The sequence below is a fragment of the Bacillus sp. JJ1609 genome, assembly GCF_036967045.1.
GTDB lineage: Bacteria > Bacillota > Bacilli > Bacillales > Cytobacillaceae > Mesobacillus.
In genome coordinates, this window is sequence record NZ_JBALSS010000019.1 from 30,591 (window position 1) to 86,062 (window position 55,472).

The 55,472-nt window shown below is 39.2% G+C and carries 46 protein-coding genes and 1 riboswitch; of the genes, 11 read left to right on the plus strand and 35 right to left on the minus strand.

The genetic code is table 11. The features are described from left to right. Positions 1 to 130 precede the first annotated feature (130 nt). Positions 131 to 332, minus strand: a riboswitch (cobalamin riboswitch). A 77-nt stretch (positions 333 to 409) separates the two neighbouring features. Continuing rightward, on the minus strand, positions 410 to 1,186 hold the full coding sequence (locus V7654_RS15005) for a hypothetical protein (RefSeq protein WP_335431323.1): 777 nt from the start codon (positions 1,184 to 1,186) through the stop codon (positions 410 to 412). Between the two features lie 207 nt (positions 1,187 to 1,393). Next, positions 1,394 to 1,528, minus strand: coding sequence for a hypothetical protein (locus V7654_RS15010; RefSeq protein WP_335431324.1), 135 nt, complete (start codon positions 1,526 to 1,528; stop codon positions 1,394 to 1,396). 286 nt (positions 1,529 to 1,814) lie between these two features. Between V7654_RS15010 and V7654_RS15015 the strand changes: the two genes are divergently transcribed. Further along, on the plus strand, positions 1,815 to 2,999 hold the full coding sequence (locus tag V7654_RS15015) for an FtsW/RodA/SpoVE family cell cycle protein (RefSeq protein WP_335431326.1): 1,185 nt from the start codon (positions 1,815 to 1,817) through the stop codon (positions 2,997 to 2,999). After that, complete coding sequence (locus V7654_RS15020) at positions 2,999 to 3,940, plus strand: GNAT family N-acetyltransferase (protein WP_335431327.1); 942 nt, start codon at positions 2,999 to 3,001, stop codon at positions 3,938 to 3,940. Before V7654_RS15015 ends, V7654_RS15020 begins: the two co-directional genes overlap by 1 nt. Before the next feature lie 18 nt (positions 3,941 to 3,958). On the opposite strand, the gene V7654_RS15025 is transcribed toward V7654_RS15020, so the two are convergent. Then, positions 3,959 to 4,825 carry a sulfite exporter TauE/SafE family protein gene (locus V7654_RS15025; RefSeq protein ID WP_335431328.1) on the minus strand — a complete coding sequence of 289 codons (867 nt, stop codon included), beginning with the start codon at positions 4,823 to 4,825 and terminating at the stop codon, positions 3,959 to 3,961. 122 nt (positions 4,826 to 4,947) lie between these two features. Here V7654_RS15025 and V7654_RS15030 point away from each other — a divergent pair, with 122 nt between their 5' ends. Together V7654_RS15030 and V7654_RS15035 are read left to right on the plus strand one after the other, a co-directional pair. Continuing rightward, positions 4,948 to 5,526, plus strand: coding sequence for a YqaA family protein (locus tag V7654_RS15030; protein WP_335431329.1), 579 nt, complete (start codon positions 4,948 to 4,950; stop codon positions 5,524 to 5,526). Positions 5,527 to 5,878: 352 nt separating this feature from the next. Beyond that, positions 5,879 to 7,519 carry a mechanosensitive ion channel gene (locus tag V7654_RS15035; protein WP_335431330.1) on the plus strand — a complete coding sequence of 547 codons (1,641 nt, stop codon included), beginning with the start codon at positions 5,879 to 5,881 and terminating at the stop codon, positions 7,517 to 7,519. A 747-nt stretch (positions 7,520 to 8,266) separates the two neighbouring features. Here the strand turns inward: V7654_RS15035 and V7654_RS15040 are convergent. The 8 genes from V7654_RS15040 to V7654_RS15075 all read right to left on the minus strand — a co-directional run bounded on the left by V7654_RS15040 (position 8,267) and on the right by V7654_RS15075 (position 17,708). Then, positions 8,267 to 8,908, minus strand: coding sequence for an L-fuculose-phosphate aldolase (locus V7654_RS15040; RefSeq protein ID WP_335431332.1), 642 nt, complete (start codon positions 8,906 to 8,908; stop codon positions 8,267 to 8,269). Positions 8,909 to 8,950: 42 nt separating this feature from the next. Beyond that, the gene (gene mtnK / locus V7654_RS15045; RefSeq protein ID WP_335431333.1) at positions 8,951 to 10,171 is read right to left on the minus strand and encodes an S-methyl-5-thioribose kinase; all 1,221 of its coding nucleotides are present in this window, start codon (positions 10,169 to 10,171) and stop codon (positions 8,951 to 8,953) included. Between the two features lie 111 nt (positions 10,172 to 10,282). After that, positions 10,283 to 11,518: an ATP-binding protein gene (locus V7654_RS15050; RefSeq protein WP_335431334.1), complete on the minus strand. Its 1,236-nt coding sequence runs from the start codon at positions 11,516 to 11,518 to the stop codon at positions 10,283 to 10,285. A gap of 382 nt (positions 11,519 to 11,900) precedes the next feature. Then, the gene (locus V7654_RS15055) at positions 11,901 to 12,101 is read right to left on the minus strand and encodes a cold-shock protein (RefSeq protein ID WP_041967029.1); all 201 of its coding nucleotides are present in this window, start codon (positions 12,099 to 12,101) and stop codon (positions 11,901 to 11,903) included. An 823-nt stretch (positions 12,102 to 12,924) separates the two neighbouring features. Continuing rightward, positions 12,925 to 15,126 carry an MMPL family transporter gene (locus V7654_RS15060; protein ID WP_335431335.1) on the minus strand — a complete coding sequence of 734 codons (2,202 nt, stop codon included), beginning with the start codon at positions 15,124 to 15,126 and terminating at the stop codon, positions 12,925 to 12,927. 45 nt (positions 15,127 to 15,171) lie between these two features. After that, positions 15,172 to 15,558: a hypothetical protein gene (locus V7654_RS15065; protein WP_335431336.1), complete on the minus strand. Its 387-nt coding sequence runs from the start codon at positions 15,556 to 15,558 to the stop codon at positions 15,172 to 15,174. A gap of 96 nt (positions 15,559 to 15,654) precedes the next feature. Further along, positions 15,655 to 17,034 (minus strand): sensor histidine kinase, encoded by a 1,380-nt coding sequence (locus V7654_RS15070; RefSeq protein WP_335431339.1) that lies wholly within the window; start codon positions 17,032 to 17,034, stop codon positions 15,655 to 15,657. Continuing rightward, positions 17,031 to 17,708, minus strand: a complete 678-nt coding sequence (locus V7654_RS15075; protein ID WP_335431340.1) for a response regulator transcription factor — start codon at positions 17,706 to 17,708, stop codon at positions 17,031 to 17,033. The genes V7654_RS15070 and V7654_RS15075 overlap by 4 nt, the downstream gene beginning before the upstream one ends. Before the next feature lie 428 nt (positions 17,709 to 18,136). Between V7654_RS15075 and V7654_RS15080 the strand changes: the two genes are divergently transcribed. Beyond that, a complete protein-coding gene (locus V7654_RS15080) occupies positions 18,137 to 18,490 on the plus strand; it encodes a DUF485 domain-containing protein (protein WP_207502965.1) in 354 nt (117 codons plus the stop codon). Further along, positions 18,487 to 20,013, plus strand: coding sequence for a solute symporter family protein (locus V7654_RS15085; protein ID WP_335431342.1), 1,527 nt, complete (start codon positions 18,487 to 18,489; stop codon positions 20,011 to 20,013). Before V7654_RS15080 ends, V7654_RS15085 begins: the two co-directional genes overlap by 4 nt. 143 nt (positions 20,014 to 20,156) lie before the next feature. Here V7654_RS15085 and V7654_RS15090 read toward each other — a convergent pair whose 3' ends face one another. From V7654_RS15090 to V7654_RS15110, 5 genes are all read right to left on the minus strand, one after another. After that, positions 20,157 to 20,864, minus strand: a complete 708-nt coding sequence (locus V7654_RS15090) for an ABC transporter ATP-binding protein (protein WP_207502961.1) — start codon at positions 20,862 to 20,864, stop codon at positions 20,157 to 20,159. Further along, positions 20,864 to 21,643 carry an ABC transporter ATP-binding protein gene (locus tag V7654_RS15095; RefSeq protein ID WP_207502960.1) on the minus strand — a complete coding sequence of 260 codons (780 nt, stop codon included), beginning with the start codon at positions 21,641 to 21,643 and terminating at the stop codon, positions 20,864 to 20,866. The genes V7654_RS15090 and V7654_RS15095 overlap by 1 nt, the downstream gene beginning before the upstream one ends. Further along, complete coding sequence (locus tag V7654_RS15100; protein WP_335431345.1) at positions 21,618 to 22,592, minus strand: branched-chain amino acid ABC transporter permease; 975 nt, start codon at positions 22,590 to 22,592, stop codon at positions 21,618 to 21,620. The genes V7654_RS15095 and V7654_RS15100 overlap by 26 nt, the downstream gene beginning before the upstream one ends. Before the next feature lie 14 nt (positions 22,593 to 22,606). Further along, positions 22,607 to 23,485: a branched-chain amino acid ABC transporter permease gene (locus V7654_RS15105; RefSeq protein ID WP_207502956.1), complete on the minus strand. Its 879-nt coding sequence runs from the start codon at positions 23,483 to 23,485 to the stop codon at positions 22,607 to 22,609. Between the two features lie 93 nt (positions 23,486 to 23,578). Further along, a complete protein-coding gene (locus tag V7654_RS15110) occupies positions 23,579 to 24,742 on the minus strand; it encodes an ABC transporter substrate-binding protein (protein ID WP_335431347.1) in 1,164 nt (387 codons plus the stop codon). Between the two features lie 412 nt (positions 24,743 to 25,154). Here V7654_RS15110 and V7654_RS15115 point away from each other — a divergent pair, with 412 nt between their 5' ends. Beyond that, positions 25,155 to 26,219 (plus strand): M14 family zinc carboxypeptidase, encoded by a 1,065-nt coding sequence (locus tag V7654_RS15115; RefSeq protein WP_335431349.1) that lies wholly within the window; start codon positions 25,155 to 25,157, stop codon positions 26,217 to 26,219. A gap of 96 nt (positions 26,220 to 26,315) precedes the next feature. On the opposite strand, the gene V7654_RS15120 is transcribed toward V7654_RS15115, so the two are convergent. The 7 genes from V7654_RS15120 to V7654_RS15150 form a co-directional block, all read right to left on the minus strand. Then, entirely contained in the window at positions 26,316 to 27,278 is a 963-nt protein-coding gene (locus V7654_RS15120) for a sensor domain-containing diguanylate cyclase (protein ID WP_335431350.1), read from the minus strand. 396 nt (positions 27,279 to 27,674) lie between these two features. Continuing rightward, positions 27,675 to 29,627 (minus strand): TnsD family Tn7-like transposition protein, encoded by a 1,953-nt coding sequence (locus V7654_RS15125; protein ID WP_335431351.1) that lies wholly within the window; start codon positions 29,625 to 29,627, stop codon positions 27,675 to 27,677. Further along, the gene (locus V7654_RS15130) at positions 29,593 to 31,284 is read right to left on the minus strand and encodes an ATP-binding protein (protein ID WP_335431352.1); all 1,692 of its coding nucleotides are present in this window, start codon (positions 31,282 to 31,284) and stop codon (positions 29,593 to 29,595) included. Before V7654_RS15130 ends, V7654_RS15125 begins: the two co-directional genes overlap by 35 nt. Then, positions 31,271 to 33,481, minus strand: coding sequence for a Mu transposase C-terminal domain-containing protein (locus tag V7654_RS15135; protein ID WP_335431354.1), 2,211 nt, complete (start codon positions 33,479 to 33,481; stop codon positions 31,271 to 31,273). Before V7654_RS15135 ends, V7654_RS15130 begins: the two co-directional genes overlap by 14 nt. A 19-nt stretch (positions 33,482 to 33,500) precedes the next feature. Continuing rightward, a complete protein-coding gene (locus V7654_RS15140; protein ID WP_335431356.1) occupies positions 33,501 to 34,319 on the minus strand; it encodes a TnsA endonuclease N-terminal domain-containing protein in 819 nt (272 codons plus the stop codon). Positions 34,320 to 34,384: 65 nt separating this feature from the next. After that, positions 34,385 to 36,223 (minus strand): TnsD family Tn7-like transposition protein, encoded by a 1,839-nt coding sequence (locus V7654_RS15145; protein WP_335431357.1) that lies wholly within the window; start codon positions 36,221 to 36,223, stop codon positions 34,385 to 34,387. 154 nt (positions 36,224 to 36,377) lie between these two features. Next, positions 36,378 to 36,956, minus strand: coding sequence for a DUF1643 domain-containing protein (locus V7654_RS15150; protein ID WP_335431358.1), 579 nt, complete (start codon positions 36,954 to 36,956; stop codon positions 36,378 to 36,380). Positions 36,957 to 37,277: 321 nt separating this feature from the next. Here V7654_RS15150 and V7654_RS15155 point away from each other — a divergent pair, with 321 nt between their 5' ends. The 3 genes from V7654_RS15155 to V7654_RS15165 are packed head-to-tail and all read left to right on the plus strand — an operon-like array spanning position 37,278 to position 39,079. Continuing rightward, positions 37,278 to 37,859, plus strand: coding sequence for a hypothetical protein (locus V7654_RS15155; RefSeq protein ID WP_335431359.1), 582 nt, complete (start codon positions 37,278 to 37,280; stop codon positions 37,857 to 37,859). Positions 37,860 to 37,863: 4 nt separating this feature from the next. Further along, entirely contained in the window at positions 37,864 to 38,340 is a 477-nt protein-coding gene (locus V7654_RS15160; protein WP_335431361.1) for a hypothetical protein, read from the plus strand. Beyond that, on the plus strand, positions 38,333 to 39,079 hold the full coding sequence (locus tag V7654_RS15165) for a hypothetical protein (RefSeq protein WP_335431362.1): 747 nt from the start codon (positions 38,333 to 38,335) through the stop codon (positions 39,077 to 39,079). The genes V7654_RS15160 and V7654_RS15165 overlap by 8 nt, the downstream gene beginning before the upstream one ends. A 65-nt stretch (positions 39,080 to 39,144) precedes the next feature. Here the strand turns inward: V7654_RS15165 and V7654_RS15170 are convergent, their stop codons facing one another. The 12 genes from V7654_RS15170 to sigW form a co-directional block, all read right to left on the minus strand. Then, positions 39,145 to 42,495, minus strand: a complete 3,351-nt coding sequence (locus V7654_RS15170) for a DEAD/DEAH box helicase family protein (RefSeq protein ID WP_335431364.1) — start codon at positions 42,493 to 42,495, stop codon at positions 39,145 to 39,147. Beyond that, positions 42,479 to 43,702: a restriction endonuclease subunit S gene (locus V7654_RS15175; protein WP_335431365.1), complete on the minus strand. Its 1,224-nt coding sequence runs from the start codon at positions 43,700 to 43,702 to the stop codon at positions 42,479 to 42,481. Before V7654_RS15175 ends, V7654_RS15170 begins: the two co-directional genes overlap by 17 nt. Next, complete coding sequence (locus tag V7654_RS15180; protein WP_335431367.1) at positions 43,699 to 45,195, minus strand: type I restriction-modification system subunit M; 1,497 nt, start codon at positions 45,193 to 45,195, stop codon at positions 43,699 to 43,701. The genes V7654_RS15175 and V7654_RS15180 overlap by 4 nt, the downstream gene beginning before the upstream one ends. Positions 45,196 to 45,288: 93 nt before the next feature. Next, the gene (locus tag V7654_RS15185; RefSeq protein ID WP_335431369.1) at positions 45,289 to 46,452 is read right to left on the minus strand and encodes a hypothetical protein; all 1,164 of its coding nucleotides are present in this window, start codon (positions 46,450 to 46,452) and stop codon (positions 45,289 to 45,291) included. 715 nt (positions 46,453 to 47,167) lie between these two features. After that, positions 47,168 to 47,365, minus strand: coding sequence for a helix-turn-helix domain-containing protein (locus V7654_RS15190; protein WP_335431370.1), 198 nt, complete (start codon positions 47,363 to 47,365; stop codon positions 47,168 to 47,170). Between the two features lie 149 nt (positions 47,366 to 47,514). After that, complete coding sequence (gene glmS, locus V7654_RS15195; protein ID WP_335431371.1) at positions 47,515 to 49,317, minus strand: glutamine--fructose-6-phosphate transaminase (isomerizing); 1,803 nt, start codon at positions 49,315 to 49,317, stop codon at positions 47,515 to 47,517. Between the two features lie 229 nt (positions 49,318 to 49,546). Then, entirely contained in the window at positions 49,547 to 49,870 is a 324-nt protein-coding gene (locus V7654_RS15200) for a hypothetical protein (RefSeq protein ID WP_335431372.1), read from the minus strand. Between the two features lie 120 nt (positions 49,871 to 49,990). Then, positions 49,991 to 51,340 (minus strand): phosphoglucosamine mutase, encoded by a 1,350-nt coding sequence (gene glmM, locus V7654_RS15205; RefSeq protein ID WP_335431374.1) that lies wholly within the window; start codon positions 51,338 to 51,340, stop codon positions 49,991 to 49,993. Positions 51,341 to 51,378: 38 nt separating this feature from the next. Next, the gene (locus tag V7654_RS15210; RefSeq protein ID WP_335431375.1) at positions 51,379 to 52,611 is read right to left on the minus strand and encodes a CdaR family protein; all 1,233 of its coding nucleotides are present in this window, start codon (positions 52,609 to 52,611) and stop codon (positions 51,379 to 51,381) included. Then, positions 52,604 to 53,431, minus strand: a complete 828-nt coding sequence (gene cdaA, locus V7654_RS15215; protein WP_335431377.1) for a diadenylate cyclase CdaA — start codon at positions 53,429 to 53,431, stop codon at positions 52,604 to 52,606. Before cdaA ends, V7654_RS15210 begins: the two co-directional genes overlap by 8 nt. 413 nt (positions 53,432 to 53,844) lie before the next feature. Continuing rightward, positions 53,845 to 54,483, minus strand: coding sequence for an anti-sigma factor (locus V7654_RS15220; RefSeq protein WP_335431382.1), 639 nt, complete (start codon positions 54,481 to 54,483; stop codon positions 53,845 to 53,847). 15 nt (positions 54,484 to 54,498) lie between these two features. After that, on the minus strand, positions 54,499 to 55,062 hold the full coding sequence (sigW, locus tag V7654_RS15225) for an RNA polymerase sigma factor SigW (protein ID WP_335431379.1): 564 nt from the start codon (positions 55,060 to 55,062) through the stop codon (positions 54,499 to 54,501). A gap of 270 nt (positions 55,063 to 55,332) precedes the next feature. Here sigW and V7654_RS15230 point away from each other — a divergent pair. Beyond that, the coding region (locus tag V7654_RS15230) for an aspartyl-phosphate phosphatase Spo0E family protein (RefSeq protein ID WP_335431383.1) at positions 55,333 to 55,472 on the plus strand (140 nt) is incomplete at its 3' end.

A 55,472-nucleotide genomic window follows, 5' to 3' on the forward strand; every position in this document is an offset into this window, starting at 1 on the left:
CTTGTTTAACAGAGCCTTAAATAAAATAAAAAAACATCTCCACCTGAAGGGGAGATGTCCGAGTAAGCAAATGTTTTTTAAGATACAAAAAGACATAGAGCCTGTCGGCACCTCCCTATCCTCGTAGGTTTGCTGGTGCAATGAACAGGCAGGTCTCCTGGCTCATGGTCAATCGCTTGCTGCGCCTTCCCATACTAGTACAGTGGCATTGTGCAGCTTGCTTCCATTTACAGTGGCGGGACCGCGTTGGATTTTCACCAACTTCCCTTTTAAGTCTTGTTTTAATAAGGCTTCGCATAGCCTTAAAAGACACCCGATTCATATTATTATGTAATTTTCCGCTAAATCCAATTATACACGATGGCGGAAAAAATGCTTCAAAAAAGATCAAATTTCGCTACAAACAGGATTATTGTGCCTGCAGACTCCATTCCTTGAGCTTTTTATCAAATACGAGTTTGCCATCGCAATTATTCCTGCTTGCTTCTTTAAACTCATCATACATATCATCCATATTGGAAAAATCGCCGATGATCCAAATCGGTATTTCGAGACGGTTGCGGTTTTGCTGCATATTCTTGAGGGAAAAGACGGCGCCTTCCTTCAATGCGGGAGTCAGCGACTTTAAAATTTCCTTGCTGACAGAAGGGTAGGATTTCTTTTTCCTGATACCGAGCAATGTTTTCTCAGGCTTCAATTCACCAAGTTTGCCGGCAATCACAATTCCGAGCATGCGGAAAAAGTCATTGAAGTTCCGATAATACGTTTTATTGAACCAGCCATCTTCGTGAGCAAGGTAAGCAAATCGGTTGCCCAACTGATTATAGAATGGGAGCTTGAGATGATGCTTGATATGTCCAAGATAGAGGAGTTCCGCTATTTCCTGCCCTGTAAGCACATTCAGCGCTTCCAATTCCTCAAAATCGATCCAGCAGAAATCACCGAAGGCATGTACATTTTCAACAACAAGTTTTTCCACACTATCTTCCGGGACATACTCAAATAAGGTATGTCTGTTGAATTCCCCATCCTCATATTGATGTTTCAGAAGCAGCAAATGATTGAGTGAATCCGATAAAGAGCGGGCAAATTCAAAAAATTCGATTCCGTATGAAAGTACATATTGATCCCGGTCGTTCAAATGGACATATACCATTTCCCGGTTATAAGGATGGTGCTTTTTCAAGGGGCAAACCTCCCGGACAATTTCTTGGCTGTGAAGATGGTTATGTGGACTCAAATTCGCTAAAGAACGAGTTCGAATTCAGACAAATTGAGCTCCACTTCCGTTCATAATGACACTCATTCCATTCTAACAAAAATCATCAAAAATATCTTATTTTGATACTCAAAATTTTTTTGATATAATTGCAGCTTTTTGGTTAAGGCTTTGTTAAATTAGACTGTTGATTTCCGCTTCAGGCACTCGCTTTCCGCGGGGCGTCAGGTGAGCCTCCTCGTCACTTTGCTCCTGCGGGGTCTCACCTTGGCCGCTGATCCCGCAGGAGTCGAGAGCCCTCCGCTCCAATCAACAGGTGCAATAAAACAATATTGACCTTTAAGACAGCCATTTTTTATAAGTATGAAAACAAAAAAACATCTTTATTATTGTCTATCACTAAGAAAAGAATCCCAAGTCTTGCAACAGATCTCATTTAGCCTTTTCTGTCTATTTTTCAGAAACTTAATGCTCCCTTCCTTCGTCTATTATTTTTGTATACAAAAATGTTCACGTCAGAGCATTGTAAGGATATTTTTTCTTTGTTAGCATAAATTTGTAAGTATCTAGAGACAAACCGGACAGGGTGTATGTTATGGGAAATCCTTCGAAAAAGTATGATCGGTTTGACTGGACATTGACGTTCATTTTGATGCTGTTTTTTCTGACAAGCTGTGCAGCCATTTACAGTGCGCAGAAAACCGGGCAATACAGTGAGAACTTCATGTTCAAGCAAATATTCTGGTACGTCGTCGGCGCAGGTATCATCGGTGTTGTAATGCAGTTTGACAGTGAGCAATACAGGAAGCTTTCCTGGTATTTATACAGCTTTGGCATCTTCCTTCTCATCGGATTGTACCTTGCTCCTGCCAGCATTGCTCCCCATATCAATAATGCAAAAAGCTGGTTTGTCATTGATCCAATCGGTTCCATCCAGCCTTCAGAATTTATGAAAGTCTTTCTGATCCTCGCCCTCAGCAAAGCCATTTACATCCACCATGAAAAACACGAAAGAAAGACCTTCCAAACAGACTTGCTCCTCTTTATCAAGCTTGGAGCAATTACTGCGGTCCCGCTCGGACTGATCATGCTTCAGCCTGATCTTGGAACAGCACTTGTTGTCCTTGCGATCTTCACTGGCTTGATTCTCGTTTCCGGCATCACCTGGAAAATCATTTTGCCGCTTTATGGCGGAGGTGCGGCGCTTGGAGCGGGAATTCTATATCTCGTAATCTGGAAACCTGAAATACTCAAGGAATATTTAAAAGTGAAGACTTACCAGTTTGGGCGCATATATGCCTGGATCGATCCTGAAAGCTATCAGAGTGAGTATGGCTACCATTTGATCAAATCACTCAGGGCGATTGGCTCTGGGATGCTGACCGGCAAAGGCTTCAGCGGCCGGGAAGTGTATATCCCCGAAAGCCATACTGATTTTATTTTCAGCGTGATTGGAGAGGAATACGGCTTCGTGGGCGGCAGCGTGGTCATCAGCCTCTTTTTCCTGTTAATCTATCATTTAATAAAGACAGCTTTGGATACAAACGATCCATTTAATACTTATATCAGCGCTGGTGTAATCAGCATGGTAACTTTTCATGTTTTCCAGAATATCGGAATGACCATTCAGCTGCTGCCAATTACCGGCATCCCTCTGCCCTTCATCAGCTACGGCGGCAGCTCGCTCATGGGCAATATGCTTGCCATGGGTCTGATCTATGGCATTCACTATCACCATAAAACATATATGTTTGCAACAAATGACAGGAGTTTTAACTAATGAGATTAATCAGCCATTATCGAGAAAATGATCTTTTAAGAAACAGCTTTATCGAGCTCGCCCGTGAAATTTTCGGCATCAATTTTAGCAGCTGGCTTGAATTGGGGTATTGGGGCAACCGCTATATTCCTTACTCCTACGCAGACGGGGACAAAATTGTCGCCAATGTGTCAGTCAACAAGCTTGACTTTATCGTTGAAGGTGACAGCTACAGAGCTTTGCAAATCGGAACAGTAATGACTCATCCTGATTACCGCAGCAAAGGACTATCAGCAAGCCTTATGAATCATATCCTGGAGGAGTACAAAGATCAATACGACTTCATGTACCTGTTTGCCAATGGCAGCGTACTCGATTTTTATCCGAAGTTTGGATTTGAACGGGTGGAGGAATTTTTATATACGATGAGAATCAGTTCAGGCAATGAGACGGGATCTCGATATCCAAAGTACAATTCTTCCGGTTCTGCAGAGGAATCTAAATATGCTTCAGCCTCTACTGAAAAAGTGTTGAGAAAGTTGGATATTTCTATTACCGAGGACCTTCAGCTAGTTGAGAAAATGGTTTATGAAAGAATCCCGGTTTCAACGGTTTTTGGCACGGCCAATTCAGGTGGCATTACGATGTATCATGTCCTGAATGTATTTACAGAATCTCTTTACTACTCGGAGCTGGAAGATGCGGTCGTTATTTTTTCAAAAGAGGATCACACGGTTCACCTGATTGATGTAGTCAGCAGGGCGCCGGTAAACACGGAAAGGATTCTTGCTGCAATAGCCGATGGAGTCACAAACAAGATCGTGTTCCACTACACACCCGATTATGAAGAACAGGAATATTCACTCAGTCCATTTAAAAGAGATGGTGCTCTTTTTGTAAAAACAAACGGCGGTCTATCCTTTCCACCGCATGCGAAACACCCTGTTACATCTGAGGCATAAGAAAAAGGCTGAGAATCCTCAGCCTTTTTCTGGTATTTGTTTTGTTTGATTTATTTTCACAAAAGAGCGGGCAAAGAAATAGAGAATGAAGATGCTCATGATTGCCAGCCCTGTTTTATTTAAAGCAAACAGCTTCAGTATCGCTCCTGTAAGTATAGCAAGGTAAAGCATGCCAAGCATCGCATTCATTTCTTTGTTCTGAAAATAACCCGTCAGTCTCGCGCCGAATTGAGAGCCAATCAGCCCGCCGGCGATAAGCATCAAGCCGATCACATAATCGATATCGGTTTTGACAGCGTAGGAAACGAAACCAACAGTCACGATCAGGAGAACAGCAAAAAGGCTTGTTCCTACTGCCTTCTTCGGGTTAAATCCAAGCATCGTGATGATCAGGGGCACAATGATGAAGCCTCCGCCCACCCCGAGCGCAGCAGATGCAAAGCCACCGACAAAGCCGATCGAAAGTAATTTAGGCACCGAAAATGATTCGGGGGCAATGACGCCTTCGTCTGACTTTTTGCCCTGGCGAATCATACTAATCGCAAAGTAAGCCAGCAATACTATATACATGAACGGGATCACGATATCATCCCAGCCGCGGGCTTCAAGATAATAAACCATCGGCCTCGCCAGCTGTGTAGCCGCAATTCCGCTCGTCCCCATGATCAGTCCCTCTTTCCAGAGGATATTTTTCAGCTTAATATGGGCTGTGATTCCCGATAGAGAAGTTCCAACCGTAAAGAACAAGCTTGTCGTGATGGCTTGAAGCGGAGAGAATCCCATCAGCAGCAAAATCGGCGTCAGGATGAACCCTCCCCCTACTCCAAAGAATCCCGACAAAACACTGATCAGTCCTCCCAGCAAAAAGAAAAGTATGTATTCCATTTACAACATCCTTTTATATTCAAATTCTTCCTTAGGATACCATGTTCACTTGTATAATTGGCTCTTAACGATTCAGTAATGTTATACTTTCTACTATATCAATTTAAAGGAGTAACTGCTTAATGTCTGAATGGATACATACTTTTGAAGATTGGCTGCTTGAATTCGGCTCTATTGGACTATTTATCGTGTCCTTTATGGAGTCCTCCTTCTTCCCGATTCCGCCTGACGTTTTGATGATCCCAATGGGAATTGCGAATCCTGACCGGGCGTTCTGGTACGCCTTCCTTACGACTGCCGGATCAGTCCTTGGTGCCCTGCTGGGGTGGTATATCGGAAAAAAGGTCGGCCGGCCAATCCTGCGATATTTTATAAAAGAAGAAAAAATAGTCAAGGTAGAACAGTATTTTGAGAAATATGGCGCGATGGCGATCTTAATTGCTGGCTTCACGCCTATCCCATATAAAGTATTCACGATTTTCTCCGGAATCTCTCGAGTTAAGATCCCAACACTCATCATCTGGTCGATTATCGGCAGAGGAGCTCGATTCTTCCTTGAAGCAGCAATCATTGTTGCCCTTGGGGACAAGGCTATGCCGTTTATCGAAGAGAATTTTGCCATGCTGACAGCAGGTGTAGGCGGAGTGGCGATTGTTGGTTATCTGATTTACCTTTTTGTACGCAAGGCGAAAAAAGTGTGATGATTTCAGCCGGGACCAGGCGACTGGTTCCGGTTTTTTTGTAATTGGAGAGTTTAAAAAAACCTTGAACCCCCTTCCAACCCGTACAATATCCAGCCTCATAATTTTTCCTGTTTATAGCTCATTCCAGCACTTTCACCAGTGCTCGAAGATCCTTCGTTGACGCATTCATTTTCCTGCAGCCTTCCAAAATGCTTGTCAGAAGCAATCTATCCAGCTCTGTTTACATTATCATCATTTGGGTAGATTAAAGTATGCTTGCTAACTGACTAAGATTTTTTCCTAATAGATTTATTGTTCGCAGTACCAAGTTAGCTGACATTAAAAACCTACTTAATAAGGAGTGAGAAGTTTGTACAATAATTTTTATAACAGTTGGGACGGCATCCTCGGCAAATTGCCAAATGTGCTGATCGCTCTTGCTGTCCTGTTGGTTGGATGGCTTGTGGCAAAATTGATTGAAAAAGCCGTTTACAAAGGACTGCAAAAAACACGTCTTGATAACAAGCTTTTTTCTAATATGAATAACAAGAAATATTCAGCAGAGAAAATCATCAGTAAAATCGTCTATATTTTGATTCTAATATTCGTCTTCATCATGTTCTTGAATATCCTAGATTTATATATTCTTACAGAACCGCTCGTTGGAATGATTTCTACCATTACTTCAGCGATCCCGAACATTTTAAAAGCAGGACTTATTCTATTATTTGCCTGGCTGATTGCTTCAGGATTGAAATTCCTGATCCAAAAAGGCGGCAAGACATTAGGTGTACATGAAAAACTAAGCAAGTACAAGCTGACGGATGATAACATGCAAACAGCAAGTGCAGTTGACAAGGTCGCTAACATCGTGTTCTATCTTGTGCTGCTGATGGCACTGCCGGCAGTTTTATCCGCTCTTAATTTAGGTGGAGTATCTGAGCCGTTTGAAAACATGATTCAGGGTATCCTGAGCTTCATCCCTAAATTATTCGCTGCAGCGTTAATCCTTTTCGTCGGTTATTTTGTCGCTAAAATTGTACGCGATATCCTGACGAACTTCCTGCAAAGCATTGGTACTGAAAAATTAGTCCAGCGTTTTGGGTTGTCCCGTTTATTTGAGGGTACAAGTCTTTCCCGCGTAATCGGTACAATCGCTTTTGTATTCATCTTGATCCCGACTGTGATTGCAGCACTTGAGCGCCTTGATATCGAAGGAATATCAACACCAGCGATCGCGATGCTCAATGACATCCTGACGATGATTCCTAACATCGCAGTTGCGATTGTTCTCGTTTTAATCGGTATGTGGCTTGGCAAATGGCTTAAGAGGTTCACAACTGATTTATTAAGACGAATTGGTCTTGATTCCTATTTTAAAGGGATGGGCGTATCTAAGCGTCCAAACTCATTGAACTTCTCTGAAATTATTGGCTATATTGTACAAATTTTCGTCGTCCTTCTGTTTGTAGCAGAAGCACTGAATGTTGTTAAACTTGATTTCTTCTTGGGTCTCGCCACAGCGGTGATCAGTTATATTCCAAACGTTGTAGCCGCGCTGGTCATCTTTGGTGTCGGCCTATGGCTTGGCAGTCTTGTGAAAAAGGTCCTTGGCAGCGTACTGCAGGGTGAATCTTCAAACGTGCTTGCCACGATCGCAAAGTATGCGATCATTACAATCTCTGTGTTCATGGCACTTGACCAATTAGGAGTAGCTCCAGCTATTGTGAATGCAGCCTTCATCCTGACTCTAGGCGGACTCGCTCTAGCGTTCGGACTGGCATTCGGTCTTGGCGGCAAGAACTTCGCTTCAAAATATTTGGCTAAGTTCGATGAAAAAATTGAAAAAACAAGCATCAATAAGGCAGCGGTACAACAGCAGAAAATGAAAAACAACAACCCTGTAAACCCAGTCACACCGCAAACACCACCGAACCTTAGCAATCTGAACCAGACAGGCCCTAACAATCCATTGGATTTGAATAACGATAATGATCCGTTGATTCCTTAATAAAAGAAGACTGTTTTTTAATAGACTGTGTAATAGATGTTTGAAAACAAAAACATTGATTAATGAGTTGATTGGAACGGAAGGTGCGAGACTCCTCCGAAAATGCTAACGCATTTCCATCGTGCGTGGGTCCATTCGTGGAAGCTCTTCAGAGTCCTGCGGGAGCAGCGGGACAGGTGAGACCCCGCAGGAGCGATAGCGACAAGGAGGCTCACCGCACGCCCCGCGGAAAGCGAGCATCCTGGAGTTGAAATCAACTTATTAAAAGCAAAAAAGTATATAAAAACAGCCTAAAAAAACACAGCTGCTAGACACGGCAGCTGTGTTTTTGTATGTATTAACTAAAATTATCAATGAAAAAAATGACTATAAATACTATGAAGGCATAAAAACTAAGATGCAATAGCACGGTAGTGAGAAAGTCCTTCAGTTTTTCAAACGAAATAGGTTCACTTTTCCTTGTTCTTGCTCTCATAGACCTTTTATCCTCCTTAGAAAATCTATCCAATCTCTCCATAACTTTGAAAATATCATAGCATATTCTAGTAATTTTGTACTTTAATTTTTTTAAATAGACTCCCCTGAAAATAAGGGAGTCAGTAATGCTATTTTACATACCTTATATCGCAAAGTTTTTGCATGAGTGGCTCTGTTACACTTGTCTGTTAGGCGCTACTGTTCCTGCAAAACTTAACACGAGCCCATATAAAACAAAGAACCCTCACAAGTGAGAGGGTCCTTTCGCGATTATCGCTGTCCATAGCTTTCAAATTTCTTCGCCAGCAGCTGCATTTCTTCTTCAGAAAGCAATGTCGGTTCACCTATCGCTTTTGCCTGATAAAAGATCTGGGCGCTGAATTCAATTTCTTCTGCCACTGTAAATGCTGTCTCAATATTATGGGCGCCAGCAATCATTCCGTGATTTGCGAGAAGAACTGCTCTTCTGTCAGCCATTCCTTCGAAAGCTTTTTCCGCAAGCTCCTTCGTCCCAAACGTAGCATACGGAGCGCATCTCACATTCGGTCCGGCAAATGCGACCAAATACGACACCGGCGGAATGTCCCAGCCAAGTGAAGCAATAGTTTTCGCGTAAGGAGAATGTGTGTGGACCAAAGCATTCAAATCGTCGCGGCGCTGGTAAAAAATCAAGTGCATATCCAGCTCGCTCGATGGCTTTTTGCTGCCATCCACCACTTCGCCCTTCAAATTGATGATGACGACATCTTCTGGCTTCGTATCGAAATAATCGATCCCGCTCGGACTGATGGCAACCAGCTCTTTTTCACGGTTAAAAATGCTGATATTCCCGCCAGTGCCCTTTGTCAGTCCGCTTGTAATGATTTTTTTGCCATATTCTACGACCTTCATCCGTTCTTCTAGAAGTAACATGGCCTGAGCCTCTCTTTCAAAGTCTAGATTCGGAACGTCTTATTATTGCACATTATGGCTCAAAGCTGAATCCTTTAATACCCGTAAAAAGTCATCTCCAGTTTTAAAATTGGCAGCATTCAGGATGAATTGCTTTGCCGCTGTCAGGCAAAGCCTTTCTGCTTTTACTCGATGCTGCTCGTCTGAAATAGTTGTAAGATCCTTGACCTTTGCCAAACCGGCGATGCGGCGGACCATTTCCATACCCGTTACAGACGCTGTATCCTTAAGGACAGTATCCAAATACCAGCGGTCAAAGCCTGGTTCTTTCGCCATAATCTCAGTGACATTTCGCTTCCAGCTTGCAAGGAATTTTTCAGCAAAAAGATCAACTGTATCTCTGATTGTCTCTTCTAACCATGAAAGGTACTTCTCGTCAGCCTTCGTTACATACGCTCTTGACCACGCAAACATCAGGTTTGCGACCACGTTCCCTACGTCATAGCCCATTGGTCCGTAAAAAGCGAACTCCGGATCGATTACCTTAGTCGAATCTTCTTTTACAAAAACAGAGCCAGAGTGAAGGTCACCATGGACAAGGGCCTGGGCATTCGTCATAAACGCGAATTTCAGCTTGGCCGCTTCAAAGCGCAATGCGTCATCAGCATAAATGTTCTGCTCAATCCATTCCTTGTTAGCTGGGAATAAGTCGTTGCGATTATTATGGTCTGTAAAAGGTTCAGAGTATACTAGATCCTCGGAAATTTCGCACAATTCAGGGTTGATGTAGTCCTGAACAAGAGCTTTCTTCTCCTTATGTTCCATAACCACATCCGATGTCAGCAGCAGGGTATTTACCATAAATGTCGTCAGATCATCCGCAAGCTTTGGAAAAATACGCTCTTCCATCAGTGCTGTCCGCAGAATGGTATGGTCAGACAAATCTTCCATGACGCAGCAATTCATCACATGATCAAATAAATATACTTCTGGAACAAGGCCAGGAGCCAGCTCTCCCTCAAGCTTCAAAACATTTGACTCGATCCTGATTCTGTTCGTTGAAAGCTTGAACTCATCGGAAATCCTCGCCGTGTCGCCTGCCTGTTTTACAATCACGGATTTGCCAGACTCTTCATCTATAACACGAAATACATAGTTTAAATTGCCATCGCCAATTTCAGCGCACTTCAAATTATTTGAGCCGTCAAAAAAGCCGGTTTTGGATTTAACATATTGAATGACCTCATCGGCATTCATCAAAAAGTATGATTTAAAATCTATCATGGTGTTGACCCCTTTCCCGAAAAAACAATTATAGAAATCTTTTAAAAATTATTATATCTTGATTTAGGCACTTATTCTATTAAAAAAGAAGACGGATTTCTTCCGCCTTCCTCATTCACATGGCAGCAGGATGGTGAAGGTAGTTCCCTTGCCCTCTTCGCTATCAACTATAATTCTGCCTCTCATTCTGTGGATGATATCATAAGAAATCATCAGCCCGAGGCCTGTTCCTTTTTCCTTGGTAGAATAATAAGGGTTGCCGAGACGTTCCAGCTGGGCTTTGTTCATCCCGACGCCCTCATCCCGGAATTGAACTTTTACCTGGCCCTTGTCCAATTTTGCGATGATATAAATGCTTCCGCCTTCGGGCATAGCTTCGATTCCATTTTTTATGATATTAATAAATACCTGCCTGATTTCATGGGCATCTGCCCTGATCCAAAGTTCCTTCTCTATTCCTTCAACTAATTCCGTATTTGCCAGATGAGAGTAGGACCTCATGAAATCAATAATCTCCTTCAATAGGCCGCTTAGATTCATTTTAGCCGTACTGCCGGTGTTCGGCTTCGCCAGCGATAAAAAGTTATCGATGATTGTTTGGGTTCGATCGAGCTCCTGCAGTGAAATGGAAATAAAAAGATTCTGATCGTCACTTAAATTCCTTTCTCCCTGCAGCACCTGCATAAAGCCTCTGATTGTCGTCATCGGGTTGCGGATTTCATGTGCAACCGATGCCGCCAGCTGGCTGATGGCTGAAAATTTCTCAGCCTTGTGCAATTCGTGCATCATTTTCAACTGGAAGTTCGTCATTTCTATTATGTAAATCGTTACAGATAAAGCAATAAATGAAACGATTGAAAACACCAACAAATAGAGGTATTCTTGTTCATTGCCAGAGTTTATCAGAGCAGCCAGCCTGGTCGAGGTGATCAGTGAATAAACAAAGAGTCCCAAGGCAATCTTCTTTTTAACGGATGAGTCCTGGTACATTTTTTCTATCGCGAAAAATAAAATTAAAATAATGGCATAGTTAATCGCAGTGACGGTTAATCCCCCAAAATCCACAAAGCCTTTTAAGATCAGCATAACAGCAACAAGCAATATACCATCTGTCCGGCTTAGATAGAAGAAGGCAACGAATACCGGAACCAATTTCAAATCAAATTCCATCCCACCATCGAATCGAACCGGGAAAGCCATCGTCAATAATAAAGCTGCCAAAATCGACATCTTGAAAAATTGCTTATGGTAAATAGCCCGCTTTTGCATCAACAAGAAATTGTACATAAAACCAAGCGAAAGTATTATAGATAAATGAAGAATTAAATCTTTTAGAAACTCTACCATTAACGATCCCCCGGGAACGACCAGAATGTAAATAAATAGAAACTATTGATTCACCTCTTATTATCCACTGCCCAGCGCATTTCTTCAACGGGAAAATTCAGATTTTTTAGATATTCTAAAATAATTGTTTCTAATGAAAAGTTTTATACAGAGTCCCCTGAACTTATGCTATAATAAAATCAACCATTTCTTTACCGCAGTAAAAACCCCACTCTAACCAAGTGGGGTTTTTTGTTATACAAAAAAGAGCAAAACCATAAAGAGAATCCTTTAGCACACCACCGCACTGGGGGTCTGACCCCCAGTGCGGTGGTGTGCTAAAGTAGGGTATAAAAAAACAAGCTCTGATTACTCAGAGCTTGTTTGTATGTGCCAATCGTTATTATAGTTTTGTAACGTTAGCTGCTTGTGGTCCACGAGCGCCTTGTTCTACGTCAAAAGAAACTTCTTGACCTTCTTCAAGTGATTTGAAACCTTCGCCTTGGATAGCTGAGAAATGTACGAATACGTCTTCTCCGCCTTCGCGTTCGATGAATCCAAAACCTTTTTCTGCGTTAAACCATTTTACTTTACCGTTTTCCATTTTTGTTGCCTCCTAGTGTGTAATCCACACAATTTGTTACTATTCTTGCTCTCAGTGATATCCAGGCGAAAAAGCATTACATGTTCTTCCCTTACATACCGGCAAAAATAATTCTACCTAAGAATAACAGAAATAATATAATTGTGCAAGCTTTAAAAGAAATACCAAAATATAGGATAAATAATAAATCGATTAAAAATAGTCAATAATGGTAGAGCAAGAGCTTATTTGACCCTCTTATAATTCCGGAAAGAAAGCTAAAAATATGTTATAATAAAAAGATATGAAAGGGCGTGTCTAATTGAAAAGCTCGAGCAACTTATACAAAGCTGGTCAGTCAGTGAACATTAAAGAGACTGGGGAAACTGTTACGATCATGAAATCCCAATATGTTAAAAACATGAAGAGGTTCTCCTATATCGTAAAAGAACATCCCAGCACATTTTATTTCGAGGAAGAACTAGAAAAAAACTAATTACTTATGCTAAAAGCGCGCCCACATTGATGAGCACGCTTTTTTATTTGGAAGGCTCTGTTAAACAAGGCTGTTGATTTTTGTTCCAGGAGCTTCGCTTTCCGCTGAAGAATTATGAAAAAGCCCAACTGCCGGCTTTTTCATAATTCTTCTAGGGGCTGGCGCTGTGCCCGCAGGACATTGAATAGCTTCCTCGAATCTGCCCACGCACGATGGAAATGCGTTAGCATTTTCGGAGGAGTCTTCGCGCCTTCCACTACAATCAACAGGTTTTAAAAAACAACATTGGGCTTTAACAGAGCCTATTTGAAAAATACCCCTGATAATTTTCCCAACTCCCATACTCGCTTATACGTTCGAATCAGCCTCTTCGGCCATCACCTTCTGCGGCCATAAGCTGTATTTCCCCAACTTCACCATGATCGCAGGCACCAAAATGGTCCGGATTAGGAATGTGTCAATCAGTACGCCGATCGCGACTGTAAATCCAAACATGAACAATTCCATGATTGGCTGGGTAATCAGGACCGCAAATGTCGCCGCCAGGATTAATCCTGCGGAAGAAATGACCCCACCTGTATGCGCCAATCCCATGCTGATTGCTTCTTTGATCGGGTACTTTCTCGCTTCCTCTTTTATCCGTGAAATCAGCATGATATTATAATCCACCCCTAAAGCCACAAGGAAGATAAAGATGTACAACGGTATCCGGTAGCTGATTTCCGTATAGCCGAAGAATAGGTCAAAGATAAACGAGCCAGCTCCAAGCGCTGTAAAATACGACAGGATGATTGTAGCCATCATGTAGATTGGTGCAAGCAGTGATTTTGTCTGCAATCCCAACAATAGCATAATGACAACAGTGGTTAAAACGACGACTACCATCGTATCCCGGTCATTCACATCACGAATTTCCGCCTGTTTCGCTGTTTCACCAGCAAAATAAAGCTTTGCCCCTTCCAGACCGGCATTGTCGATTAACTCAGACTTGTCATTACGAATCTCGTTTAAAATATTGAATGTTTTCTGATCATAAGGATTCCCGGAAAACACAATCTCCAGCGAAGCCGCTTTGTGATCCTTAGAAAACGATGAATCGAGTCTCATTTTCTCTATTGGATCTTTCGATGAAAAGTCCGGATTTACCATTTCAACCCCTTCAACTGCCAGCAGCTCTTCTCTCAACGACTGCAGCTTCTCTCCGTCCATTTCCTCATTGCTTTCAACGACAACCGTTGTAGGCGCCAACTCCCCTGGCGAAAAATTCTTTTCCAGGATTTCATATCCTTGACGTGACTGGATATCGTCAGGAAATGACTTGATCAAATTGAAGGAGTACTCTATGTTCAATGTGTTCATGGCAATGATGACAAGCGGGATCAGCACAAAAAAACCGCTTTTCAAAGGATTTTTCACAACGCCAGAGCCGAGCTTCGCCCAAAAGGTTGGTTTCGCCTCTGCTGTAAAATAGGCCTTCGGAATCGCTGGCCAGAACGCTTTTCTTCCAAAAAGAACATATAAGGCCGGCAGCAAAGTGAGGCCGCCAAAAATGATCAGCACTAAAGCAATCGAGAATACAGGAGCAAAGTTCCGGTATGGTTCATAAATGGCAGCAAACAAGACGAGCATCGCTGCAAGGACGGTACCGCCGCTAAAGAGGATCGGTTCAGTAACCTCCTCCATCGCCCGCTTCATCGCTTTGTACTTATTTTCCTCTTTCTTCAGTTCTTCTTTAAAACGCGCCACTATGAACAAGGAATAATCCGTTAATGCAGCAAAAAGCAAGATCGACATAATCGAGGTCGATTGGCTATCAATCCCCATTCCAGCTGAACCAAATATGCCGATTGTCTTATTTACTACCTCATAAACAATCCCCGCGCCTAATAATGGCACCAACGCCAAAAGCGGTGAACGGTAAATCAGTATTAACAAAACAAAGATCAGCCCCATCGTCCCAAGCAGCAGGACAACATCGGCTCTAGCAAAAATGCTTATCATATCGGCGACAATTCCAGCTGGGCCCGTGATGGCCAGCTTAACTTCATCATTGGACTTTAATTCCGCCTTCGCCATCTTGCCTAATTTCTTGATCGTCTTGTTAATCGTCTTACGCTCAAGATTTTCCTTCAACGACACCGGTAAAATCAATGTCGTATTGTTTTCTGATAGAAACGACGCTTTCGCCTGAGGAGGCATCTTATGAAAAGGAACAACCACCTTCACAGATTCAAGCTTCGCCTCTTCTATTTTTTTGCTGATTTCATCAATAACGGCAAAATCGGTATCGTTGAATTCACCCTTCTTATTAAAAACAAGCAATGCCGGCGTCCCTTTATCCTCCGGAAAATACTCCTTCATTTTTTCATCTGCTTTAAGTGCAACTGAATCCTCCGGAAGGCCCGACTCATTGATGCTAGTCGCATAATCACTCGCTCCCGGTGCCAGCCATCCCATCAGTATGGCAGCTAGAAACCAGATCGCAACAACGCCCTTCGCACCCTTTTTACTGCCTGAAAATACCGTTAATTTTTTAGCCCACTTCAACATGCTTTCCCCTCACTCCTGGAGACGCTTATCATGATCCTTCCCGCCTCACTTCTTTTCAATAAAAAATGTTGAAACCAGAAAAAGAATAAAACTGACTAGCAGAGTCACGCCACCGCCAATATATAAAATCAGCGAAGCCGCTTCCGGCAAGTCAAATGGCTTCAGGTTATGCAGCCACATTCCCGCTGTAAGCCCAGATGTCCCGATGATCGCTGTCCATGTGTGCCATGCAGCCAGTTTTTTCGATGTGATTGTAAAAACTTCATAATAGACTGCCCAGGCAAACAGAGTTAACCAGCCGACCACCAATATGTGAGCATGGATCGGACGGAACGCATATGAGCCAGAGCCGGCCATGTGGGCGCCCAGCATCGCTCCAATCACTGAAAATATAGCTGAGAATCTGAGCAGTGTTAAATTTCTTTCCTTCAAAATATCCACCCCTTAAATGATTTCAAAAAAAACACCTTCTGCTTACTAACGATTCTCATTATAAGAATCGAAAGTGAACGGAAGGTGAACACCAGATTACAATTTTGGAAGGGTGACAATAAATTCAGTCCCTTTATCAGGCTCGCTGTTTACCAAAATTGTTCCTTTATGCAATTTTATGATTCGGTCTACAATGGACAGGCCGAGGCCTGTGCCTTCTATTCCTCTGAACCGTGAAGGATCAGCACGGTAAAATCTTTCGAAAATCCGCTCCATTTCTCCAGTGTCCATCCCGATTCCAGTATCCTTGATGGTCACTGTGATACAATCTGATTCATCACTGAGAGAGAGCTCTATTTCTCCGTTTTCTTTATTGTACTTAATGGCATTTGTTAAAAGATTTTCCCAAACATTATAAAGCAGCGAAGAATCTCCAAAGAAAACCACACTCGGAATGTTGTAGGTAATTGCAATTCCCTTCTCGTCAAGCAGCCATAAATAGGTTTGAACCAAGTCCTTCAGCTGATTTCCTAATTGAAAAGCTGCAGGCTTGAAATAAAAATCCTCTTTTTCCAAAGAAGTGAGAAGAAGCAGCTGCTTTGTCAGCAAGCTAAGCCGGCCTGTTTCCTGCTGAATCACGTGGATGTACTGCGCTTTTTCCGCGGGAGGCAGATTTTCTTTCGCCAACATTTGAGTGTAGCCCTGGATATTCTGTAACGGTGATTGAAAATCATGGGACACATTCGAAATAAATTCTGTCCGCATCTGATCAAGCTGGCTCAGCCTTAAACTCATCTCCTCAAAGCTCCTCGCCAGTACCCCTAATTCATCCTGCCTGCTGATATCCAGTTTGATGTCAAAATTCCCTTCCTGGATTTCCTTGGTTGCCGAGGTCAGCTTTGCGATTGGCTTGACCAGATACTTGGAAGCAATCAGCACAAGGATAACGCTGACAAAAAACATAATCAGGATCATCCAGCCCATCAAGACATGGATTTCGCTAAACAACAACTTAATGTCAGGGCGGAGGAACATCGCATATCGTTCGTTTTGATAATTGAACGGAACACCAACAGTATTGCGCAATTCATTGGCGAAAAAGCCGGTCACGAAGGTTTCCATCGGAAACTCCTTCATGCCATGATAGACCTCACCTTTCAGAACTGAATCCACAGCTTCCTTCTCGAGATTCTGCCGTTTAAAATTCGCTCCAAAATATCGTTCATAGCCGCTGTCGCTGACTACGTATATTTGATAGCCCATAGAAGCGGCACTTTTTAGATAGGCTTCCAGGTTAAGTTTTGCCTCGCCATCAATGTACCCGGCAAGATTATTAGCCACACTGACGTTTTTTTCGTCATTCAAAGGCTTTATATACTGGTGGTAATACGTATTGGAAATAAAGAAGCCGAGAATCGTGCTTATGATAATAATGGCAATCGTCGCAAAAACAAACTTTGAATAAATCGATTTCATTTGCCCTGGACCTCGACTAAATATCCGACTCCCCTGATCGTTTTAATTGCAAAGTCATTTGTCAGTTCAGAGAAACGGTCACGCAGCCTTTTGATATGAACATTCAAAGTCCGTTCATCTCCTGTAAAATCCAGTCCCCATATTTCCTCAATCAGTTGGTTTCTCGTAAATACCTGATTCGGCTTTGATGCCATATAAGAAAGCAGTTCAAATTCTTTAAGAGGCAAAAGAATCGTACGGTCATTTACCTGAACCTCGAAATTCTGCTGGTTGATCGTCACATTTCCAATCGATATCAAGAGATTGCTCCGCTTCTGATAGCGGCGGAACAGCGCATTAATCCTGAAAATCAATTCTTTAGGATCAAAGGGCTTCACGATATAATCATCCGTACCGGAAAGGAACCCCAATTCCTTGTCCTCGATTTGCCCTTTCGCCGTCAGCATGATGACAGGAATGTCATGCATATCCCTAATTTGTCTAGTCAGCTCGTAGCCATCCATGCCTGGCATCATGACATCGACCACCGCTAAATCGATGACAGTCTGTTCAAGAATCTTTAAAGCCCCAGCCCCTTGCGATGCCTGAAAAACATGATGTCCCGCCTGCTGGAGCTGATTTTTTACCAAAAATAAAATATTAACATCATCATCAACAATTAATATTGCGGCCATCAACAGGCCCCCTTTTACTTACGATTGTTTAGTTTCTTTATTAATTATATCTGCTTCGTTAAACTACTTAAAGGACAATACACCGAGGACTTCCGTATTGAATCAATTAAAAATGTCACCGATATACAAATATTAATATTAAAATTTACCTAATTTTTAACAATCATGTAATATTAGAATTTACAAATTTTTCAGATAAATTTATAATGTAAGTTATAGTATTTTAAGACAAGAGGAGGTATGGGGGAACAATTGTTTTATCATTAAAGGCTGCTTTATGTATTATTTTTTTTCGTCCTGGAAGTTAGCTTGTTTTCTACTCAATTCCTTATTGCTCTCGGCAAAGTCCCTAAATGAATTAAATTTCCCGGCTGATACGCCACAAAGTCTACGAAAAGAGACTCATTAAATTTAGGAGGGAATACTTAATGGCCAATGCATCAACCATTAAAAAACAAAAGAACCAATCTGAAAACTCCATTGATTATACAGCAATTGTTCAGTCCTCATCTTTCCAGAAGCTTCTTAAAGAAAAACGAAACTTCCTGCTGCCATTTTCTTTATTCTTTTTAGCGTTTTACTTTACCTTGCCAATATTAACTGCATACACAACAGTTTTAAATAACCCTGCTGTTGGTTCGATCAGCTGGGCATGGGTTTTTGCTGCGGCCCAATTCATCATGACCTGGTCACTTTGCATCATTTATACAAAGCGAGCTGCAAAATTCGATGAAATCGTTGAAGAAATTAAGAGCAAATATGGCAGGAGGAATCATTCTTGAACAATTTAGCTTTTTCGTTATTCCTTGGAATCGTTGGACTCACACTCGTCATTACCTATTTCGCTTCTAAGCGGACAAAGACCACAAGCGATTTTTATACTGCTGACAGCAGTTTGACTGGTTTTCAAAATGGTCTGGCAATCGCAGGCGATTATATGTCTGCTGCGTCATTCCTTGGCATAGCCGGGATGATTGCCCTGGCAGGATTTGATGGATTCTTTTATAGTATTGGTTTCCTTGTTGCTTACCTTGTCGTTCTGTATCTTATCGCTGAGCCACTCAGGAATTTGGGCAAGTACACAATGGCAGATATGATTGCAGCCCGATTTGATGATAAAAAGGTTCGTGGTGTTGCTGCTTTAAACACGATTACCATTTCTATTTTTTATATGATTGCACAGCTTGTCGGTGCAGGCGCACTTATTAAATTATTATTGGGGCTCGATTATATCTACTCGGTATTGATTGTTGGCGCGCTAATGACAGTTTATGTTGTCTTTGGCGGAATGACGGCAACCAGCTGGGTACAAATTGTAAAAGCAGTTTTGCTGATGTTTGGTACATTAATCATCTCGATTATGGTATTTGCGAAGTTTGACTTTAGCGTCCTTAAAATGTTCCATGAAATGAAAACGGCTACACCGCTTGGTGAAGGATTCCTTAACCCAGGCAACAAGTTCAAAAATCCTTTGGATACCATTTCTCTTAATCTGGCACTTATTCTGGGTACAGCAGGCTTGCCACATATACTAATCCGGTTCTTTACAGTAAAAGATGCGGTTACTGCCCGCAAATCCGTTGTATATGCCACATGGATCATCGGTGCATTTTATGTCATGACGATTTTCCTTGGCTTTGGAGCAGCTGCTTTCGTTGGATACGATAATATCGTTGCTGCTAATGCAGCTGGCAATATGGCCGCGCCTCTCCTTGCGAAAGCGCTTGGCGGTGACTTCCTTTTTGCCTTTGTTTCGGCTGTAGCCTTCGCTACGATCCTTGCAGTTGTTGCCGGACTAGTCCTTTCCGCAGCATCTGCCTTTGCCCATGACTTTTACGGTCATATCATGCGCAAAGGGAAAGCAACTGAAAAAGAGCAAATGGTTGCTGCAAAACTCGCATCCGTTGGTGTTGCTGTCCTGTCAATCATCCTTGCGTTATTCGCCCAGAAGCTGAATGTAGCCTTCCTAGTTGCCCTCGCTTTTGCGGTAGCAGCAAGTGCTAATCTTCCAGTACTGATCTTTACAATCTTTTGGAAACGCTTCAATACAGCTGGCGCGGTCACAGGAATGCTTGTGGGGCTTTTAAGCTCGCTTTTCCTTGTAGCGATCAGCCCTAATGTATGGTCACCAGAGGCAGGCGCTGCTATCCTGGTAGGTAAGCCACTGATCAGCTTGACTAACCCTGGAATCATTTCTATTCCGCTAGGTTTTATTGGTGCATACGTGGGAACAGTTCTATCCACTAAAAAGGCTGATGCGAAGAAGTTTGATGAGATCCTGGTAAAAGCAAATACTGGTCTATAAAAAGCTTATAATAAAATGTTAACCGGCTTCCTATTTGGCGGCCGGTTTTCTTATGTACAATCCATTATCATTCAGTGGCCAATCAACTATTGCTGTTGTACGCAAATAAGAAAAACCGTCCCTGAATAGGAACGGTATATTCATCAATGGCCCCCAAGATAAGCCATTTTCACTTGTTCGCTTGAATTTAATTCATCTGCCGTGCCAGATAGTACGACGCGGCCGGTTTCAATGACATAGGCTCTGTTTGCGATCGACAGGGCCATATGGGCGTTTTGCTCGACAAGCAGGACAGTTGTTCCGCTTGCATTGATTTCCTCGATGATCCGGAAAATAGTTTTAACGAGCAATGGCGCTAGGCCCATTGACGGCTCATCCAGTATAAGCAGCCTCGGGCGCGCCATCAGAGCGCGCCCCATGGCTAGCATTTGCTGTTCACCGCCTGAAAGAGTGCCAGCTAATTGTTTGCGGCGTTCCAGGAGCCTTGGAAAAAGATCAAACACTTTTCCGAAATCCTCTTTGATGCCAGCCTTATCTTTTCGTAGGTATGCCCCTAAATCGAGGTTTTCCTCAACGGTCATATTAGCAAAAACACGGCGGCCTTCCGGAACATGAGATATTCCCATTTTCACGATAGATTGTGCTGCCTTGCCGGCAATCGATTGGCCTTCATAAATGATTTGCCCCTGCTTCGGCTTCAGAAGTCCTGAAATCGTTTTAAGCAGTGTGCTTTTCCCTGCACCATTTGCTCCAATCAGAGTTACAATTTCCCCCTGATTAATTTCCAGGGAGACACCTTTCAACGCTTGTATATTTCCATAATAAACATTGATTCCTTCTACTTTCAGCATTATGAAACCTCCTCGCCCAGGTACGCTTCGATAACCTTAGGATTATTCCGTATTTCCTCAGGAGTACCATTGGCAATCAACTGTCCATGATCCAATACATAAATCCGTTCGCATACTCCCATAACCAATCCCATATCGTGTTCAATCAGGAGAACTGTCAAATCAAATTTTTCACGGATTAGCGCAATAAGGTTCATGAGTTCTTTCGTTTCCTGAGGATTCATCCCTGCTGCCGGTTCATCCAGCAGCAGCAGTTTTGGATTCGCAGCGAGAGCCCGGGCAATCTCCAGACGGCGCTGCTGTCCGTAAGGCAGGTTTTTTGCCTTTTCATCCTTGTAGCGGTCAAGCCCAAAGATTTTCAGAAAATCTACCGCTTTCTCATCCATCTCTCTTTCGCCTGAAAAGTGCGGCGGTAAGCGGAAGACTGAGCTCAGGATAGAATGATTGGCAAGTGAATGGTAAGCCACTTTTACATTATCAATCACAGATAGCTCGCCAAATAGGCGGATATTCTGAAACGTACGGCTGATTCCTTTTCTTGTTATTCTATAGGGTGCAAGCTTATTAAGCTTTTCCCCGTTCAGAAGGATGCTTCCCTCTGTTGGTACATAAACGCCTGTCAGAAGGTTGAAGAATGTAGTTTTACCAGCGCCGTTCGGGCCGATAAGGCCTACGAGTTCTCCGGGATACAGTTCAACATTGACATCTGCCACTGCTCTCAGTCCTCCGAACCTGATCCCGGCATTATCTACTTTAAGCAACGGTGTGCTTTGAGCCATCTTGTGTTCCCCCTTCTGCTGCCTTTCGCTTTTTAAACAGCGAAGTAATTTCACGTGTTCCCATTAAACCTTGAGGCCTGTACAGCATTGTTATGATAAGGACAAGGCTGTAAATGATCATCCGTGTCTCCGGATACTCCTGCAGGAATGTTGAAACAATTGTAAGCAGGATTGCAGCAATTACCGAACCAGAAAGGCTTCCAAGTCCTCCAAGAACAACAAATATCAAGATATCAAATGATTTTAAGAATCCAAAATTGGATGGCTGGATAATGTAAAAGTTATGGGCATAAAGCGCCCCAGCTACACCTGCAAAGAAAGCGCCGATCGCAAATGCAACAACCTTGTAGAGAGTTGTATTGATTCCCATTGCATCCGCGGCCGTTTCATCTTCCCTGATGGAGATACATGCCCTGCCATGTGTTGAATTAGTAAAGTTAACAATGACGATAATCGCGATCAGCATACATGCAAATGACCATGACCATGTTGTTAAATGAGATACTTGCATCCCGCTTGCTCCACCAACATAATCAAGATTAAGAAGGACTATGCGGACTATTTCTCCGAAACCAAGTGTAGCAATTGCAAGGTAATCACCCTTCAGGCGCAAGCTCGGAATACCTATAAGAAGCCCTGTAAAGGCAGCCGCTAGTCCTGCAATAACGATTGCTGCAGCAAATGGAAGCTGCAGTTTCATCGTGATAATTGCAGAAGCGTAAGCTCCGACAGCTAAAAAACCAGCATGTCCTATTGAAAATTGCCCGGTAATCCCTATGATAAGATGCAAGCTAACAGCGAGGATAATGTTGATTGCAATAAAAGTTATGGTGTTTACATAGAAACCGTTAAGGACACCAGTATATATCAATGCTTGTATAATTCCGAATGCTGCAAGAGACAGCAGGATAGAGAGCCAGAAGCTTTTAGATTGATTGAATAATTTCATAGCCAGTCCCCCCTTTACACTTTCTCTTTGATGTTTTTCCCAAATAAGCCGGACGGAAGGAAAATCAGAATAAGGATAAGGACTATAAAGGCGACGCCGTCACGCCATAATGAATAGCCAAATGCGGAGACAAGTGCCTCGATGACACCTAGCAGCAGTCCGCCGACCATAGCTCCAGGAATGATTCCGATTCCGCCAAGAACTGCAGCGACAAAAGCCTTCAGGCCAGGAATGATTCCCATCAGCGGTTCGATTTTAATATAGTAAGTCCCAAAAATAACTCCTGCAGCCCCTGCAAGTGCAGATCCGATAGCAAATGTGGCAGAGATTGTATTGTCAACATTGATTCCCATCAGCTTTGCTGCCTCTGCATCATGAGAAACGGCACGCATCGCTTTTCCGATTTTAGTCTTATGTACGATAAATTGAAGAATGACCATTAGCGCTACTGATACCCCGAGGATAAATAGTGATTGGCTGGATATGGACAGTCCAAAAATATCAATCGTTTCTTTTGGGAGCACATCTCCAGGATATGCTTCTGGCTGTGCACCGCGGGCATAGATGACGCCATACTCAATCAGCAGCGATACTCCAATTGCTGTGATCAGCGCTGCTATGCGGGTTGCATTTCGCAGCGGCTTGTACGCAATGCGCTCGATGAGCATTCCGAACAAAGCACAAACCGCCATTGATAAAAGAAGGGCTGGAAAAAATGATAATTCCAATATTTTAATAGAGTAAAAGCCTACAAATGCACCCACCATAAAAACATCGCCATGGGCAAAATTGATTAACTTTACGATTCCATAAACCATTGTATAGCCGAGGGCAATCAACGCATAGATGCTGCCCAACGAAATTCCATTCACCAATTGCTGTACAAGTTCCATAATGTACTCCCCTTGAATGCATATTTAATACAATATTTTACAGTTTATATAAGAAAAGGAGGACATTGACAGCCCCCCCTTTTCACTTCCTACTTATTCAGGAGCTACGTTTGTTTTGAAATTTTGCTGGCCATCTTCATATACAAGAATGGCAGCAGATTTAACAGGGTCGTGTTTTTTATCAAGTGTCAGCTTGCCGGAAACTAATTGAAGATCCTTCGTTTTTTCCAATGCTTTTTGGATCTTTGCAGGGTCTGCGCTTCCTGCACGCTTAATTGCATCCGCAAGGTAGTAAGCTGTGTCATAGCCAAGAGCTGCGAAGGCATCAGGAGTCTTGCCATTGTATTTGCCTTTGAATGCTTCTACGAACTTCTGGATATTCTCTGCTTTGTCCCCAGCAGAATAGTGATTTGTAATGTATGTGTTATTAAGTGCATCTCCTCCAGCGATTTCCACTAGCTTAGGAGAGTCCCAGCCATCTCCACCCATGAAAGGAACATCGATTCCAAGTTCACGAGCCTGTTTAATGATTAAGCCAACTTCTTCATAATAGCCAGGCAGGAAGATGAAATCAGGATTTGCCGATTTAATACGGGTCAAAGTAGCGCTGAAATCTGTATCCTTAGCTACATAAGCTTCCTCAGCAACGATTTCTCCCTTATATGCTTTCTTAAATGAAGCTGCAAGTCCCTTTGAGTAATCACTTGCACTGTCAATGAATACAGCAGCTTTCTTAGATCCCAAGTCTTTTTCTGCGAAATTTGCAGCTACTGTCCCTTGGAAAGGATCAATAAAACAAGTCCTGAAAACATAATCATTTAGCTTGCCGCCTTTATTCGTAATATCTGGATTTGTTCCAGTTGGAGTAATTAGCGGAACCTTGTTATCCTGGGCAACTTGTACCTGAGCAAGAGTATTTGTAGAAGTTGCCGCACCTATGATGGCAACAACCTTATCCTGGTTAACAAGCTTAATTGCGCCATTTGTTGCTTCAGCCGCATCTGATTTATTATCTACTTTTACAAGCTCAATTTTTTTGCCGTCAATTCCTTTTTTGTTGATTTCTTCTAAAGCGAGTTCAAGTCCTTCTGAAATAGATTGTCCATATGAAGCTACCCCACCTGAGAGTTCAATGTTGGCTCCGACTTTAATCGTGTCGCCAGCTCCCCCGCTACTCTTTGCTCCGCCGCAGCCGGCCATTGTTCCGGCTATTAACGAAAACGAAAGAAAAATTCCTGCCAATTTTCTTTTTCTCATTTCATTTACCCCCCAGTTTAATTTTTCGGAAACCTAAATATCGAACTTTTCCCAATAAAACTAATATTCAGATAAATTGTATAGTATACTAGCCTCATTCGTCTAGTACAAAATTATTTTTTTACCATAGAATTTTTAGTCTTATGAGTTTTATCTTTTAAATTTGGGATTCTAGCTAAGGTTAACCACAGTTTAAAAAATTGATTTTAAACGATTCCATTAAACAATTACTACTTTCTTCCCAATTTATGAGAATAAACCCTCTTCCAGCATGGATGAAACTCCTTCATTTGAACTTATTTCGCTGCACGAAATTTGTCAAAACAATAGGCATCTTACTCTATTAATCGTTTTTATAATTTTCTGTAAAATTAGGAGTGGTTATCGAATCTACTTTAATGGAGGAATGAAAATGAATTTGAAGAAAAAAGTATTATCCGTTTCTTTATCCAGCTTGGTTGCTCTTGGTGCCATTACCACAGTTTCTCTGCCAGCCGGTGCGGTTGGCAATGGCCCTGGTGCCGGAAATGGAGCCGTCCAAACTTCAATCCTGCATACATATGAAAGTTTAGTAGATTTCCTTAAAACACAGGATGTCAAACAAGAGTCGATGGAGCTTGAGGTGATCGGGCAGACGGTGAAGGGCCGCGATATTTATATGGCGAAGTACATTTCAAATCCCGAGAATCCAACGATTTTATTTTTAACCCAGCAGCACGGGAATGAGCAGCTGACTACAGAAGGTGCAATGGAATTCATTAAGCATTTAGGCACTTCGAAGACCAGCGGGGTTTTGGAGAATGTGAACATCCTGGTCATCCCAATGCTGAACGCGGATGGCGCGATGGGCGATGTTGACTTCTCACTTGAAGACTACCATGCCGATGGAGACCGCCATCTGACTCGCTATAACGCAAACAAGGTTGACCTTAACCGTGAGCATGATAAAGCAACCAGTGAAATGGAGCCTGAAGTAAGGTCCCTTCACGAAAATGTCTTTGCTAAATATAATATCGATTATATGATCGACCTTCACCACCAGGGAACACTCAGCGAGACGGAAGGTGAACTCGTTTCCGGCTCAATCCTGCATCCAACTAACGAGAATGTTAAACCGGAAGTACTTGAGCGCTCTAAAAAGCTTGGTGCAGTAGTCTATAATGCACTCGAAGAGACTGGCTGGGGACATATTGGCAAATACAATGGCGGCAGTGGTGAAAATATTGGCCGTAACGGAGCAGCCGTCCGTTATGACATCTCAACACTTCTATTCGAAATGCGCGGCATGTCCGACCATTATATCGAATCCTATGCATTAGGCCAGAAGAGCAATGGCTATCTGATCAAACAGACCATCGCCACTCTCGATGCAACGGTAAGAGCCATCGCCGATGATTCAATTGAAACAGCGGACACAAGCTTCTGGGATACTCTCCCTACACAGAAGAGCAGACAGGGTGAGGAAGCGGACGAGTAATAAAAAGAGCAGTGTGATTTTAAAAGTCACACTGCTCCTTTCTTTCAGAGCTGAGATAATCAAGTTGCAATTTTTAGCTTGGTCGACAATCGTCCATCAGGCTAGCTGCTTTCTTTTATTTTTGTCCCTGTACATATTTCGATCAGCTTGAGAAAACAAATCTGTCATCAATCCGAGTGATGTTAACGAAAAGGCATAGCCTATTGACAGCTTTATCGTCATTGCAGCTTCATTTTCATTATAATCCTCTATTCTTCTTACGAGGTTACTAACGAATTGAGTTATCTCTTCTTCTGTGATGCCAGGTATAAGGAGTACGAATTCATCTCCCCCCAGCCTCGCTACAGTCATTCCATCGTCGGAAAATTGATTCAGCAATCCTGCCGCCTCTTTAATTAACTCATCTCCATTTTTATGTCCAAAGCTGTCGTTGATGTTTTTAAGATCATCCAAATCACATAATATAATTGCAATGGATGTGTCCATTTTCTCGTTATATTTTAAAAAGCGTGATTCGAAATAAGCCCGATTGTAAATACCAGTCAATGAATCATGATTAAGTTGATATTCTAATTCCTGTTGGAGTTTTACCTTATCATCAATATTTCTCAGTACACCTTGAAGAGCAACCAACTTCCCATTTTGATAGATTGGCGTTGCATATTCCTCAAACCATCTGTATTCCCCATTTTTATCTAACCATCGCTGGACAATCCCCTTGTTAAAATCGAGCTCACCATTGATTTTTTTGATCAGAATTTCATAATCATCAGGATGTACATCATTAAAGGGTACATCAGGATCTTTAAATGCACGCTCAATAGAACCTTCTCCGAAAAAATGCTCAGCAGATGGGCTGAGATACTGATATCCCCTTTTAGGAGAAAACTGATAATAATAAATAAAATCCTTTGTATTCTCAACAACATGGATAAAATTATCATGCTTTTCCTTCAAGCTTTTTTCTCTTTTTTTCCAACTGTAAAAGAACAAAGCAATAACAATAATTCCAACTACAATTCCTGTGCCGAAGCCTGATATAAAGTATGGATGTATCATACACTGACCTTCTTCTAGTATTTTCCTTCACCTGAATTTTACAGTAGAGGAATGAGACAAACAAGCATCTATTTTAAGAGACGGTCTTATTTAGGGCATTTTGGACCCATCTCTTATACCCTTTTAATAGATACTTTCCTTCTAAAGGAATTAGAAAACAAAAACCTCTTCAGATTAGATCTGATGATTGTATAAAATTAAGTTGGTAATTTATTTCTCTAATCAATAACGCTTTTGAAACAAGTTTTTAAAACTTAAATTAATTAAAGTCGGTAATCCAGTTTCCACTGTTACTTTGGAGCAGAAAAATATAGTTGGTAATTCGATAAATTAAATAATTGATGTAAAAAAATGACCCAAATGGGTCATTCTTTCCTATATCGCATATTTACTTTCTCAAGTACAGTTATTGATATAATTAATAATTTCTTGCTTAACTTTATCAGAGCAACCATCGAATTTATGATAACGAAATATCCTTTCCGGGTCTGTGTTATACCCTGTTGTCTTCATATATCTTAATGTATGTGGAATAATCCTTATCTGATATGCTTCTTTACTTTCTACGTAATTATCTATAATCTTTATACACTTCGACAATTTATCAGGATGGTGTATTATTCTTTTTTTATCAGATTGAATTAACCTTCCTAATATTAAGTATTTGGTAATCCTTCTAGTTGGGTTACTTTTGTGAAGTTCTATAGCTTCTCTTTCTATTACTTCAGCTAGGTTTAAATCTATACTTTTCCAATCCTTCTTCGTGAAAGGGGATGTTTTATCAGGCAAAACCTCATTCATCCACTCTGGATCTTTTCTCATGACTAAACTATATTTTTTGGGTCCAACCAGTTCACGTATTTTTGTTCTTGTAAGTGTTTTATCTTTACTCAACTCTTCGATTACTGATTTTAAATTTTGATATTCTTCCTTACTTAAATTCCCATTCGCTAAAGATGCTTTTTCATTTATATCAAGGTCCTTTGAATAATGATTGGGGTCTTCTGGTTTTTCAGTTTTAATTTTTTGTATATACTTTTTAACTGTACTTTTATCCACATTAAGTTCTCTAGCAATTCTCCCTTGATTGAGCCCACGCTTATATAATTCTATTAATCTCTTTTTCCAAACATTCCCGTAATCAATAATCCATAATTTATATTCATTAATAGTAACATTGTCATCATATTTTAGTTGATAGTGAAATCCACAATGTAAACAGAGAAATTTACCATAAAGGTTGTCTTTTCTTATTATTTGTTTATTACATTTTTTTACTACTTTCTCTTTATAATATTTACAAGTTATATTTAAACAAATCCAGGGACCGTTACCAAAAGGAATTTTACTATGCAGTTTTGGAAGGGGTTGATTAAAAAAGTGTTCCAGTGAACCAGCTAAAAAAATAATTGCTAGGATGTGAAGAATTGGATCATAAGAGTATTTATCTTTGGTAAAAATTCTTAACGCAAGTCTATTTTTGAGTTGCTTTACGTTAAAGTCTAGTTGTAAAAAGCAATCTTCTGTATAGAAGTCCAGAAAGTCTTTAAAAAAGGCTTTGTTGTTTAATCTTCCTGAAAAATCCATGTAACCTTTTTTTACCAAATAGACCTGATAATAATCATAAAGTGGAAATGATTTTAATTTCGAATAATTTTCAAATAAAAATTGTAATCCATCTAAAATAATAAGCTTTGCATTGTAGGGGTCTTCGGATACATCTTCTCCACTATCTATGAAATGCCCGCTTTTACATTTTAAAACCGAAATACGAGGATTCTTATTATTCTCTTCATATAAATACTCATTACATATTATACATTTATCTATAAGTTTAATCTGATGGAATAAACAAATATCTAAATTGCTAAATTGATGAATTCTATGAGCATAAGGCTCTTTCCCTTGCTCATAGTCCTCCTTAATACACCTAGAACAGAACTTAAATTCTTTACGTATATTGTGGCGTAACTTTAATATTGCCAATTCTTTATTTGTAGCAACTTTATTAAAGTCGCACATTATTTGTTTCGAAAGATTTGAGGGTAAAAAAAGTGAATAGACCGGAAAAAAAGTATTGTTTCCAATGAAACTGTCTATAAATTCGCCTTCATAATATGGAAGCTTGCGCGCAAGATATCCTAAATTATAGGGAAAGTAACCGGGACTGTTGGTATTCACATTAAATAATTTATCCATGCTCTTAACTAAGGAAGTATTTGTCTTATGACAATAGCGTATCACTAAGTTACGATAATCCTCATCAGGATACGGTTCCGGAAAATAAGCAAGCTCATTTAGGTTTTTTTTCTGTTCATATAAATTCACTGAAGCTTGCAATGAAGCCACCCTCTTTTAACGAATCTACTCCTGCAATGTTTTTTTCCAACCCTTTACGAAATGCATAAATCAAATCTGATTTATCACCCACCATGCTTCCATTAATCTTCTTTTTTGCAGCAGGCTTTTCAGGCAGGTTTTTACTGCCATTACCATTCTCTGACGATTTTATTAATTGAGCGACTTTCATCAAATGAACTCTTTTCTTTTGGGATGGCTCAATGTCACTATTATTTGAAATCTCCTTAGCCAACTCTATATTCTGGTTAGGCTCAAGCCCCATGTCCAACCCTGTTTTTATCATCTCATTTAAGATACTTTCATTTGTTTTTTTATCATTTGCTCTTTTATGTTCACGAGCTGCTTCTCCAAACAGTTGAACTTGTTCATCAGAACTTAAAATATAGTCATTAAGGGATAGCCACTCAGCCTTTAAATCTTTAAACTTTTTCATTTTTTCTGTATTACCTGTTTTTATGGCATTTATATAAGGCCTAATTAGCTTCAAATTCTCTTCCGCAGCCTTAGATATTAATCTTTCCGAGATTTCATCCTCTTTAGAAGCAATTGCCTTCCATTGAGTATGCATAAATAGTTTTATCGCAATATCAATTATTCCTTGAGACTCCTCATATAATTTATCTTTTAGCTTATCAGTGATGGGTGTATATTTTTTTAACCATTGATAATCCCAAATTGAATTAAGTATTAAATCCCATTCTTTTTGGTTTATAATTCGATCCAGAATCATATCACCCATTCCACAAGCTCTTCTAGCCTGCGCAAATTTATTTTCGAATAAATAAAGAGCTTCAAAAGTTCCCACCATTACGACTGGTAATCCAATTATATTAACTAGTCTGGTAAAGAAATTTAATGCCTTTTTTTCCCCTCCGCTTTTGGCTAAGCTTAGATTTTGTATTTCATCAATAACCAAAACACCTAAACCATGTAACGAAGCAATATGAGCCATGTCAGGCATCAACGAGTCTACAGTGGATCTGCTATTTACCATTGTTTTCTCATAATCTGTTCCCAATATTTTGTCCAGTGAATGAAAAAAGTCTATACAAAGACTTTTAAGAGAACCGTCAGTAGGACAATCTAATTTTAACCAAACAACTTGTTTTAAATATCCAAACCCTTCAATGTGTCTATGTTTTATAACTTGGGGATAAAGTAGTAAAGTCTTTTCAATCGAAGTAGATTTCCCAATTCCACTAGGACCGATAATCGCAAATCCGGAAGCGGATGATTTTAATTTAAAACCTTCTTCTATTTCCTTCCCGGATGAGAATATCTCTTTAAATCCTTTATTAAAATTCATTTTGTAGTTAATATCTTTGGGATTTCTACCCTTGTACCCATCTCTAATCATTACTGAGAACCGATTGAATATGTCTAAATGAACTGGTAAAGGTTGTATTAGGTTATTTAGTTGATATATAGCATGCATCCGCATATTATCGGGCCAAAACCTTTGGTTTTCATCAAACGAAGGATATTGCGCAAAGGCTTTTATTATATCTTGGACCTCCAGGATATCTGGGAGAGTCTCAATTAATGGATTTCCCTTATAATCCGGAATCAATTGTTCTTTGTATTCAGCCTGGCATTGAATACCCATTAATATTGGTCTGTTTATAGAAGGCTCATTTTTGGGCATTATTTATGTTCCTCCTGCTCAGGTAAGAATTAAATAAATTAAACAAATCTTCATTTTCAAGATCCTGAGCATTAGAAGATGATACTTTATCATCCTCTAAACTCTTTTCATTAGAAGCATAAATAGCACCTTTTTCTGTATCCCCAAGAACCCAACTTGATTCTGACCTTTCTCTCTCTTTTTCGTCCTTTTTATTTTCCTTTACTCCTTTTAGCAACTCTCTATCGGAATATGTATCTCCTCTTATAACCTCTGTCTTTTCAATTCCCTCCTTCACTGTCTTGTGTATCTCTACGTTTAATGCAGCTTTAATATTATTGATTTCTGTTTTTGCAATAAAGTTATTAGCCTCAACAGTTAAATGGGTTAATTCTACTTCTTCATCATATAAATTTGAATAAGCACTATATTGAGGCAATATTTTGCATGCAATATATTCAAATGTTTCTTCCTTTAATATATAAATATACTCCATGTTCCGCGGATCATATGATATTGGAACCTTCCATCTCTTTTGTCTAGCCTTAACAAACCAACCGGCATCTTCAACTTCAGCAGAGGTATAACCAATTTTCTTTTTATTAAAGAAGATACCATTATCATGTGTAACAGTAGCAGTTCCTCTTGGCATTAAAGCAAGTCTAATTTGTTCTTTTGTCTTAATATGGATTCCAACAAATCGATTTTGCATTCCCCAATTCCACAAGTTTAAAGGAGTTGGAACCAAATTTTGCTCTAACATGTCTCTATCCAATGGATAATTATCAACTATAGAATTGTTATAATCTAAAACAAGCAAAATCATTATTTTAGTGAACTCTTTAATTGTGAGTACTGCATTTAATCGGGAATCCTTTTCTCCTCGTTCTTTAACTGATTTTTTTACAGCTCCAGGGATTATCGGCTTACTTTTATTATTCATAATTCTAAAATGCTGTTCTATAAAAGGCTTAAAATCACCTCTGTATGGAGGGGTGTTGTCTGGTCTAACCCCTAGCATATCCTTTAACCTGTCAGCATTGTAACTTTCAAATTCTCCTCTATCAGCAGTAAAGCTTTTCGGCAGATGCATACAAGGCCACTCATCTGGAGTAATCTTTATCCCAAACCTTTTACAAAACTCAACTTTGTCAGTGCTTGCATTTTCAAAAGCTAGCATTCCTCCTACCCAGCTTGCATTTTCAGTTCCAATATATAAGCCAGAAATCATTCTACTGAACACGTCTTTTACATAATAAATTATTGGTTTTCCTATTGGTTTCCGATTAATGGAATGTACTAATTGGAAGTCCCCCACTGTTGCGTCAATTTCATAGACAGCTCCAGGACCCGATGCACGCAAACCTGCATTACCTACAGCTGCCCTTTTTGTTAAGTTAAAGTTTCTTTCCCCTTCCCTTTTTATAAGGATATCCTTTAAGTTTCTTTCCTTATAAAAATAGTATTTGAATTGATCTAGTGTAGGTAATTCCTCTTCAGGAGGGATAACTGGTATCCACTCTCCAGCTTTTTCCTCATAGCCAATATTGAAAAACTGTTCGATCATTTTGTCATAGGCGTATTTAAGAGGGTTTTTTCTAGTATCACTATAATGGAGTTTTATTGCTAGCCTAAAAATCCGTTTCATTTCTTCATCAATATTGACACCTAATTCCATTTTCAGAACTTGTGCTATTTTTCGTTTTCTGCCTCTTTTTTTCCCAGTTTTAGACTCCCTATCCTTTCCAGGAGCACCACATTTCGAAAAGTGAGGGAGCAATCCATTTATCGTTTTGCCGCTTTTCCAATACCTTCTCAAGTCGTTATTTATCGTTTTTGAATAGTATCCCTTGTTTTTAATAAGTTCACCTATCATCTCTTTTCTTTCTTTATCTAAGTAGATATTTGGCTCGAGATCCACTATTTCTTTTATTCTTTTCCAAGCTTCATCTCTTAATTTTTTGTCCTTCTCCTTTGGTTCCTTCACACGTTTTTCCATTAAATATGGATCATAATTTAGAATTCTTGCACTACAGTTAGATATAGCTTCGACGATAAATTCGCATGGCTGCCATTTTGGTTTGGGTTTCTCCTCCATAATGTTGATAGTTACACACTCATTAGTATTTTTAGCAATCCATAAGACTCTTTCGATAGACACACATTTCCCACTATCATCTTTAAACTCAATCAAAGTATTTTCAAATAGTTGATCCATACATTCACCTCTTAAATAGCTAAACCAGTGCCTTATTCATCTCAAATTGAATTGGTTTAGATGGATTTATCTTAGTAAACATATCCGTTTTCCATTGTTTTGTTGCAAGCATATGCTGCACTATAAACATCCCACAACCAATACTCATACCAACCTTCTTATCAAATTCATTTGTAATTCTTGCAAGTGGTTTATCCGTAATGATAAGTTCAGTAAACAATGATTCTGCGAGTGCATCTATAAAAGTTATGTCTAAATCATTCGGAGCAAAATCAAGGTATACCGCATTATGAATCCATTCAATATTATGTACTAATCCTTTTGGAAGGTCTTTATCTGTAACCACCTTCCAATCAATACCTTGTTCATCATAAAATTTCTTTTCAATGGCAAACTTTTCAACCGTTCTCCTAGTAAGTTTACTAGAGGGCTTGACAGTCCTTGCACAAAAAGATTCATCAATATCTTTTTTTAATTTCAAAAAGAAATCTGTTGTAATTGGTGTATATTCTTTGGTTTCCGGATCCCTGGGGTGTGATACTCCTAATTCTTCAGCAATTTCTATCGTTCGCTCCAAAGGTAATAGGGGGTATTGTTCTCTAATATCTACTACGGAATCTGCCCAGTCTAAAACGTAGAAATAATGTAACTCCAATCTAGACAATAAATGATGTATCCTTCCAACTGTCCAACTTTTTTCTCTAGAAACTACACCATTTGAAGGGACGTCATGTATTGTAAGCCATGGTCTATATTCTTTACCTTCACCTTGACCTCTGCCCTCTCTTATCCATTTATGATATTTTTTTTCGGTCATCCCTCTTTTTCGTTTCGGCATCTTGCCCCTCCAAATTAAGATTCTTTTGAATATTCTCGACATACCCTTTTTTTTATAAGGCAAACTTAACTTAACAAGATTTTTATATACTTTTTTATAAACTCCGTTTCCTTTTTAATCCCTGCCTCTCTCTTAAATCGCCACTTAGAGAGTTCAATTTCCTCATTCCAATTTTCAAAAACCCAATTGATTCTTCTGATTTGATACTCTTCTGTTGACTCTACAAAGCTGTTTATCACTTCTTGAGTTCTTGGTAACTTCTTTAGTGAATACTCAAGTAAGTTGGGATTCTCTAACCTTCTGCTGATTTCTGCTCTCGTTACCCTAATTGGCTTCCCTGTATATTTGAATATATTATCAATTGCACTTCTTACTGGTCCTAATATTTTGCCATCAATTGATAACCAATTGACCCTTTGGTTTTTTCTTGATTTTTTTGAATCACAGGGCAAAATGGAATATAACCACTCTCTATTGTTTCGATAATGCCATATAAAATCTTTTGGATTCTCTCGACGTATAATAGTACGTGTGGGAAATTTATGATTACTAATACTACTTAATAGACTTTCTATTCTTTTTTCTAATTCAATTGGTGTTGGCGTTTTAATAGCAGTTAAATCTAAAACTTTATAGGTTGAATATCTTATCATTGTCTTAGAATCAACCCCTAACCTTCTAGCCTTTTCTCTTAAAGACAATTCAGGGTTTTTATAAATTTTTTTACACCTATCTATCCAAGCTTCCCCGAAACAATGGACCCTATCTTTTTTAAACTTATCTTCCCTTGTTTGATCCGGCCCTTTCCTTGAGTAAGTAAATCCACAGCTACAACTGAAAATACCGATAGGAAGGTTAGTTTGACTACAGTAATGTAATTTATAATCACTTATAATTGGTTTTTGAAAATGATCCGCAGCTGGGTTCAGACAGAACCAGGGGCCTTCTCCAAACGGGTATAACTCCTTTTTATTATCTAATAGAAGGTTCATATCAGAATCTAAAAATAATATTAATAATATATGCCGAATTGGATGGCACGTTACCCTTGGTTTTCTTAACAATTTGTGTAACCAAGTATCTGTTTCTTTTTGAATATAACTCTCAAGTAACGACAAAAGGTCACTACCAAATAAATTATTAAAATCGGTGATTAAATCCTTAAAGCGTATATTACCTTTTCGAGTTAGATAACCCTTTTTTGAAAGAAGGACCTTATAAACACTTCTAATTGCTTGCGGCCCTATTGAAGGGATCTCTTTCCTCAATAATTCAGATGCCAAATTTGTTATTTCTAACATGAACTTATTTGGGATATTAGTAGTACTATTTGATTTAAAATATTTATATTCTTTGATGACTTCTTCCAATGTTATTAAAGTATGTTTTCTACCTTTACCTGAATAATTAATTGTTGATTCTAACAACAATTTTTGATGTTTATAGCAATAAATTATTCCAGGTAATTGATGCTCTCTGTGCCAATACATTTCTCCATAAATCAATTTATCATCTACAATACAGTCCTCACAAAAACGAAGGTTTCTGGGTGCCGAAATTCCGTAAGACATTAAACCAATTGTTCCATGAACATTATGACTACATGAATTATCGAGCATTAATTCACAGACCTTTTCTACTCTCTCAACCGGTAAGAATGGCTTATAAAAAGGAAACAAGGTATGTTTTTGTAATAAATAATCATAAGTAACAATATCACTTGGTATTTGCTTTAATAATTTTTTAATATTACTGGGAAAATCTATTGATGCTGTAAGATTTCTGTTTCCAAATAATATTTCCATTGATGTCTTTTTAGCTTTTAAATTTGTTTTTTTCTTATATCTCGCACAAGCACTATACAAAATTTCATCTGGATATAAGTTAGGAAAGTAACTAATCATGTTCATCCTCCAATAAAAAAATTCTTTATTAAAATATCCGATATCGGATATTTTATGTAACTTGTTTGGTAAATAAAAAAAGAAAAACTCGTTTCTGAATTGGCGAGTTTTTCTTTATGCTGAATTCCATTCTTTTTGAACTAGCACACGTGAGTTATTCTTGGGCTTTTTTGTGCAATACCAGCTGAGGATTATTGTTCCAGCTTCTACCGTGCCTCGGATTTCCCTTTTTAGTTAAGTCCCCTACTCTAAAAAGGTTTTTATCAGTTAACATATGTAAGACTGATTTAATTCGATTATTAACAATTTTAATATCAATTCCCTTACAATCACCATAAGCTATAATAATCTGATCAACTGAACTACAAGCTTCTCTAATCCAGAAATCATTTAATGGACTATTTAATAATGATGCTTCCACTTTAGATAAATGCTCAGACTTTGGATCCACATATGAGAATAGATTTAAGCAATATACAACTTCAAATGGCGTGGCTGGGTTTTCATAACACCAGGTAAGAACTTTTCCAATTGTTGAATCAGCATTCCATTTACTTATTCCTTTTTTTGTAGGACCAGCTTTTGCCCCATTCATTTGGATTACTGCTACACTTCTACCACCATGTGGCTTTTTAGTTTTAAACTGGAGTAAAAATCGGTGTAATCCCACGTCTGGTATATAGCCCTGTGGCTCCACATTTATTAAATTGTAATAATGTTTAACTTTTGACATATTTATTTCCTCCCTAAATATTATTAATGTATAGAGAGATCTTTAATGATTAGAATAAGAAAAAATAAATGTTTAAATTAATTTAATGTGAAGTTTAGGTATTTTTTTCAAAATATATGGGTAAAGCCCCTCTATACTGGGCATGAATAAAATTAAGGTAGAAATTAAGGTAATATAGAGGAGTTTAAACTACCACTGTTGAACTATTATATTTAAATCAATTAAAAAAAGTTTATTACATTTTGTAATTCATGTTTGTGTTTACAAATCAAGTTTGTTAATATTTGTATATACCTTATACAATAGGGAGTGATCGGTATAATGGTGCATCCTTTTGTTTTTTTTGGTGGTAAACACTATCAAGAAAACGAAGCACATGAAATACTGAATAATTTTTTTGAACAAATACTTGAGTATTTTACTAATAATCTTGGAGTAGATGTCAAAAATTATTCGAACATAAATGAATTAGTAAATTCTCAACCTGAAGATAATAATGCTGATTATTTTTGGAGTTGGATGAAGAATTCAGGATTAGATTTAATTAATAAAGTTCTTTGTAATAAACTTTCCCAGTCAGAGGAATTTTTAGACTTATTAGATCATAGAGTTTTTGTACTTGAAATGGATATTGATTCAGGAATAAAGGGTAATGTTTATCACTCTTTCGCAGAAAGTTTAAAGGTTATTTCAGAAGCACAAGAAACATTTAATCAGACATCCGCAGCTACTCAGGTTACAATCACTAATGGAACCAAAATAACCGAAGTTATTAAGGTAACCGCCCATCCTTCAACGGATTTCATCTGGGTAAATGCTTATTTAAATGAAAATTTAGGTCAATCTTGGAATAATCCTGCTGAAACTCAGCGGGATTTTTGTTATTATATGGGTGAGGAGTGATTAAATGGAACAAACAGAGGAATATAAACTATACGTTACTTCTAAGACTAAAATACAAATGGTTGAAGCTACGTTAGAAGAACTACATACTAAAAAGTTTTACGAATTAGATGAGGAATGTGTAACGGAGATACAATTTGGAACCCGGATTGAAATTGCGGATGAAGAAAATGCAGTAGCATTTTTAAAAACCGACATAAAAGTATCAAATAGGGAAGTAAAAGAACCAGGGGTCATGATAACAGTTATATACAAAGGAAGGTTCGAATCAAAAGAAACTCTGGATCAATTCCAATTTGAAACATGGATAGACCCACAAGTGGTTCCACAGTTACTCCCTTATACCCGGGTTTTAATATCTAACCTTACTAATTTACTAGGAGTAACCCCTCCTGTTAATCTACCAACTATTGATATTTTAGAAACAATTAAAGCCAATGATCCACCAGGTAATGAAGATGGGAAAGATAATGGTGAATAAAATTACTTTTTCTCCTTCTGACTTTCCAAATCCGGGTCTTGAGCCGGTTGCAGATCAAATTGCCTCATTTCTTTTCAAATATAAAAGTAAGTTCGGTGACTTTTGTGAATTAATGAGATTCAGTGGTAATTGGAGTATCTCTAACTATAAAAGCCAACTGCAAAAATGGGAATCTAGTATAATAGGGCGACGTGGGAGAAAGAATGCTGCACCCGACACACTCCAACTAATTGATTTATGTCACACCTTTTTTTCAATTTGTAGTAGCGATGACGAATTGAGGAAAATGCGTGGGTTAGTTCCTGAAAAGTTAATTGAAAAGGTTTTCAGTTTAAGATATAATGGGAGACCGCATAATATAGGTTATGGTGTTATCGTCAATGTTAATGGACAACCGGTCCGATATCAGTGTAGCAACCCATATGATCACGGCGCTGAGGATAGTGACAGAAACCGCCAAACTGTAGATGCTGGAGCTTGGGATGGTAATATAGGTGAATTTGCTGAAATTAAATTCCGACCAGAAGCGTTTCACACGAAAGATATTAAATACTTGAGAACTCTCGCCCAGCGTTTGGTATCCGATAAAATTGATTATAAGATATTTTTAATTTGCTTTGATGATAAAAACCTCACAGCCGAACAATTAAAGAAACTCCACTTATGGACTGAAAGTGAGTTTATATTAATTGGTCGTAATGAAGTTTTTGATTTACAGCAGTCGTCCTATGCAGCATAAGATGGTTTTTTTAAATAATAAGCCTTATTCCAATATAAGTTTGGAATAAGGCTTATTATAATTTATTATCCTGTTTTTACTACTGCAGATTTTCTTAATGAATGGACCACCTTGACGATATCATCAACCGTATTATCATCAAATAATCCATATACCCCCTCATGATGAAGAGTATCAAAAGGTTGATCCAATAGTTTGCCAGGCTCTAGAACTCCATTCACGCTTAGATAATCAATTATCAAATTGATGAAATTGATTTGATTTGAGTTCAAGTTGGTTCTCTGCAGTAGATCAGCAAACGCCTCTTGTGCTGCAATTCTATCAAGTCCAACTAAGCCCCGTACAAAAATCCCAAAAGAATTTTCATCTCCGGCAGAAAACTCCTTATTAAATTGTTCTTTTGTACCGACCTGCTCTTTCTCAAGCATGTCTGCAAATGATTCAATATCAGTTAAGGTAATTGGTCTGTTTCTCTTAAGTTTTTCAATAGCAATATGATCCTGATGTTTTTTAACATAGTCGCTGATATGCGATTTATAGTCCTTAAAGTTCCCAAATGAAGGTAATTCCCCATCAAATATTATATCTTTCAGCTGATCCTCAAAGTTAGTATGAACAATTACCTTCTGTTCCTTATCAAGAAGGCGGATTAGCTCTCGAATAATTTTCCGAATCTCATTCAACTCAATTGCTGAAGTTCGCTCGAAGAAACGAATGTCCATAATGTCCTTTAATACTTCTATATGATCAGCAACCTGGGGAATAATTCTCTTATTATACAGAGCTTCCGCAATAGTTTTGAGCTGCTTCTTTTTTGCATCTGCTCCCGGGATAATAGCAACACCAAGAATAATGCGTTGAAGCCTGACATGAAGCATGTCTACACGTTTCTTGTCTTCTGGCTCCGAATCATAAACCAGCCTTGCGAATCCATCCTCATCTGTTAAGGCATTCACTTCTGATTCTTCTAGACGCTCCCAGCTTTCAGGTTGCCTGAATTTTACTAAAAGAGGCAGATGCTTTCTTAAAGCGAAATGATGTTCGTCCATTGAATTGAGCTGGCGTGTTATGACCCCAATCAGCTCGTTTCGAATATCTTCGTATGTCTCTCCTGACCCATATAGCTCTCGTACCAAATGGACTCGTTCTCGAAATAATTGACCGGTCAAGTGAAGCGGTAATGGTTTAGCTTCCTCTTTTTTACCAAACTTAAAGTATTCAACGTTACCGCAAAGGTCAAATAGCAGGGCATGAGTTTTATCTTCTCCAGGACCGAACAAATCCTCCCGAAGCCGGGTTCCACGACCAATCATTTGCCAGAACTTCGTCAATGAAAAAACTGGCTTAAACATCACAAGGTTAACAACTTCAGGAACATCGATTCCTGTATCCAACATATCAACAGATACAGCTATATGTGGCTCTTTTTCCTCGATTTTAAAGTTTTCAATGAGTTGGTCGGCATAAGGTATTTTATAGTGGATTTCTGCCGCAAACTTTCCTTTTAAATGAGGCATCATCTCATCAAAAACATTAACGATGAGTTTTGCATGTTCATTGTTCCTGGCGAATATGATTGTTTTCCCTAGCCTGTCTCCACCTTCAACCTTAATGCCGTGTTCAAGGAATACCTCTATAGCGCGGCGGATTGTATCCTTGTTATAAAGGAATTGGTAAACTTCTTCCTTGCTAACCTTTTTATCCTTTTTGTGGGGGATTACCTTTTTGTCATACTCTTCTTGTTCCTCAGGCGATAATTCATCCCGATCAATACCTTCATGCAAAAATTTGAAAAATACCGACACAGGTTTTACGGGAACAAGGTTTTTATCTTCAATGGCTTGTTCATACTCATAAGCGAAGGTAGGGATATTTTTCTGTAGCCCAAAGAAATTATAAGTATCATGCTCTACATCGGATTTTGGAGTCGCAGTGAGTCCCATCAAGAGAGAATCGAAGTATTGAAAAACCTGTCCAAACTTATTGTAAATGGACCTGTGTGCCTCATCTACTATGATTAAATCAAAGAATCCAACACTGAACTTTGGATTAACACCAGGTTGAATGAAACTCATCATGGTTTGGTAAGTAGAGAAATAGATACGTGCGGAAGGGTCATCTTTATCCTCAAGCAAGTTACAAGTTGTAACGCTTGGAAGATGCTTTTTAAATTCCTTTGCCGCTTGTTTTACAAGCTCCCTACGATCAGCAAGAAAAAGCGCATTCTTTACCCATCCAGCTCGCTTCAAGAGATCAACCATTGCGATAGCAGTTCGGGTTTTACCGGTACCTGTTGCCATAACAAGCAGAGTACGGCGGCGTCCCTGTTCATACGTTTCTGCTACCCTTTTTATCGCTTCAATCTGATACAAACGACCTGCAATCATGGAGTTTGTTTTATATTCAGAAGTGTCTTTTCTTTCAGTTCTCTTTTGTAATGCCCATTCAAGATCTGATTTTGAATAAAAAGAAGCGATTTCCCTCGGAGGATAAAATGCGTCATCCCATATCCATGTTTCGTATCCATTAGTAAAAAACATGATTGGGCGATGACCATATTTCTTTTCGAGAAGGTTCGTATAAAGTAAAGCCTGATTTTTACCCTTCTGGGAATCATGCACTGTGCTCTTAACCTCGATGACTGCTAAAGGCAACCCATTATCTGCCCATAAAACATAATCGCAAAAACCAAAACCGGTCCTATTTGGCATTCCTTCAACTTCAAATTCTCTTACATTATGACCATGAGGGTTCCATCCGGCTTCTCGAAGCATAACATCTATTATGAGTTGTCGGGTCCGGGCTTCATTTTCAGGAGTAAATTTAATTTTAGGCTTTAATGATTTGTTTGTCAGTTCATCAATCTTTATTTTGAGTTTCGCGTTTTCTTCTTCAATTTTTTGGATTTTCGCATCTTTCTCGGCGATTCGTTTTTCTATCTTTTGGAGATGGTCCGTTGAATCATCAGCCTTCTTTGTACTAGTAGGTATAAGTTTAGGATTAAATTTTAAATCCTCAATAGGTTTAGTAAGATAATAGTCTTGAAGCCAATCCAAAAATACAAATAAATGCTCGAAAATCAGAAGTGACTGATCTGATTTCAAAGGGGAATCATCATGAACTGCAATATTCCCCATTCGAATAATCAATTTTATTGGATGAAAAAGACCCGGGGATATTGTCTCTTGAAAAGATTTTGTATGAACAAGATCGCCGAGCATGTATTTTTCCTTTTCAGGGTACTCAAGATAACCATCGGTACTGTACATCCACCGGACGGCACGCTCCAGTGCCGCGCGACAGTAAAACAAAGATGTACGAGGGTTTGCATGTACATTTGATTCCGCCTCTGATGCATGTTCATGTAGTGTTTGCCATTGCGGATAGTTTTTTAGAAAATCAACATTTAATGGCATGTTCATTCACCTGGTTTTCCTTTAATTTAAGTCGTCCGGTAAATGCTTGATGTAAAAGTGAATTAAAAAACAAATCAATATTATTAAGTTGAAGTTGATTAATTTCTTTTGTTTTATTGATTTCCCATATCAGACTTTTGAATTTTTGTTGTAGCTTTAATGGAGGTATGGGAATTTCAATACTTTTCATAATTCCAACATTTATAATCCCCATAGTTCCACCGTGAGAATTATGCTTTAAACGATTTTGAAAACTTTCATTTTCCATCATGCATTTAAAATATTCCGGAATAATTTTTTGTGCATTCAAACTTATTTTCATTAAACGTGGGTTTATAATACCAGGTTGGAAACTATCAGGTACAACCGATACCTTTCCAAAAGTACCAACCAGAGATATTAAAATATCACCTGGTTTAATTTCATAAGCTTGAAGTTCTTTAAACTTAGCATCATCAATATAATAATCACCGTATTCAAAGTCATTTCTAATTACTTGTTCTTGTCCATATATTTTATAACCTTGCGCAACATAAAATTCTTTTTTCAAAGCTGACCCAAATGGTCCAGCTTTTATTGCATACTTCCCTCCAGAAGACACTGACTGAAGTGTATGTTTTTCCCACTGTTTTGAATTAATGACAGGATCTCCGAACATATCTATAAACGTAGAATGAATTAGTTCATCTAATTTGCTTATTATTGTTTTCCTCTTTATTAAAATATTTTCCGCCTCAGTTAAAGCTTCAACAATTTTATTTTGTATTTCTAAAGGTGGAATAGGTACAACTAAGTCCTTCAAAAACTTAAAATGGCGATTATATCCTGTATCAGGGATTTTTATATTTCTTAAAAAATAATACAAATAATTTGTATTATAATAATCGCTTTTTGCTTTTAAAACCTTTACACCATCTGCACCTAATACAAATTTCCTGTCAAAGTATTTTAAAATTCTAGTGTGATCTCCAAATATTATGAAAGGGGGATCAGATTTAATAAGAGTTTCTGCCTTATTTGTAAATCCAGCAATCATTTCTTTTCCTTGATCAATTATAGGAAAAGAACCTTCCGGTAAATATTCACTCTTGTTGATTTTAACATTACCTGAACTGACGTCTGTAAATACATCTTTAAAATTTTTTAATTCCCAATTTTCAGGGAGGCTATTAAAAGAAGATATATCTTGGAATTTATTATAACTCATTCTAAACTTCCTCCCAATTTTTCTAAGCCGAATTGAATTTCTTTTTGTAACTCAATTATTTCTTGAAGAAGGAGTTTAGGGGAAGTATATTTTATTTCTTCATGAATTATTTCTTTATAACGATTAATACTTAAATCGTATTTATTATTACGGATTTCATCCAAACCAACAAAGAAAGACTGTTCCGTACGATTCCGTTCTTTTTCATTATCTAGGTTTTTGAATCTGGTGATAATATCAGGAATATTATTGTTTTCATGTTTAGTTAAATCTAGTTCTCTACGGTGATCATCAAGGGTGTAACCATCAGCGACCATATCATAAAACCAAACCTTATCCGTTCCACCGATGCTTGTCTTCTGGAATATCAAAACAGCAGTTGAAACACCCGCGTAAGGTTTGAATACGCCAGAAGGCATGGAAATAACAGCTTCAAGTTTATGATTTTCAATAATTTCTTTTCGGATTGCTATGTGTGCAATTGAGGAACCAAAAAGAACACCGTCCGGAACAATAACAGCACATCGACCCCCGTTTTTAAGTATTCGAAGCATAAGAGCTAGGAACAAAAGTTCCGTTTTCTTCGTTTTTACTTTAGCAAGTATATTATCGGCTACCTCGCTGTAATCAAGTGAACCCTTGAAAGGTGGATTTGCCAAGACCAAAGTATAATTATCTTCTTCGAGATTACTTTTGGACAAGGAATCTTTATATTCCATATGTGGATCTTCAATTCCATGGAGCATAAGGTTCATACTCGCAATACGGAGCATGGTTTGATCTGTATCGAAACCATAAAACATCGATTTTTTATATTTCTCCTGAAGCTCCTCATTTCCAACTTTAACAAATAGTTCATTACGATAATGCTCAGTAATATACTCTGCAGCAGTTACCAAAAATCCCGCAGTTCCAGCAGCCGGATCAACAATCTTATCTGCAAGTGAAGGCTGCATAAGCTCGACCATCATCTTAATGATGTGCCGTGGTGTACGGAACTGACCATTTGTTCCAGAGGTTGATAATTTTGAAAGAAGGTATTCGTATAAATCTCCCATAGTGTCCTTATTCTTGTCCTTCATTTCATCAAGCAGCTTATCAATTGCTGTGACTACACGCTGTAATAACTGTGGAGTCGGGATGATAAAGACTGCATTAGCTAGGTGCTTTGCAAACTTGGAGTCTTCTCCGCCTAGTTCTTTCATATGCTTAAATGCTTCATCTTTAACAATGTTGAACATTTCTTCTGCGTCAGTTTTATTTTTGAAATTGGACCAACGCAAATGACTATCCTCTTCTTTGAAAATTGGGTTAGCTATTTTACCGCCATTTAATCTCGCACGGCGTTCCTGTTTTATTTGTTGTTCATCCAGCTGTTTCATAAAAAGCAAATATGTAATTTGCTCGATGACAGACAACGGATTTGTAATACCGCCTGTCCAAAAAGTTTCCCATAAATTATCTACTTTATTTTTAAAATCACCAGTAAGCATTGTTCTCCCCCAATTAATAATACTAAAATACCTATCCTTTATTTTACCATAAAAGACTTTAGCAGAATGCTAAGTCCCAAAAATTGTAATCCATTAGATCTTTACTTTTTTCTTTTTTTCCGCTATCTTTTGCTGAATATATAAGTCAATTTCGCTAAAGTCCTCATGCCAGAATAAGTTTGTGTATGTATTATTCGGTGCTGGAATCAAACTTGTGAAATACCTTATGTTTTCTTCCGATCCAACTAAATAAGTTGGGATATCTGGTTTTGAACAAAACGCAGAATGACCATTAAACAATACATTTTTAGCAACAATAGTTGAAGCTAATGGGTTAAGATTAGGTGAAGATGCAATTTGTGCCAAAAGTTGGGTTGCCCCAAGAATGTAATCGGAGTTTATATAATTGCCAGCTGATCTATATCCTGCAGGGGCATATTTCCACCCCGTTAACAAACTCCGCTGGTAAGCCTTTACTAACATTGTTTTATATCCCTTATTAACTCTAGAAGCGAACGAGAATGAATTATAGGAATATGCATTTGCCAGGGCTTCCTCTAATGGGTCATGTGCATGTTCCCCGAGCCCGATTATGTCTTTGTATGCAGATTTACGATACTTTATGTAAAACGGGTATGGTTCATAATCTGACGAGGAGATTACCTCTAATGTAGTTGCTGCAGATTCAACCATATGATGAAAAAATTCATGGTGAAATATTTGATATGTAATATATCCCAATAGAATATCTGGAGAAAAAAGAATTCGGTCTTGCCCAAGCCGTTTTACTATAGACTCGTAATAATTTAGGATTTTATCGATTAATAAATATATTCCCCAATCATCAGAAGGAGTGTAATGAAAAGGTCTATAAAACGCTAGAGCATTTGGAGAAATTAAGGATGAATTAATACGATATAAAAAACTTGGATCATTAACTTGTTTCCAAATATCCTCCTTTTTCCCCCCCGATAATTTAGTATTTGGATGCAACTGCTTAGCTTTATCTACTATTGTTTTTATTTCTGTTCGTGTTTTCTTTTTGTCCCTTTTGACCGAAACCCCCAAAAGCAAATTTTCTGCTGGAACATATTCAGAACCGTTTCGTATTAACAGCTTTCGCCCAAATCCTGTTAAATTATTATCGTTTATCCATGAAATACATCCATCTATTAATGGTTTCTTACCAATCCTTATTTCATCAAATTCTTCTTGATAAGCCTCTGTGTAATCCCACAATCCGACTTGTTTTACCAATTCTAACCTCTCCTAATAATTCTCTAAATGGTCAAATTCACTCGTAGTATCAACATTTTTCAAATCTGCACTTGATAATTTATCATCATGATTATTTGTGCTTTTAGCCAGTGGACGACTTTAGTAGAATATCTAAAAAGATTCTCTTAAGGTTGACACTCTCTACAAAGCCATTCAAGCTGTCCAAATCCTGCATGGAATGATTCTAGTTTTTCATTTTGCTCATATTTCCCACAACTATCGCACGAAGAATACCCCTCTAAACATTCAGAACACATTGCTACTTCAACTTCCCAAAATGTATCTATTATCCCAATACCTACCTTTATATTGGTACTTCCACAATTCGAAAAATTTCATTGTTTGACCTCCAGTGTGTTGTATTAAAATAATTCTATACTATGTTAATTTACCCCTTTATAAAATACCTTTTTATATTGTTAAACGTGTTCAAAAAATTAGCTGTTTTTAATAATTTCCAAATAAAAAACGCCGGTTAAACCGGCGCTATCATTTTTGTCTTTATTGGTTAGTACACGACTTTATTGTCCAGTACATTTACCCAAATACTACGATAAAACATTTCATCTCAACAATCAGATTAATCCTATTCCAATTAAAAAAGCTTGTAGAACTATCTAATATTCTAGACTGTATCTACAAGCTTTTATACTAGTAAAGGGATTAAAGGACTCACTAATAACTCGTTATACCTCTAATCATCAAATAAAATATTTAAGTCAACATTAAATACTTTCCTAAAAGTTTTCAATGTTTGATAAGAGGGATAGCATTTATCTTTTTCTATATCGCTTAAAGTTCCTTGCGAAATTCCTAATAACTCGGCAAATTCAGCTTGGGTATAAAAATTTTCTTTACGAATTACTTTTATACGCTCACCAATTGAGACCATTAAAATACTCCTTATAAGGAATGTTTTAGGTAAATATAAAATAACCGATTATATTTTTCGATTACCAACTTTAATTATTAATAACCAACTATATTTTTCGATTACCGACTTTATTTTGCACAAACATCTGAAGAGGCTTAATTCCAATGTTATTCAACCGTAACCGACTTAGCCAGGTTACGTGGCTTATCTACATCGCAGTCGCGGTGCAGTGCTGCGTAGTAAGAAATCAATTGCATTGGTATTACAGAGATAAGAGGTGTTAATAGGCTGTGCACTTCTGGAATGACGAAACGGTCCTCGTCTGTTTCCAGTCCTTTCATGGAAATGATGCACGGGTTAGCTCCGCGGGCAACGACTTCTTTAACGTTTCCACGGATGCTTAGGTTAACAAAGTCTTGAGTTGCAAGGGCGATGACTGGTGTGCCTTCTTCAATCAAAGCGATTGTTCCGTGCTTCAATTCTCCGCCTGCAAAGCCTTCAGCTTGGATATACGAAATTTCCTTTAGCTTTAACGCGCCTTCAAGGCCTACGTAAAAGTCGATTCCGCGTCCGATGAAGAATGCGTTTCTTGTTACAGTCAGGTATTCGCGAGCGATGCTTTCGAATTCTTCTTTGTCATCACAAAGAGCTTCCATAGCAGTTGCGATAATACCTAATTCCTGTACAAGATCAAAGTCCACTTCATGGCCAAGGCCGCGAGCTGTAACTTCAGCAAGGATTGCAAGAACAGCAAGCTGTGCTGTATAAGCCTTTGTTGAAGCAACCGCAATTTCAGGACCTGCATGAAGCAATAATGTGTAATCAGCTTCACGGGAAAGTGTAGAACCAGGAACATTCGTAATTGTTAGAGCTTTATAGCCCATTTCCTTCACCTGAACGAGAACCTGACGGCTGTCCGCAGTTTCACCGCTCTGTGAAATGAAGATGAACAATGGCTTTTCAGAAAGAAGCGGCATGTTATAGCCGAACTCACTTGAGATATGAACTTCAACAGGAACCTTCACCAATTTTTCGATGAACTGTTTTCCGACAAGGCCAGCGTGGTATGAAGTACCCGCAGCAATGATGTAGATGCGGTCTGCTTCCTTCATCGCAGCGACGATGTCAGAGTCGATTTCAAGCGCGCCCTGGCCATCCTGGTAGTTCTGAATGATTTTGCGCATTACAAGCGGCTGCTCGTCGATTTCCTTGAGCATATAGTGAGGGTATGTTCCCTTTTCGATATCGCTTGCGTCAAGCTCAGCTGTATAAGGAGCACGTTCGATTACTTCTCCCTCAAGGTTCTTGATCGTCACTTCGTCCTTCGTAACAAGAACCATTTCCTTGTCCATCAGTTCTACGTATTGGCTTGTTACCTGGATCATTGCCATAGCGTCACTCGCTACAACATTGAAGCCTTCTCCAAGACCTACTAGAAGTGGGCTCTTGTTTTTCGCCACAAAAATAGTTTCATCATTTTGCTCGTCAATAAGGGCAAGTGCATATGAACCATGTAAAAGTGTCAGCGTTTTGCGGAATGCGTCTTCCACGCTCAGACCTTCGTTAACGAACAGTTCAAGCAGCTGTACGATAACTTCTGTGTCTGTTTCACTTTTCAATTCAACATTTTGCAAATACTCGCGCTTTAATAGATCGTAGTTCTCGATTACACCATTGTGAACAAGAGTCAGTCTGCCAGTAGAGCTTTGGTGAGGGTGAGCGTTCACCTTGCTTGGCGGTCCATGAGTAGCCCAACGAGTATGGCCAATACCTGCATTTGCCATAACATCAAGGTCTACTGCGATGCGAAGGTCAGCAATGCGTCCTTTTTCTTTAAAAACATGCACGCCATTGCCATTGATGACAGCGATCCCCGCAGAGTCATAACCTCTATACTCAAGCTTTTCAAGACCTTTTAATAAAATCTCTTTCGAGTCATTATTTCCAATATATCCAACGATTCCACACATAACTTCTTTTCCTCCTGTACGACAGGGGGCAAGAAGCCTTTTTAGGGGCCGCTTGCCCCCTTATCTCTTTTTAATTGGTTTGAGGTCTGACTTTTACATCATTACCTCTCTAGTTTTAGCATCCCCTTCTCTTTGTCCATTAAGTTGCCAAAATGTTTTAAAGAAGGAATTCGCGGCTGTGCTTTCAGCCGGGAGGCATCCGCCGAAAATTCGATAAACCTCCACCTCGTCAACTAATCCAATTATCCGATTCACAGATTAGTCCTGGCGCTTTTAAGTTTTCTATTTGAACCCCTGCCCACCTTTCAATTGGAATGGTGCTTTTGTTTTTAACAGGCTTTTTTCGAATTGATTGCTGCATTTTTGAATATATCATATGTTTGGTTAGAGAAAAGAGCCTTTTTACAAAAACAGGATTATCATACATGATACTGATGAATCCGTCAATAGAAAACAAAGGAAACTGCCTACCTGTACACTTACCCTTCACAGGCATGCTAAAACTCTCCTTCATAAATAAATATGCAAAAGGGCTTTGTTTTGTTCCGTACATCCTTAAATATGTAAAAACAAAAGGAGGTTTGCCCCTGTTCCTTATTAATGATAAGTGCGCATTTTGTACCAAATAAAAAAGCTTAAGCACCTCAACAAGGTGCTTAAGCTTGGTTTAAATCTATTCCTTCAATCCCATTTCTTCTTCAACAACCGCTGCGATACGGCCTACATATTCCTGGCAAAGCTCCGCGGAAGGAGCTTCAGCCATAACACGCACTAAAGGTTCAGTTCCGGAAGGGCGAACAAGGATGCGGCCATTGCCGTTCATTTCAGCTTCAACCTGTTCGATTACTTCTTTTACCTTTTGGTTATCTGTCACGTGATGCTTGTCTGTTACTCGAATATTTACTAGAACCTGTGGATATTTCTTCATTTCGCCTGCAAGCTCTGAAAGTGGCTTTCCTGTCACTTTCATGATGTTCGCCAGCTGCAGCCCTGTCAGAAGGCCGTCACCTGTTGTATTGTAATCAAGGAAAATGATGTGTCCAGACTGCTCTCCGCCGAGATTATAACCAGTCTTCTTCATTTCTTCTACTACATAACGGTCGCCGACTGCAGTTTGAACGCTTTGGATTCCGTGCTCTTCAAGACCTTTATAGAACCCAAGGTTGCTCATTACGGTAGAGACAACTGTCCCTTGCTTCAGCTGGCCTCTTTCCTTCATGAACTTGCCGCAAATGTACATAATCTGGTCACCATCGACGATATTTCCTTTTTCATCGATTGCAATCAAACGGTCTCCATCACCATCAAATGCTAGTCCTAGATCTGCGCCCTTCTCTTTTAAAAATGCAGCAAGTGCTTCAGGGTGAGTCGAGCCAACTCCATCATTGATGTTTAGGCCATTTGGAGATGCTCCCATCGTTGAAAGATCAGCATCCAGGTCAGCAAACAAATGTGCAGCTAATGAAGATGTTGCTCCGTGAGCGCAGTCTAATGCGATATGCAGGCCTGTGAATTCTTCATCAACAGATTGCTTCAAGTATTGAAGGTATTTTTGTCCGCCTTCGAAATAGTCATTAACCTGTCCAAGGTCTGCACCAACTGGACGTGGAAGTTCATCAACCTCTAAATCCATTAATTGTTCGATTTCAAGCTCTTGATCATCAGAAAGCTTGAAGCCATCTGGACCAAAGAATTTAATACCATTATCCGCTACTGGATTATGCGAAGCAGAAATCATAACTCCTGCTTGAGCACCAAGAGCCTTTGTTAAATAAGATACCCCCGGAGTGGAGATAACACCGAGCCTCATAACTTCCGCTCCAATTGACAATAGGCCGGCAACAAGTGCTCCTTCAAGCATATGGCCCGAAATGCGAGTATCACGGCCAATCAACACCTTTGGCCTGTTATGGTCTTTCGTAAGTACATAGCCTCCGAAACGTCCAAGTTTGAACGCCAATTCTGGTGTTAATTCACTATTTGCAACGCCGCGTACTCCATCTGTACCGAAATATTTACCCATTCTTAAAATCTCTCCTTGTTTGAAAAATTACAGTCAAATTATGCTTCTTTCTTCGCAACAGTTATATTGGCTTTTTCCTTAGCCAGTTTCCAAATAATATTTTCAGGTGCTGTCACCTTCATGTCTACTTCATGCTCTCCTTCATCCAAACCGGACACATCAATCAAGATCTTAAAATTGCCGGCGGTAAGCGGAGCAACGATATTGCTTGGACCCGTAACCGTAATGTCTGTTTGGCCATTTGAAGGGTTGAGAAAGTCAACCTCAAACTCATCGTTCATACCTTCAATCTCAATCGGGATATTTGAGATTGTTTTTTCGGATTCCTTTGTTACTCTCACTGAAACCTTTACCATCTCCGGTGAAACCTTCACGACCCCATTAGAAATGATTACAGGCAGCGTCAACTCGGTGTCATCCGTAATTTCACTGAGATCCACCTCGACCCGAACATTTTTCACTTCAGATAAAATCTCCGGAGCCGCTATGATTTCCGCTTCCTTCGTATCCGCAGTAATGGATTCAATCGTTACTCCTTCGGGAGGATTCCCTTTCCGGACGATATCGATTGGTACCTTTTTACTGGAACTCTTGACAGGAATCGTTACTTCAACCGTATCAGGTTCAACATTGACATCGAGCTTATTCATGTCTTTATCTAAAACGAGGACACTGGCCTCACGCGTTATGCTGTCAGATATTTTACCGTTCGCATTAACGGTTGCTTTTACATAAGTAATTCTATCCACGAGATCCTTCGCACCAGTAATTTGAACTTTACTTGGATTTACGGTAGGTTTTTCAGCAATATAGCCTTCTTCAACAAGATTACGGCTGTATTCTGCCTCTACCTTGAATTCCTTGGTTACTTTTTCCTGAATTGAAACATTGGCATAGCCTGGTTCAATGGTGACCGTAAGCCGATCGGAAATATCTCTAATGGTGATTGGAACTCGCTGTTTACCCATGTCAGCCTTCGTCAGGTCCACAAACACCTCGAAATTCCGTAACGCTTTTGCCTGCTGAACAAGGTTTTTTGGACCTTGAAGTGTAATGGTTACAGTCTCAGGAACACCTGTTACAACAAGGGTATCTGTGTCGTAATAGCTTTTTATCGGCACTTCTTCGATTGTTTCAACTTTTTCGTCCGATGGGACATTTACATCCCCGGGTTTATCAGGGTCATTTTTAGGGACAGACCCAAAGAGCAGAATCGCAAGAACCAAGGCAACCATTTTAATGAACCATGGGTTATCCATGAGTTTATCCATTTTTCTTCCCCCTCCAATTCCAGCGGGTAGAAGCTGCCTGCTTGATTCTTGATGGTGTGATTAATTCGGCGGCGAGCAGTTCTTTCAGCGTTTCCCCGCTCAAATCCCGATAAAGCTCTCCATTTCGAGTAACCGATACATTCCCTGTCTCTTCAGAAACAACGATCGTAATACTGTCGGTTACCTCACTGATTCCAAGTGCCGCTCTGTGCCTTGTTCCCAGCTCTTTAGAAATGAACGGACTTTCTGATAGCGGTAGATAACAAGCAGCAGCTGCAACGATGTTTTTCTGTATGACAACAGCTCCATCATGAAGTGGTGTATTCGGTATAAATAAATTAATAAGCAATTCAGAAGAAATCCTAGATTGAAGCGGAATGCCAGTTTCGATATAATCACTCATTCCGGTTTCTCTTTCAATCGAGATTAATGCTCCGATCCGGCGCTTTGCCATATAATCGGTTGCCTTAATAATTGCCTCCACCATTCTCTCTTCATCTTCTTCTTCCTGCAGCCCTGATCTGGAGAAAAGCCGCCCTCGACCCAATTGCTCAAGTGCTCTCCTTAATTCCGGCTGGAAGATGATGATGATGGCTAGGAATCCCCAGGTTAAAACTTGTTCCATCATCCAGCTGAGTGTATTCAATCCGAAGAAATCACTGACAAACTTTACAATAAGAATCACGAAGATTCCTTTTAAAAGTTGCACAGCCTTCGTTCCACGAATGATGGCAATCAGCTTATAAATGACGAACCAAACCAGGAGTATGTCAACAATATTGGCTAGATATTCCAATAAATCGAAATCTGCAAACGACATTGCACTTCCTCCATTAGATTAGTAAGGCTCTTTTCGTATTATTTGTGGCTTTTCATACAAAACAATCTCCATTTCAATTCCTGAAGATATACATCACTTTATGTAAGAAAACGCCCTGCCTTAAAGAGAATACAGCCTTTAGAAAAGCTCTTTTCATAAACTTTTCGGCTTGCATTAAACAGCATGAATCTCGAAAACAGCTCATGGTTCATAAGCAAAAATATAGCACGCACCTCTGCTCATAAACATATGTAACTTTTTTATTATAACATAAGAGAAGTTTAATTAATAATGAAGTAAATTCACAAGGATTGTCAGCTTACATTCATAAGAATGGCTATATGTCCGATTTCCCAGATAATCGAGAATCTAGTAACTTTTTGTAACTATCAATGATAAAAAAACAGTCAATCCTATTGGAATGACTGTTCTTTCTGTTCTGTTTCAAAAAGGTTTGCCGCGTTTTTGAATGTCTTTTTTATGTGGTACCAAATCCATTCAAACACTTCATTAACCTCGGTTATTTTTCCCGTCACATTTCCAGCGGAAGCTAGGTACTGTTCACCGTTGATCACGGTCACATCACCCTGGACCTCTCCCTCAATTTTCACCTTGCCATTTCTGACAACCACATCTCCCTTTACAACTTCACCCTCGGGAACAATGACTGTGTCATTCTCCACCACGAGATTAGGCTGCTTCGAAACCGAAAATTGGTGCTCTTCATTCCAAGTAGTCAAGATGCTGCCTGTCATCAAGGCTAGGAAAAGAGAAGCCGCTGTTAACAATGGATGACTTCTGAACCAGCGTTGGATTTCTGTCTTTTTCTTTTCCTTTGGCAAGCCAGCCATTACCTTTGAGGTAAAATCGCTTGGCGCTTGGATATGGGATGTGCTCTGGACGAGAGCAATGGATTTATTCAACTCCCTGAAGTATTCCTGGCAATCGTTACAGCTCTGTAAATGTTCTCTCAAGATTTTCTCATGTTCTTCAGGAATTTCATCATCTAAATATTCATGCATATATTCAATCACATGTTCTGGACATTTCATTTCTTTCACCTCACATTATACGTGTCGCAATTGCTGTCTTAAGGCTTCTCTGCCTCGATGTATTCTAGTCTTTACCGTACCAAGCGGGAGATCCAGAATCTCGCTGATCTCATTCAGGCTAAGCTCTTCAATATACTTTAATACGATAACCGACCTGTATTTATCGGGTAGTTTTGAAATTTCTTTTTGAATCGTGTCCTGCAATTCAATGCTTTCGACCTCATCCTCTGGCAATGGCGTGTCAGATGGAACTTGTGAATACATATTCAAGCCCTCTGTTCCCGGAACTTCTGCATCAAGAAAGTAGTCTGGTTTCTTTTTCCGAATCCGGTCTATGCAAAGGTTAGTTGCAATTCTGTATAGCCATGTAGAAAATTTCAGGTTTTGATTGAAGCTGTTGATATTTATATATGCACGGATAAAGGCTTCCTGTGCAATATCCTCTGCTTCATGCCGATTCCCAAGCATACGGTAGCAAAGCTGAAATACCTTGTCCTTGTATATTTCAACAATCTCGCCATAGGCATTTTGGTCTCCCTTGATCACTTGTTTGATTCTTTGTTTTACGATGGTTTCCATTAGTTTACCTCCGCGCTTCATGCGGCTAATCGATATACGAATCGATTCCGGAAAAGGTTTCGTTTTTTTTTATAAAAAATATTTTTCACCTTGTTTTAGTTTACAATTAGACAAATTCATACGGAAATCGACTGTTGGATGCTCTTTTTGCTGTAAAAAGTCTAAAAAACTCAATAAGTTAATATTAACAAATTTTTACCATATTTGTTTAAAAATTTTAATATGGGGTATAAATGAACTATATTCTAAAGAAAGCGAGGAGTTTTCGCAATGTGTGCAGAAACTTTGTTGAAGGATATTGAAAAATGCCGTAAAGAGATGGTCGAACTAGCTGCAAAAACCTCGCTGTCAAATCAAAGAGTGGTAGACATCAGTACGAAGCTAGATCGACTACTAAATAAGTATTATAA

Bases quoted from the DNA above. Each gene is read 5' to 3' on its own strand.
- V7654_RS15070 (WP_335431339.1), bottom strand. From the start codon at position 17,034: ATGAAATCGATTTATTCAAAGTTTGTTTTTGCGACGATTGCCATTATT.
- V7654_RS15030 (WP_335431329.1), top strand. From the start codon at position 4,948: ATGTCTGAATGGATACATACTTTTGAAGATTGGCTGCTTGAATTCGGC.
- V7654_RS15090 (WP_207502961.1), bottom strand. From the start codon at position 20,864: ATGCTGAAAGTAGAAGGAATCAATGTTTATTATGGAAATATACAAGCG.
- V7654_RS15170 (WP_335431364.1), bottom strand. From the start codon at position 42,495: ATGCCATTAAATGTTGATTTTCTAAAAAACTATCCGCAATGGCAAACA.
- V7654_RS15180 (WP_335431367.1), bottom strand. From the start codon at position 45,195: ATGCTTACTGGTGATTTTAAAAATAAAGTAGATAATTTATGGGAAACT.
- V7654_RS15055 (WP_041967029.1), bottom strand. From the start codon at position 12,101: ATGGAAAACGGTAAAGTAAAATGGTTTAACGCAGAAAAAGGTTTTGGA.
- V7654_RS15120 (WP_335431350.1), bottom strand. From the start codon at position 27,278: ATGATACATCCATACTTTATATCAGGCTTCGGCACAGGAATTGTAGTT.
- glmS (WP_335431371.1), bottom strand. From the start codon at position 49,317: ATGTGTGGAATCGTTGGATATATTGGAAATAATGACTCGAAAGAGATT.
- V7654_RS15160 (WP_335431361.1), top strand. From the start codon at position 37,864: ATGGAACAAACAGAGGAATATAAACTATACGTTACTTCTAAGACTAAA.
- V7654_RS15190 (WP_335431370.1), bottom strand. From the start codon at position 47,365: ATGGTCTCAATTGGTGAGCGTATAAAAGTAATTCGTAAAGAAAATTTT.
- V7654_RS15140 (WP_335431356.1), bottom strand. From the start codon at position 34,319: ATGCCGAAACGAAAAAGAGGGATGACCGAAAAAAAATATCATAAATGG.
- V7654_RS15040 (WP_335431332.1), bottom strand. From the start codon at position 8,908: ATGTTACTTCTAGAAGAACGGATGAAGGTCGTAGAATATGGCAAAAAA.
- V7654_RS15105 (WP_207502956.1), bottom strand. From the start codon at position 23,485: ATGGAACTTGTACAGCAATTGGTGAATGGAATTTCGTTGGGCAGCATC.
- V7654_RS15220 (WP_335431382.1), bottom strand. From the start codon at position 54,483: ATGAAATGTCCAGAACATGTGATTGAATATATGCATGAATATTTAGAT.
- V7654_RS15115 (WP_335431349.1), top strand. From the start codon at position 25,155: ATGAATTTGAAGAAAAAAGTATTATCCGTTTCTTTATCCAGCTTGGTT.
- V7654_RS15050 (WP_335431334.1), bottom strand. From the start codon at position 11,518: ATGGTAGAGTTTCTAAAAGATTTAATTCTTCATTTATCTATAATACTT.
- V7654_RS15210 (WP_335431375.1), bottom strand. From the start codon at position 52,611: ATGGATAAACTCATGGATAACCCATGGTTCATTAAAATGGTTGCCTTG.
- mtnK (WP_335431333.1), bottom strand. From the start codon at position 10,171: ATGATAGATTTTAAATCATACTTTTTGATGAATGCCGATGAGGTCATT.
- V7654_RS15200 (WP_335431372.1), bottom strand. From the start codon at position 49,870: ATGTACGGAACAAAACAAAGCCCTTTTGCATATTTATTTATGAAGGAG.
- V7654_RS15025 (WP_335431328.1), bottom strand. From the start codon at position 4,825: ATGGAATACATACTTTTCTTTTTGCTGGGAGGACTGATCAGTGTTTTG.
- V7654_RS15150 (WP_335431358.1), bottom strand. From the start codon at position 36,956: ATGTCAAAAGTTAAACATTATTACAATTTAATAAATGTGGAGCCACAG.
- V7654_RS15060 (WP_335431335.1), bottom strand. From the start codon at position 15,126: ATGTTGAAGTGGGCTAAAAAATTAACGGTATTTTCAGGCAGTAAAAAG.
- V7654_RS15075 (WP_335431340.1), bottom strand. From the start codon at position 17,708: ATGGCCGCAATATTAATTGTTGATGATGATGTTAATATTTTATTTTTG.
- V7654_RS15110 (WP_335431347.1), bottom strand. From the start codon at position 24,742: ATGAGAAAAAGAAAATTGGCAGGAATTTTTCTTTCGTTTTCGTTAATA.
- V7654_RS15135 (WP_335431354.1), bottom strand. From the start codon at position 33,481: ATGGATCAACTATTTGAAAATACTTTGATTGAGTTTAAAGATGATAGT.
- cdaA (WP_335431377.1), bottom strand. From the start codon at position 53,431: ATGTCGTTTGCAGATTTCGATTTATTGGAATATCTAGCCAATATTGTT.
- V7654_RS15100 (WP_335431345.1), bottom strand. From the start codon at position 22,592: ATGAAATTATTCAATCAATCTAAAAGCTTCTGGCTCTCTATCCTGCTG.
- V7654_RS15145 (WP_335431357.1), bottom strand. From the start codon at position 36,223: ATGATTAGTTACTTTCCTAACTTATATCCAGATGAAATTTTGTATAGT.
- sigW (WP_335431379.1), bottom strand. From the start codon at position 55,062: ATGGAAACCATCGTAAAACAAAGAATCAAACAAGTGATCAAGGGAGAC.
- V7654_RS15155 (WP_335431359.1), top strand. From the start codon at position 37,278: ATGGTGCATCCTTTTGTTTTTTTTGGTGGTAAACACTATCAAGAAAAC.
- V7654_RS15175 (WP_335431365.1), bottom strand. From the start codon at position 43,702: ATGAGTTATAATAAATTCCAAGATATATCTTCTTTTAATAGCCTCCCT.
- V7654_RS15015 (WP_335431326.1), top strand. From the start codon at position 1,815: ATGGGAAATCCTTCGAAAAAGTATGATCGGTTTGACTGGACATTGACG.
- V7654_RS15095 (WP_207502960.1), bottom strand. From the start codon at position 21,643: ATGGCTCAAAGCACACCGTTGCTTAAAGTAGATAATGCCGGGATCAGG.
- glmM (WP_335431374.1), bottom strand. From the start codon at position 51,340: ATGGGTAAATATTTCGGTACAGATGGAGTACGCGGCGTTGCAAATAGT.
- V7654_RS15080 (WP_207502965.1), top strand. From the start codon at position 18,137: ATGGCCAATGCATCAACCATTAAAAAACAAAAGAACCAATCTGAAAAC.
- V7654_RS15130 (WP_335431352.1), bottom strand. From the start codon at position 31,284: ATGCCCAAAAATGAGCCTTCTATAAACAGACCAATATTAATGGGTATT.
- V7654_RS15020 (WP_335431327.1), top strand. From the start codon at position 2,999: ATGAGATTAATCAGCCATTATCGAGAAAATGATCTTTTAAGAAACAGC.